Here is a 57671-nt window from a genome sequence, read left to right on the forward strand (position 1 = left end):
CTTCTTAAATTCGCTTTCACACGGGCAAGCAGCTCGCGCGTGCTAAATGGCTTCGTCACATAATCATCTGCGCCAAGCTCAAGACCGATGACTTTATCAATTTCAGAGTCTTTTGCTGTCAGCATGATAATCGGCATATCATATTTCTTTCGCACTTCACGGCATACCTCAACGCCATCTTTGTTTGGCAGCATAATGTCGAGCAGAATAATGTCTGGTTGGATTTCTTCTACCATTTCAAGGGCTTCATTTCCGTCATATGCACAATGAACCTCATAGCCCTCTTTCCTTAAGTTAAACTCCAATATATCAGCAATCGGTTTTTCATCGTCTACGACAAGAATCTTTTTTTCCATTGTGATTTCCTCCTGCATTTTTAGCATCTATGTCATTCATTTTTGCATGTCTCATCAGACCTTTTTCATTTGAGCAAAAAAGGCTCACTGTCTATTATAACGTTTTACGTGGCAAAGATAAAAATAATAACGGCTTTCTTTTCTAGCAATCGTTGGATAAGAAGACGACGCTCAAAAAAATGATGGTTTTTTTCCTTTTTTATTGAAACTTTTCCAATCATAGATCGTCTATATAGATGTAACGTCTTCTTCTTATGGAGCCGGGCCCTACCTAGGTCCGGCTTCTCCCTTTTTATGCCTTCTTTTCATAAGAAAAACGCACCTGCGATTGCAGATGCGTTTGGAAGTGGCTCGGGACGGAATCGAACCGCCGACACACGGATTTTCAGTCCGTTGCTCTACCAACTGAGCTACCGAGCCATCATCAAAAAGATGAATAAATATAAATGGCGGTCCGGACGGGACTCGAACCCGCGACCTCCTGCGTGACAGGCAGGCATTCTAACCAACTGAACTACCGGACCTCAGTAACTTGCCCGAAAAAGCAATCGTGGTGCTCTTCCAAGCAAGTGAGGAAAAATTAGCTTAACGCTAAAGTAAATCAATGACCCGTACGGGATTCGAACCCGTGTTACCGCCGTGAAAGGGCGGTGTCTTAACCGCTTGACCAACGGGCCAATACATGGTGAGCCATGAAGGACTCGAACCTTCGACCCTCTGATTAAAAGTCAGATGCTCTACCAACTGAGCTAATGGCTCTCGGTTTGTGAAAAGTAATTCTGAAGAAGTTGTATTGCGTCAAACCAATCGCTTTAAAAAAGCTGGAACATCGCATCCTAACAAGTTTCAGAGACCTTTGCAACAACGAGATTTATAATATCATAGAGTAATTACATATGGCAATACGTTTTTCGACATTTTTTTAAAAAATGTGTCGGATTTGAAATCTCCTGCCAAATCCCTTCTGCTTGCAACCGCCTTCATTTTCACTGCCTCTTTTCATGACCTCTGCCTATTCAAGCACATAGAAACGTTTTAGGCCGCCCGAAATTGGTTATACATGAAACAAGTGACATTGTGATTGAAAAAGGAGGAAGCAGTATGAGTTCATTCAAATTAGGAGATAAAATGCCCAATTTTTCACTCCCAACCATTCAGGGCGAACATATTGATTTTCACAAACATTTAGAGGAGCATCAAAGCTGGCACCTCATCGTCTTCTTTAGAGGCTCATGGTGCCCGGTATGTGTAGAAGAATTGAAAGAGCTTGAACAGCAGCAATCATACTTTCAAGACAAGGATATCCACTTAATGGCGATTTCAACGGATCATTCTGATGACTTGAAGGAATTTGCGGATAAAGAAGGACTATCCTTCCCAATCATGTCTGACAAGGACCTCACTTCCATAAAAGCATATGAAGTCCACTATCATGGAGAAGATGCTCCTTATGAAGATCACGGAGTACACGGGGAACCTGCCTATTTCTTACTAAACGAAAAGGGCCAAGTCCTCTATCAGCAAAGACAAACAAGTCCGTTTGGCAGACCGCATGCCATCGAACTGCGCAAAATCATTCAGTACATCCGCAAAAACTTAAAAGGTCAATATAAAAGCGTGAAATAAGAAAAAAGCCCTCAAGACGAGGGCTTTTTTATGAATTCCTTTTATGATATAACCGGTCTGCGGCAAAAAACACAAGAAGACCCGACATGAGAATGACAAAGGTGACAGGCGGTTTATCATCCTGGACATAAGAGTACAGCGCATGTCCTCCTAATGCGAGAAGATAAAAAATAAATGCCGCCACTGCTGCTTTATGTGCATTCGCTTGTTCTCTTTGCGTACTTTTTTTGAAAAACATTGTAATGATTCCCCTTTATACTGCTTTCTTCATCGTCACCCGGCGAAGTGCCCGCGAACGAATATATTCCATTGGACCAATTCTCCAAAGCTTTAGACAAAATGCTGATATGGCGATTTGCAAAAGAGAAATAAGCAGCCATGACAATACGATAAGAGGGGCGTTGATTTGCCCGCCAAGACCCAATCCCCAGCTATAAAAAAGAACCGAGCAGATGACATTTTGCAGGATGTAACAGCTAAGCGCCATTTTCCCTACATATTCGAACCAATTCCACATGAACCATGACTCTGTGTGAGCCAGGAGCTTCGCAATAACAGCGATATAGAAAAGAGAAAGGAATGGCGAAAACGCATAGCGAACCACGAATTCCACTAGTTCGTTCGGAACGAAGACAAGTGCATTCAGCGGCAACCCCACCCATAGACCGATTCGAAATAATCTTTTCCGTAGAGACTGCCCGCATTCATTTGCATAAAATACACCGGCTCTCATCATCCGCACACCTAATAAAAACAAAAATGTGTTCATTGGAATGATAAAGATCGCTTCCACCCGGTACATGAAAAAGTGTTGTAATCGTTCTTGAACTTGCGAGATCCATGTCTCTGGCAGCTGCTCTTCCAGCGCGGGTTCACTACCTTGATCATACGATGCCGTTTCCATTTCAGAGAGGGCGAACACCATCAGACAGGACAGAACAAGCAGATGAATGACTCCAGAGAAGATCATGCCTCTTTTGATTCGTTTGCTCCCTCCTCGTACAATAAATGCCACAAGCAGACCGGTGACAGCGTAACTCATGAGTACATCATATTCCATCACAAGTGCAAAATGGACAAAGCCTTCAATAAATAAGAATAAAAGAATCCACAAATATGTACCCGGCCAAGGCGTATTTTTTCTTTTCGCCTGCTGATATTTCAGCTCTAGCCCTACACCAAACATAATCGTGAGCAGCGATAGCATTTTCCCGTAGACGAACATGGAAACAAGGCTTTCTAGAAAACTGCCATTCTCATATTCATCTGCAATCTGATCTGTCGCAAAGGCATCCCCTGCATACGCAAAAAACCAGACGTTCGTTCCCAATGTGCCTAATATGGCGAATCCTCTTAAAATATCTAATAATCTTATTCTTTCTTTCACTAGAACGCTCCTTCCCCCTATACAGTTATCATATTTTGGTAATGATCGGAAGCCTGTTCTACTGAAATTAAGAAATATTTAAACAAAAAAACACCAGTAAAATGTGCAATTTTACTGGTGTTTGATCAGTCTATGATTATGGACGGTACACGCTGCGGACAACGTTCGTTTGGGAACGATCTGGTCCGACTGAGAAAATGGAAAGTGGAATACCTGTTAATTGTGAAATACGCTCTAAATAATGACGGGCATTTTCAGGCAGTTCGCTTAAATTCTTCACGCCTGTAATATCCTCTGTCCATCCTGGCATTTCTTCGTAGACAGGCTCACATTTCGCTAGTTCCTTTAGACTTGCTGGGAATTCTTCTGTGATTTCTCCGTTCAATTTATAAGCGACACAGATTTTCAATGTTTCAATCCCTGTCAATACATCAATTGAGTTAAGAGATAGATCTGTAATCCCGCTCACACGGCGAGCATGGCGGACAACCACACTGTCAAACCAGCCAACACGGCGCGGGCGTCCAGTTGTTGTACCGTATTCACGGCCAACCTCACGGATTTGATCACCAATTTCATCATGGAGTTCTGTCGGGAATGGGCCATCTCCAACACGTGTTGTGTACGCTTTTGACACGCCGACCACATGTTGAATCTTTGTTGGTCCTACACCAGAACCAATCGTCACTCCCCCAGCCACTGGGTTAGATGACGTAACAAATGGATATGTCCCTTGATCGATATCAAGCATAACACCTTGTGCACCTTCAAATAGCACGCGGCGGCCTTCATCTAGTGCGTCATTCAAGACAACAGATGTGTCCACGACATATTTTTTTACTTGCTGGCCATATTCATAATACTCGTCTAAAATATCTTCAATCTTGAAGCCTTCTGCGTCGTACATTTTCTCTAAAAGACGATTTTTCTCTTCTAGATTACGGGCAAGCTTCTCTTCAAATACTTCACGATCTAATAGATCTGCGACACGGATACCGATACGAGCTGCTTTGTCCATATAAGCTGGTCCGATTCCTTTTTTCGTCGTACCGATCTTGTTAGCCCCTTTCCGCTCTTCTTCTACCTCGTCCAATTTTAAATGGTAAGGTAAAATCACATGGGCTCTATTGCTGATTCTGAGGTTATCTGTACTCACATTCCGTTCGTGAAGATACGCAAGCTCAGTGACCAACGCTTTAGGATCAACCACCATTCCATTACCGATGACACAAGTTTTCTCTTTATAAAAAATACCGGACGGAATGAGGTGTAGCTTGTAAGTCACTCCATCAAATTTGATCGTGTGACCTGCATTGTTTCCCCCTTGATAACGGGCAATCACCTCTGCATTTTCTGAAAGGAAATCGGTAATTTTCCCTTTCCCTTCGTCACCCCACTGCGTACCTACTACGACTACTGAAGACATATCGTGCACCTCCGTTAACCTTTCAAAACGTTATCTCTTTCAAACACATTTATTTTATCAATGCAAAACGAAAAAGTCAACGTGAAATCCGAACATTAATATCTCGAAATCAAATTTTGTTCGTTTTAAATATGAGAAAAAGCGCTTTACTCACTTCTTCAGCGCTTAAAAAGGGAGATTTTGAGTAAAACCAACGTTTTTGATTGTTCTTACTTTCTATTGATTTTCAATTAAATGAATCATCGAGCTTGCCATAAAATCAGGTGAGTACGGTCGCCCTGTCCTCAGCCACCATTCAGCTGTTCCAACGTAAGCCGAGATGACGAATTGCTTCTGCATGTCGATAGGAACGAGATGCGGATCGGGCTTTGTGCCTGCAACCCCCTCTACCCCCAAAGAAAAGCTTTCTTCAAAAAAAGCACGAACCGTTTCATGAATATTGAGCTCTCTCCCTCGTTTCAAGAGAATTTGATACTCCTCTTCATGTTCCTGCAAATGCTGATAAAATCGAAAAATATATACATATGCCGCATGCTCTTTTTCCAAATCATCTTCTTGTACAGGCGCAAAAATGGCACATTTCATCACATCAAACATCTCATCCATCACCTGCTGGGCAAGATCAAATTTATCCTCATAATGTTGATAAAAGGTCGTGCGGTGGATACCTGCCACTTTTGTCAAATCCTGTACAGAAATCTTCCCCCATTCTTTCTCACTTAATAACTGAAATAATGCTTTTCTTAATTGCTGCTTTGATTCCGTTGCGCGCTTATCCCCTCTGTAGCAGTCCGCCACAAGCCGCTCTCCCCTTCCTATTTTCTTCAACAGATTTCGCTTTTCTGTTGGTTGAATCCTCCAGGCTGATGAATTAACTTTAATCTAACACAATGAAAAAAAGGAATCATCTGACAACCTATAAGGAGTGATGATCATGGAAACAACAACCCCAAGTGCCGTGCAAAAAACGTTATTAAGAGGAAAGAACAAGCAGAACCCGTATCACCCATTTGATTGGTATGCCAACATGCGCCAGACATCACCTGTTCATTTTGACGAAGCCAGCCGAACGTGGAGCGTATTCACCTATGAGGAAGCAAAGCGTGTGACAATCGATAAAGATACCTTTTCGAGTCAGCCTCCTAAAAACCAACGGAAGCATTCACTGATGAAAACAATGGTGATGATGGACCCTCCCAATCACACTCGCATCCGCTCCATTGTCAGCAAAGCCTTTACCCCTCGAGTCATGAAATTGTGGGAGCCTCGTATTCAAGAATTAATGGATGAACTCATGGCACAAATAGAAGAAAAAAAAGAGATAGACCTAGTGCAAGACATCTCTTATCCACTTCCTGTCATTGTCATTGCAGAGCTTTTAGGTGTGCCATCAGAGCATAAACAATCCTTTAAAGAATGGTCAGATATTCTCGTCAGCATGCCTAAAAGCGAAAACGAGGAAGATGTAGCTGAATGGCAGAAAACACGTGACAAAGGAGAAGCTGACATGATGGCGTTTTTTGCAGACACCATTGAAAAGAAACGTCACAATCTCGGTGATGATTTGATTTCCCTCATCATTCAAGCGGAGGAGAATGGAGAAAAACTGTCAGCGGATGAACTAATACCATTCTGTAATCTTCTTCTTTTAGCAGGCAACGAAACAACCACCAACTTGATCTCCAATATGATTTTCAGCTTGTTAGAACAGCCGGGTGCGTATGAAGCGCTCGCCCAATCACCTGAACTCATCCCACGTGCGGTGGAAGAGGCCGTCCGTTTTCGTGCACCAGCTCCTGCGATCGTCCGCTATGTCACAAAAGACACAGAGCTTGGAGGGAAAGTGTTGAAAAAGGGAGACAATGTGATTGTGTTTCTTGCTTCCGCCAACCGAGACGAGCGTCAATTTTCAAACGCACATGAATACGATATACACCGCCACCCTAATCCTCATATTGGTTTCGGGCACGGTATCCATTTCTGTCTTGGCGCACCACTGGCACGTCTTGAAGCATGTACAGCTATAAAGTTTTTAATAGAACGATATGAGGCGCTAGAGCTCCTCTCTTACGTTCCGATGACAAGCAGCAGCATGTATGGACTGAAAGAGCTGAAACTGCGTGTCACGCCTCGTTCATAACAGAAAAGACTCCCGGGCATGGGAGTCTTTTTTTTAAACGGGGGTGATTCCATCTGTGTTCATGAGCACAATGCGATACCCATCTGGATCTTCAATGGTTGCTCCTCCCCGTTCCCAATATGGATTTGTAGAGGTGACTTGCCGTCCGCCAAATGAGAGCAATCTCTCTTTCATTTGCCTGAATTCCTCAGCATCTGGAATATAGAACACAAGAAGCTGTTCTGGATGCGGGGCTTGCAGGCTTTCTTCTTCTTCATGCTTCGTGATTTCTAAATGAACATGCTGATGAGGAAGCCCCAGCATGACTCCATCATATCCTTCATGCTGATCAAACGAACCTATTCGTTTGAGTCCTAAACCTTCTTCATAAAAGGACACAACCTCTTCCATGTTGACAGTTGGGCGTGCGATGCGTAATTGAGCGGCTTCGAACTGTTGAAATTTCATCAGTCATCACTCCTTTTCTCTTTTTAGTATACGATTTCTCTGTCTTTCTCTCCTCCTCATTTCGATCGTTTTTCAATCATTCTTTCGATGTAGATTGATCAAAAAAAGCCCAGCTTCTTGAGCTGGGCTTTAAGCACCGGGCGGAACACCCGCATCGTCAAATCTTCTTTCCAGGTTGACGAATTTGTTATATTCTTTGACGAACGCCAGTGATACTGTACCAACTGGGCCGTTACGCTGTTTGGCAATGATGATTTCAATAATGTTCTTATTCTCTGATTCTTTGTCATAGTAATCATCACGATAAAGGAATGCCACGATATCGGCATCCTGCTCGATACTTCCTGATTCACGAATATCTGACATCATCGGACGTTTGTCCTGACGCTGCTCTACTCCACGTGAAAGCTGAGACAAAGCAATAACTGGAACTTCAAGCTCCCTTGCCAACGATTTCAATGCCCGGGAGATTTCAGACACCTCTTGCTGACGGTTATCGCTTGATCGTCCGCTCCCTTGAATGAGCTGTAAATAGTCAATCAGAATCATGCCAAGACCGTTTTCTTGCTTCAAACGGCGGCATTTTGAGCGAATTTCACTTACTCTAATTCCTGGTGTATCATCAATGAAAATCCCACTATTTGATAGCGAGCCCATCGCCATTGTCAGCTTGCCCCAGTCCTCTTCTGTCAGATTACCGGTTCTTAGGTTCTGTGCATTGATATTCCCTTCTGCACAAAGCATACGCATCACTAGCTGCTCAGCTCCCATCTCTAAACTAAAGATGGCGACACTTTCGTCCGTTTTGGTCGCAACATTCTGTGCGATGTTCAATGCGAAAGCCGTTTTCCCTACTGATGGACGAGCCGCGACAATGATTAAGTCATTTCGCTGGAATCCAGCTGTCATCCGGTCAAGCTCTGAGAAACCTGTTGGAATCCCTGTGATATCGCCTTTTCGGTTATGAAGCTGTTCAATATTATCATATGTCTGAACAAGCACGTCCTTAATGTTTTGGAAGGCTCCTGAGTTTTTACGCTGCGCCACTTCCATAATGGTCTTTTCAGCATCACTCAACAGATCCTCTACTTCATCCTCACGCGTGTACCCATCCTGTGCAATGGTTGTCGCCGTGCGGATCAGACGTCTTAAAATTGATTTCTCTTCTACAATTTTTGCATAGTATTCAATGTTTGCGGCAGTTGGGACAGAGTTCGCAATATCGGTTAAATACGAAATCCCGCCTACCTCTTCTAGTAAATCTGTATTGGCCAGTTCAGAAGTCACCGTAACAAGATCGACCGGTTCCCCTCTATCACCAAGTACAAGCATCGCATTGTAAATCTTTTGATGCGACATTCTATAGAAATCCTCTGGAATTAATACCTCAGAAGCGAGCGTGAGCGCAGATGGTTCTAAAAAAACAGCACCTAATACGGCCTGCTCGGCTTCTATATTTTGCGGCGGCAGCCGGTCATCGAGAAGTTCCGTCATGCCAAGCACCGTCCTTTCATAAAAAAATACGCTACTCATCATTTTAACATTTTCATCAATAAAAAAGTGAAAAACATCGACTATAGTCAAAATTACCATGAGGATGTTTCGTTGAACAGCCAACTAACGCATTTCAATAGAAAAGACTCTGTAACATAAGTTGTTATAGAGTCCTTCATTACCGCTAATGGGATTTGTATCTGTTGCCGTTCACATGTTATTAATCTATCGTTTTCTTCACTCCATAATTTTCTTTTTGTCCAATGTCATGCAAAGACCCGTTTTGATAACCAATTGATAACACCAAATCGGGAATAGAATCAAACCCGTTTTTCGCTAGATCAAACAGCTGTGCTCCGTAATGTGAAGCGGCAATTCGTGCATGTTCTGCTGTGTATGGATTTTTCAGGAGATCTTCTTTGTATATATCAAAAATATTCGTTCCTTTATCCGTTACAAATTGACCATTTACAATGCTTAAATCCTTTAAATTGTAGCCTGTCACCGTTTTGATTTGATTCACAAGATGGAACTTTGCAAGAGAATCAGGCGTGAATTGAGTAGAATCATCATTTCTACTTTTCATAATATGAAAAAATAATTCTCTTGTATTGTTGCTTGTATTTAATAGGTCTTCTATTTGTTTGGTTAGCGATTCATCTGTTGATCCACTCACCACTAATTTGAAATGATTTGGGTCAATGGTAAAAGTTAAATTTGTGTTTTTAGGAATGGTTATACCGTTTTTAGAGAATAAATCTTGCAATTGTTCGTTGACCTTTTGTCGATTGAATATTTTCTTTTCTACGCTTTCTTGAGTAGGATCGTACCGTTTTTCGTTACGGAAGATGGCGTCATTAAAGTCATATTGCCCACCCTTATTATTCCTTGCCCAACTCATTTCCATAGTGTACGCAGCTTCTCTTTCAGACTTGGTTAGATCACTTCTGAAATAAGAGGAGTATGGATTTCTATACTTATTATATATGTGGTCTTGAGGATCATTGAATCTTTTATTTTGTTCATTAATTTTTTGATATTTCTCATCAAGTATCTTCATTCGTTTATCTGCTTCGGTCATCGTCTCGTTTGTGCTTTTAATAGTCGATTGGTTTTTAGAATCTGTTTCTTTATGAGTGTTTGAAGTAGCTGCCCTGTATGACGTATTAATATTCATTTTGATTCTCCTTTTTGAAAAATTAGTGATTATTAAATATATCGGCAATTCAGTTAAAATTTGTTAGTTTTGATCCGATATAGTAATTATTACAAGGAGGGTTAAAATATGCCAAATACTATATTCAAACGTTTTTTATTACCTGCATTATTATTAGTGCTTGTTACTAGTTTTTTTGCACCTAATTCAGCAGAAGCAGCAATTACGGGGAATAACAGTCCTAACACAGCAAGCTTAATGGGATATTGGAAATATAGTCGTCCAGATACGACAATCTTACCTGAAGGTGAAAATGAAGCTTATTATCAGTTCACGATCAATAAGGGTGAAAGGGTTTATGTGCGAAGCTCATATGATAAGAATTATACAGGTATGAAAATAGAAGTGTATAATTCAAAACAATCTATGACAGGGTCCGAGGTTATAAATCCTGATTCAATTACACCATTTATTTTTGCTAATACTGGTGACGTTACTTCAACTTCAGAAACTTATTTTGTAAAAGTGACCCGTGGTACATATACAGGGAATATGTACTTTACTGTTTCCATTCAAGATCGAATTAAATCTGGAAATGGGACATTCAACTTTACGGGGGCCGCTACCAACTTGGGGAATACTTCTTTGAATTTTTTAGGAGTTGATTCTTCTGTCATTACAATGGATTTAACTAATCATACGGCTATTCCCCGAAGTGCAATCGTTAAATCAATTTCAACAACGAGTACACAATCGCCTAACCAAGGAAATGTCACACACAAGCTGATGGCTGATGAAAACAAGATTTGGAACGAATCCATTTTTTCATCTGCAACAAGTGGTTCTTACCGTATTTCTCTTGAAGATCAATTAAAAGTCGCGCAAAAATGGAGCTTTAAGTACAACGCAAAGGCTACAGCGAGATCTACTATGAGCAATGTCAAAGCCGATATCCGTTACGAATATGATGTCACAGATGGATTCTAATTGAATGGTGTTTACAGAATTAAAAAGTAAGGGTACATCCCTTACTTTTTTTAATTGTTATCATTCGCCACTCTTAAAAAAGCTGTACATACTATTGAATCAGTTTTGAGATATGAGACCATCTACTTTTCGCAAAATCCTCCTCAATCTCCCTAAAAATACAAGTGAGTCTATAGACTTATTTTTCCTTAAAATCATTTCAAGAAGAAAAACCCATATTTATTCCTGTATCAAACAGAAGAAAATGTAAAAATCCCGAGGCAGTCAAGGTCTTTTGACATTTCTCCTATTTTTAAATGACAAGGTCCGATATTCCCTATTTCAAATCATTTGTTAGTGAGTTAGTCCTTTATTTTCTGAATATTAGAATAAAAAAACCAAGTACACAACTTGATGAACATTTGACTTCATAATTGATAACCATTATCATTTGTTTTGCTTGCGGATAGTTGAGAATCATTTTCATTTGGAGAAGCCATTCTTCAAGTACTACACTCATCCAATAGCTACAAGCCTGCTTTTATCATCGTATGAGAGTCGAATTTGAGGAAGGAGATTTGTCACATATGTCCAAACGCCCTGAAGGAATGGGTACTGAGGATTCATTTTTCGGAGAAAGCCGTCCTTTTTTTATACCCGAGACGGAGCAACTAGATATCACAGCACACCCATACAGATTTTTTATATTTAAACCGAATACTACTCCTCCAGCGGCTGGTTTTCCAGTCATGTACGTGCTTGATGGGAATTCACTTTTTGGCACAATGGTCGAAGCCATTCGTTTACAGTCAAGAAGACCTGAAAAAACAGGTGTTGTACCTGCCATCATTGTTGGAATTGGCTATCAGACAGATGCGCCCTATCATCCGCTCAGGCATTATGATCTCACTCTTACCAGCCCTGACGCTTCCATCGGGGGCAAAAGAAAAGACTTCTCCATCCATACATATGGCGGGGCCTCTGCTTTCTTTTCTTTTTTAGAAGAGACTATAAAGCCTTATATCGAGCAACGCTTTCCGATCAACAAGAGTCGCCAAACACTGTTTGGGCATTCTCTTGGCGGTCTTTTTGTATTACACACACTATTTGAGCACCCTGATGCTTATCAGACATATATTGCAGGCAGTCCTTCTATCCACTGGAACAAAAAATTATTTCTAGAAAAAGAACACCAATTTACCAACCGCATACGTCAGGTGCCTATGAATGTCAGGCTGCTTGTAGGTGTAGGTGAGTTAGAAAAACATCATCCATGTCAAATGAATGCTCATGCAAAGTCACTAGCAAATCGGATGTTGCCTTTATCCTCATATGGCTTACATACGGCCTATCACGAGTTCCCTGAAGAAGGGCATACGTCCGTTTTACCGGTGCTGATGAATTACGCTTTTCGTTTTGCGCTCTATCATGATGATCTTTTAACAACCACAGACATGAAAGAAAGGTAGTGAACGTATGAAACATAGTGGTCTATCTCAAAAGATTGCCCTTGTCACAGGCGCAGGGCAAGGTATCGGACAAGCAGTCGCAAAAAGACTAGCCGATGAAGGTGCGATCATTGCAGCAGTTGACGCAAATGAAGATCAGCTTCAAAGCACCGTCCATCAAATGAATGATGAAGGCTTACGTGCCTTTGCCTATCCAGGTGACATTACCGATCAAGCATCTGTTCAGCACATTGTCAAACAAATTGAAAAACAGCTTGGACCCATTTATTTACTAGTCAATGTAGCAGGCATTCTTCGAATCAGTTCTATTGACCAGCTTAGTGCAGATGACTGGCAACAAACCTTCGCAGTCAACACACATGGTGTCTTTTATGTTTCACAAGCTGTCTCCAAATACATGATGAAAAGATCAGCAGGGGTCATTGTGACCGTCAGCTCTAACGCAGGTGCCATTCCAAGAATGAATATGGCTGCCTATGCCGCTTCAAAGGCAGCAGCTACTTCCTTTACAAAAACGCTTGGATTAGAGCTAGCAGACTATGGAATCAGATGCAATGTTGTCTCTCCTGGCTCTACCGCAACACCTATGCAATGGGCTTTATGGTCTGATGAACAAGGCGCAGACCATGTGATTAAAGGGTCATTAGAGACGTATAAAACCGGTATTCCTTTACAAAAAATCGCTGATCCTCAAAACATCGCTGATGCAGTCATCTTCTTTGCATCTGAACAATCCAGTCATATTACGATGCAGAATCTCACGATTGATGGTGGCGCAACACTCGGAATCTAGCATTTCATCAAAAAGGAGGCCTTTTCATGAAACATTCATTATTGCCGTCAGAAGAAAAAGTACAGTTGATTCAAGACTATCAGCCAGGCGCTTTTTTCCTTGCTTCCCCTAAACGTACAATACTTGCAGAAGGGATTTTCCAGCATATTGAAACCAATCAGCTCAATGAACTCTCCACAAGGGTAGCGCACGTATTTGACACTGCCAAACAAGCTGGTATTCAATCACCAATTATTGCTGGTGCTGTTCCGTTTGATCCGGCGCAACCCGTTCGTTTAAATGTGCCAATCCATGTACAGTTTAGTGACCCACTCGAATTTCATCAAGGTGATGAGAAATCGGAAGTGACATCGCCATCCTATGAGGTGACACCTGTCCCTTCTCCTGAAGTCTACATGAATGGTGTGAACGAAGGGTTAGCTAAAATTGAAAAAGGAGAGCTTAGCAAAATCGTCATTTCCCGGTCTCTCCATCTCAAATCAAATCAAGACATTCATACGAAAGCAATACTCGAAAGGCTGGCTCGTCACAATACGACTGGCTATACGTTTGCTGCAAATGTAGCTGATCCGAAATCTCCCCAAAAGCGCACACTTCTTGGGGCAAGTCCTGAGCTGCTTCTTTCAAAAACGGGTTCATCTGTGATTTCCAATCCACTCGCTGGTTCTCGGCCGCGTAGTTCAGATCCAGTAGAAGACCAGCGCCGTCACGATGAACTCCTTACTTCAGCGAAGGATTTACACGAGCATGCAGTGGTTGTCGACGCTGTCACTAAAGCGCTTACTCCTTACTGTAGTAAGTTAGATGTGCCTGTATCACCATCCGTCATACAAACAGAAACGATGTGGCATTTATCTACTGTCGTAAAAGGTGAATTAGCAGATTCCAGTGTATCCTCAATTGATTTAGCGCTGAGCCTTCATCCAACACCCGCAGTATGTGGAACACCTACAGCAGATGCACGTGAAGCAATCCAAGCGATTGAACCCTTCGATCGAGGATTTTTCACAGGAATGATCGGCTGGGCAGATGCAAATGGTGATGGTGATTGGATTGTCACCATTCGTTGTGCAGAAGCTGAGGGTCAATCCCTTCGCCTCTTTGCTGGTGCAGGAGTGGTCAAAGGATCTAAGGCAGAAGAAGAGCTAGCCGAAACATCTGCAAAGTTTAACACGATGCTTCGTGCGATGGGCATCCATCAGCTATAAAAATACATAGGAGATGACAAAAACATGTTTGTTCAACCACCTACATGGCCAGAAGAATTTGCAAAACGCTACCGTGAAAACGGCTGTTGGCGTGGAGAAACCTTTGGCGGTATGCTTCGTGAACGCGCCGTATCGTTAAGGAATAAAACTGCGATTACATACGCTGATACGCACATGAGCTACCAAGAACTTGATGAGCGCGTCAGCAGTCTTGCCGCCGGTTTCCATCAGCTTGGAATTCAAAAGGGCAGTCGAGTTGTCGTGCAGCTTCCTAACATTCCTGCTTTTTTTGAAGTCATTTTCGCTTTATTTCGAATCGGTGCTTTACCCGTCTTCTCACTGCCATCTCATAGAAGCAGCGAAATCACTTATTTTATTGAGTTTGCCGAAGCAGACGCATATGTCATACCAGATATCCATGATGGCTTTGATTATCGATCACTCGCACGTCAAGTGAAAGAAAAGCTTCCCTCATTCCCTCATGTCATTGTTGCAGGGAAGGCTGAGGAGTTCCTTGACTTGGATGATCTGCACAAGGACCCATCACTTGATCCTCAAATTCATGTAGAGGCAAGCGATATTGCATTTCTTCAGTTATCAGGAGGCAGCACAGGCCTTTCTAAGCTCATACCTCGTACACATGATGACTATATGTATAGTCTTTGGAAAAGCAATGAGGTGTGCGAGCTCACAAAAGATAGTGTGTATTTAGCTACACTTCCAGTTGCGCACAACTATCCATTAAGCTCGCCTGGAGTCCTTGGGACGTTATACGCAGGTGGAAGAGTCGTTCTTGCACCTGGATCAAGTCCTGATGTCGTCTTTCCACTCATTGAAAAAGAACGGGCAACAATTACCGCAGTCGTTCCGCCTATTGCATTGATCTGGCTAGAAGCCGCTCCACATCGATCAGATGACTTATCGAGTCTTGAGGTCGTACAAGTCGGTGGTGCTAAATTAAGCGCCGAGGCAGCAAAACGAGTGATGCCTGCCCTTGGGTGTAAGTTACAGCAAGTTTTTGGCATGGCAGAAGGTCTGGTCAACTATACCAGATTGAATGATCCTGAACATGTCATTATTCACACACAAGGACGCCCGATGTCTGAATATGATGAGGTACTAGTGGTAGATGATGAGGACAAGCCCGTCCCGAATGAAGTGGCTGGACACCTTTTAACAAGAGGACCTTATACGATTCGCGGCTACTATAAAGCCGATGAACAAAACAAGAAAGCATTTACACCCGATGGCTTTTACAGAACAGGTGACATCGTGCGATTAACAAAAGAAGGAAATGTGGTAGTAGAAGGCAGAGACAAGGATCAAATCAATCGTGGCGGCGAAAAGGTTGCCGCTGAAGAAGTTGAAAATCATTTACTTGCGCATCCTGACATTCATGATGCCGCCATGGTGTCCATGCCAGATCCGTTTCTTGGCGAACGCTCATGTGCCTTTGTTATTGCGAAAGGAAACAACAAGCCAGCACCACACGCCTTAAAGTCATTTCTAAGAGAACGCGGGCTCGCTGCCTATAAAATTCCCGACCGCATTGAATGGATCGATGCGTTCCCACAAACAGGTGTAGGCAAAGTCAGCAAAAAAGCATTAAGAGAATTAGCTTCAATCCATACTGCCAACGTATAAAAAAAGAGGAGTGAAAACCATGGCAATCCCTACTATTCCTGCGTATCCAATGCCAAGCATACAAGATTTACCCGAAAATAAAGTGAACTGGATCCCTGATCCGAAGCGTGCTGTCCTGCTGATACATGACATGCAGCAATATTTTTTAAATGCATTTCAACAAGATACATCACCGATCACAGAGTTAGTGCAGCATATTGAACAATTACGTGATACATGCAAAGAACTTGGCATTCCTGTCGTCTATACAGCTCAACCTGGTGACCAAGACCCGAAGGATCGTGCCTTATTAACAGATTTTTGGGGGCCTGGACTTGGTGATGATGAAGCATTGACAAAAATCATTGATCAGCTTGCTCCATCTGAAGCAGATACAATGCTGACAAAATGGCGTTATAGCGCATTCAAAAAATCCAACTTTTTAGATCTTCTTCACGAAGGCGGACGTGATCAACTGATCATTACTGGCGTATATGCACATATTGGCTGTATGCTAACAGCCGCAGAAGCATTCATGCTCGATATTGAAACCTTTTTTGTCGCCGATGCCGTTGCTGACTTTTCACTTAAGCATCACAAAATGGCAATGACCTATGCAGCTGAACGCTGTGCGGTGACCACAACGACCAATCAAATCATTCGTCGTTTAACAGGACAGGAAGCAGAAGATGACCTATCCTTTGATACCATCGTTCACCAAGTAGCTGAGTATCTCCAAATCAATCCAAATGAAATACCGCTTGATGAGAATCTCGTCTACCTTGGCCTTGATTCAATTAGAATGATGAGTCTAGCGGAAAAATGGAGACAGCAAGGGGCAACAGTCAATTTCGTTGAGCTTGCAGCAAATCCAACGCTCACGTCTTGGCGGACTCTTCTCTTCCCAGAAAAACAGCCATCTATCCCAAATATCGATTACTTGTAAAGGAGGTATAGACCCTTGTCGATCCAGTCAGTCGATTCATTCCCACTAACCGGTGCCCAATCAGGCATTTGGTATGCGCAGCAGCTTGATCCATCTAATCCTATTTTCAATACAGCTGAGTATATAGATATTAAAGGTCCAATTGATCCCGTACACTTTGAAGCAGCCATTAGAAAGACTGTTATAGAAGCAGATTCCTTGTATATGCGCTTCGTTGAGGATACTGACGGTCCAAAGCAATGGTTGATATCTAAGAAAGAGATTCCATTTCAATATATCAATTTACAAAATGAAAAACAGCCGTTTGATGCGGCTAAAGCATGGATGAAGACAGACCTTGCAACACCAGTCTCTTTAGAGAAAGATGTATTATTCCGTGAAATACTTTTTCAACTTGCTGACGACCGTTTTATCTGGTATCAGCGCATTCATCACATTGCCATTGATGGATTCGCCTTTTCGCTCATTGCACGTCGTGTTGCTGAGATCTATTCAGCCCTATCGAAAGGGACTTCTGTGCCTCCTCAAACATTTGGAGCCTTACTTGACGTAGTCCAAGAGGAGATCACCTATCAACAGTCCAATCGGTATGAAGATGATCGAGTTTTTTGGAAAAATCGCTTTGCTGATCAACCTGAAATTGTCAGTCTTGCTGAGCTTGCCCCAAGAACGTCGGATCATTTTATCCGCAAAACGGCTAGCTGCGATGCCGAAAAGGTAAGCAAAATGAAAAAAAATGCTCAATTTTTCGGTGGTACGTGGCATGAAATGATTCTTGCGGCATCCGCTCTATATATGCATCGTATGACGGGTGCACATGATATTGTTTTAGGATTACCTGTTATGATGCGCCTTGGATCGTGCGCCTTGCAAACACCCGGAATGGTCATGAACCTGGTACCGCTTCGTTTAACATGCAAACCAGAAATGACGCTCTCAGCACTTGTTCACCAAGTATCTGATGAACTGAAAGCCATTCGTCCTCATCAAAGATATCGTCATGAAGACATGCGGAGAGACTTTAAACTCATCGGAAGAAATCAACGATTATTCGGCCCGCAGATCAATATCATGCCATTTGATTATGATCTCAAGTTCGATCAGAGCATTGGTCAAGCACATAATCTTTCAGCAGGACCCGTAGATGATATATCGATCAACATATACGACCGCGCAGATGGGAACGGATTTCAAATCGACTTTGATGCAAACCCTGCCGTTTACAAAGAGCAAACAATTGACGCTCATCAGCAGCGTTTTCTTCAATTGCTGGAGGAAATAACCGGACTAGAGCAAGATCAGACAATCAGTCAATTCAACCTTCTTTTGTCTGAAGAAAAAGAGAACATTCTCAAGCACTGGAATGATACAAAACGAGAATTACCAAAAGAATCTTTACGGGAACTATTTGAAAAACAAGTCAGCAAAACACCACAAGCAAAAGCATTACAGTTTGAAGAAATCACTTTGACATACGAAGAGTTGAATCAGCGGGCAAATCAATTGGCTCATTATTTGAAAAAGCGCAGCATTGGACCAGAACAATTTGTCGCAATTGCTATGCCTCGTTCCATCGATATGGTCGTAAGTCTATTAGCCGTTATCAAGACAGGAGCCGCCTATCTGCCACTAGACCCTGATTACCCTAACGACCGTGTCGCCTATATGCTAGAAGATGCCAAACCGGCGTGCTTGCTCACAGTCAAAGAGACAGCAGACGGTTTGGAGCATCCGCACATCGTTCAACTGGATGATTCAATTGTTCATCAGGAGATAGCAGACAGTCCGCATCTCAATCCGACTTGGAGCGAAGGCTCCCCGCATCACCCGGCTTACATCCTCTACACGTCAGGATCGACAGGGAAGCCTAAGGGTGTTGTTGTAACAAAACGAAATGTGATCAACTTTATATTGTCCATGCAAGATTCATTTTTATTAGATCAAGGGGACCAGCTTTTAGCGGTAACGACCATTGCCTTTGATATTTCCGGGCTAGAAATGTTCCTCCCGCTTTTACATGGTGCCGCTATATTATTGGCAAAAAAAGAAACGATACAAGAACCAGCAAAGCTTTCAGACATGATTCGTTCTCATCATGTCACAATCATGCAGGCAACACCAACGTTGTGGCATGCGTTAGCAGATGATTACCCTGACGTGATAACAGGTATGCGTGTTCTTGTTGGAGGAGAAGCACTCCCTGCCTCCCTTTTGCACACATTACAATCTCTTCAATGCGACATTACCAATTTGTACGGACCTACAGAAACGACGATCTGGTCTACCATGGAAAATGTCACAGCACATCGAGAGAATAGTGGACCGGCGATTGGCAAACCCATTTGGAATACAAGCATTTACATTTTAGATGAAGGACTAAACCCAGTCCCAGCAGGATCAATCGGTGAACTTTATATTGCAGGTGAAGGAGTATCCAGAGGATATCTTGGCCGATATGACTTAACGGCTGAACGATTTGTCGCTGATCCATTCGGCACAAAAGGCACGAGAATGTATCGCACTGGTGATTTAGCCAGATGGCGTGAGAATGGCTCGATTGATTATATTAGCCGTGCTGATCATCAAATTAAAATTCGCGGCTTCCGTATTGAACTAGGTGAAATTGAAACAGTTATTATGCAGCACCCAGCCATAAAGCATACATCCGTTATCGTTCGGGAGGATCAACCTGGACAACAGCTGCTTTGTGCGTATGTTGTGCTGACAGACGACTCTTCTCTTCACCCTTCAGAGCTTAGGCAGTTTGTGGCTGCGTTACTTCCAGACTACATGGTGCCTTCTGCTGTTGTCTTTTTGCCGGAACTGCCACTTACACCAAACGGCAAAATCGATCGCAAAGCATTGCCGGTGCCAAATATGTCTTTAGTTAGTTCTGAGCGTACACCTAGAACACCCCAAGAAGACATGTTATGTAGTTTATTAGCAGAAACCCTTGGCGTATCTCAAATTGGCATAGATGATAGTTTCTTTGATTTAGGCGGACATTCTTTACTTGCCGCTCGTCTGCTTCGACGTATACGCGATACATTCGGTGCAGACCTAAGCATGAGCACCATTTTTGAATCACCTCGAGTCGCTGAACTTGCACAGCACTTAGACAAAGCGAAGGACATTCGGCCGCCGCTTCAGGTAGAAAACAAGCCAGATGAGATTCCGTTATCCTTTGCTCAGAAACGGCTCTGGTTCCTTCATTGTCTTGAAGGGCCAAGTCCAACTTACAATATTCCACTTGTCATTCAGCTGACAGGTACATTAGATCAAAAAGCTCTCAGTGGTGCTTTAGCAGATATCACTGAAAAACATGAAACCCTTAGAACCATCTTTCCAAATAAGAACGGCATGCCAAGACAGGTTATTTTACACTCGAAAAGTGTTCAGCCTGAACTCCACGTCACAGCTTCAAGTGATCAACAAATTGATAATCAGTTAAACGAAGCCATTCGCTATAGCTTTAAGATTGAAGAAGAACCTGCACTTCGAGCTGACTTATTCATACTTGATGCAAATCGATCCGTGCTGCTTCTATTGCTGCATCATATCGCTGGTGACGGCTGGTCACTTGCACCATTGACACGAGACTTAGCTGCTGCTTACGAAGCCCGTATACAAGGAAAATCAATCTCCTTGCCAGCCGAACCTGTTCAATATGCTGACTACGCTATTTGGCAGCAGAAGCTGTTGGGAAGTGAAGAAGAGACAGATAGTCTATTTGCCAAGCAGCTTACCTATTGGACAGGTGCCTTACATGACCTGCCTGAAGAACTGGAGCTTCCCTATGACTACCCTCGTCCACAGGAAGGAAGCTTCAACGGTGCTACGATCGACTTTGCGATTGAGCCCGCTTTACACCAGCTGCTCCTTGAACTTGCAAAGCAGCATCAGGTGAGCTTGTTCATGGTGCTTCAAGCATCACTTGCAGCATTACTGACACGTCTTGGAGCGGGAACAGATATCCCTATTGGTAGTCCAATTGCTGGGCGGAATGACGATGCACTTGACGACATTGTGGGATTGTTTGTGAATACACTAGTATTACGTACAAATACAGCTGGTAATCCAACCTTTAGTGAGCTATTGAAGCGAGTGCGAGACGTCGACTTAGCAGCCTATGAGCATCAGGATCTGCCATTTGAACGGCTAGTGGAAATTCTAAATCCAACTCGCTCCAGGTCACGCAATCCATTGTTCCAGGTCATGCTTGCCTTCCAAAATACACCGAAGGCGGAAATGAAGCTGACACAACTTGACTCAGACCTCTACGTGAAACCAGTAGGATCAGCTAAATTTGATCTGACCATCGAATTAACAGAACAAAGAACTGAAACTGGGTCAGCAGCAGGATTAACAGGATTGTTTGAATTCAGCACAGATGTATTTAAACAAAGTACCATTCAAGCAATCGCTGCCAGAATGAAGCGCTTTTTAACAGAGGTAGTTGAGCGCCCACATCTGCCGATTGGTCAAGTGAACATTTTATCAGATAAAGAGCGGCAAACATTTCTACCTGACAAAAAGACATTTGCTCAGTTAGACCAAGCACATCGTCTCCCGACCTTATTTGAAAAAACGGTGCAGCAATATCCTGATCGAGTGGCAGTAACGGATGGCAAGAGGCAGCTTACCTATGAAGAGTTAAACAACAAAGCAAATCGTCTTGCTCATTTATTAATAGAAAGAGGCGTTGGACCAGAACAGTTCGTTGCACTTGCCCTGCCTAGATCAATCGATATGCTCGTCAGCCTATTAGCCGTTCATAAAGCAGGCGCAGCCTATGTTCCGCTTGATCCTGACTATCCAGCAGACAGGCTGGCATACATGATACAAGATGCTAAACCAGTTTGCAGCATCACAACAAAAGCAGCTGCATTGCATCTCCCTGCTGATTGCGATTTGATTTTGTTAGACGAAAAAGAAACAAATGATCAATTACAGATGACGCCAAATCACAATCCGGCTGATATAGACAGAATTGAGCCGCTATCTCCTCTGCATCCGGCCTATATTATTTATACATCCGGATCTACAGGGAAACCAAAAGGAGTGGTCATTCCACACCAAAATGTCATCCGTCTTCTGACATCTACTGAACATTGGTTCCATTTCGATGAAGAGGATGTTTGGACAATGTTCCATTCGTATGCCTTTGACTTTTCAGTTTGGGAAATATGGGGACCCCTTTTATATGGCGGTCGGCTTGTCATTGTTCCTCATACCATCTCTCGTTCTCCAGAAGAGATGCTGCAGCTTCTAGTCGATGAAGGTGTGACTGTGCTTAATCAAACACCTTCTGCCTTCTATCAGCTCATGCAGATAGACAAGGAACAACAAACACTTGGTCAAGCATTATCACTCCGCTATGTCATCTTTGGCGGTGAAGCATTAGAGCTTAGCAGATTAGAAGATTGGTACAGCCGTCACTCAGACTGCAAGCCAAAGCTAATTAACATGTACGGCATTACAGAAACCACCGTACACGTTACGTACAATGTACTCAATCGAGACATGATCGCAAAGAAATCCAGCAGCTTAATAGGCGAACCGATTCCTGATTTACGCGTGTACGTACTAGATGAATACCTACAGCCTGTTCCACCTGGGACGACAGGTGAAATGTATGTAGCTGGAGCTGGTTTGGCTAGAGGTTATCTAGGCAGGCCTGATCTGACATCAGATCGGTTCCCTGCCGATCCTTATGGAGCACCTGGCACAAGGATGTATCGAACTGGCGACCTCGCTCGCTGGACAGAAGATGGGGCACTTGATTACATCGGCAGAGCTGATCATCAAATTAAAATACGCGGGTTTAGAATTGAACTTGGAGAAATCGAAGCCGTTCTATCACGCCACGATGCAGTTGCACAAGTTGCCGTGATTATGCGAGAGGATCAGCCTGGCGACAAACGATTAGTCGCATACATCGTCACAACTGAAGAAGAGCGTTTCGATACAGAGACTCTTCGCCATTTTGCGTCAGCCAGTCTTCCTGATTACATGGTGCCTGCGGCTTATGTACAGATTGATACGATGCCACTTACAGCAAACGGGAAGCTGGATCAAAAATCACTTCCGGCACCTCAATTGCACATACAGCAGACGGATGGCCGCGGCCCAAGAAACCCGAAAGAGGAAGTTCTATGCCACCTCTTTGAAGAGGTGCTTGATTTGCCAAAAATCAGCATTGACGATCGCTTTTTTGATATTGGCGGGCATTCCTTACTTGCGGTTCGTTTAATCAGCCGCATTCGTGATGCACTTGGTGTCAAACTAAGCATCGGAACGTTGTTTGAAGCACCAAACGTTGCCAGCTTGGCAGAGAAACTAGAAACAGGAAGTGATGAAAACGCACTAGAAATCCTGCTGCCGCTACGAACAAATGGAGAAAGATATCCTCTCTTCTGTGTTCACCCAGCTGGTGGTCTTAGCTGGTGCTATGCAGGTCTCTTGAATACATTAGAGAAAGACATCCCTATTTATGGATTACAAGCACGAGGCATTGCAAGAAAAGATGACTACCCGTACACACTAGATGATATGGCTGCGGATTATATCAAGCATATCCGAACGATTCAACCAAAAGGCCCTTATCACCTTCTTGGCTGGTCACTTGGTGGAAACGTTGTACAAGCAATGGCTACTCAACTCCAGCAGCAAGGTGAAGAAATCGCTCTCGTTGCGATGCTCGATGCCTATCCAAACCATTTCTTACCGATTAAAGAAGCACCCGATGAAGAAGAAGCACTAATCGCTCTTCTTGCACTCGGCGGTTATGATCCAGATACCTTAACAGGTGAACCACTCACGATGAAAAGTGCTGTCGACATCTTGAAGAAAGACGGCAGTGCACTAGCAAGCTTAAGTGAAGATGCCATTAGAAATCTAAAGGAAACCTATGTCAATTCAGTTCGATTGCTCGGAGAATATCAGCCAAAAACTTATCATGGGGACATATTATTCTTTAGATCTACCATTATCCCAGATTGGTTTACACCAATTGATCCCGAAGCATGGGCACCTTATATCAACGGAACCATTGAACAGCACGACATTCATTGCCGGCACAAAGACATGTGCCAGCCTAAACCCCTAGCAGAAATTGGTGTCATCTTAGACAACGCTCTGCATCGGGTCAAACAAAAGCACTAAGAATAAAGGAGAGATGACAAATGACAAATCCCTTTGATCGTGAAGACGGTGTATTTCTTGTGCTTGTCAATGAACAAGGACAGCATTCACTTTGGCCATCATTTGCACCAGTGCCAGATGGGTGGGAAAAGGTCTTTGGTGAAGACACTAGAAATGCCTGCATCGATTATATCCAGACACACTGGCAGGACTTATGGCCATTAAGCTTAACAAAAGAACCTGTGCTAGCACATGGAAAAACAGACTAAATCATCGCGCCCTGATCTGACTCAGGGTGCTTTTTTGACAGAATAAACATCACCATCTTTCAAGCTCTTTCTGCTACAATTTAATTGAGAATGTTTATCAACAAATAAGAGATCAGGTGGTTTTATGGGAAACAATCAATTACGTACAATGGCAAATGCCGAACAATTCATCTATCGATTGACATTTGCTGAAAAAATAAAGAATGCAGAGCTTCCGCATAAGGAGCAGCAGTTATCAGATACATATTGCCTCCTCGTTAGCATAAGCAGCAGCGGCTTACTCATGCTGAACGATCAAAAATGGCGATTGAAAAATCTAACGCTCTATACAATTCTGTCTGATGAGACATTTATGTTAAAAACAAAGCCTTATCAAAAACACGAGCTCTATCTGCTTCGCTTTCAAATGTACACGCCGCAAGGTCAACACATAGAAGAAGTATCAACTGAACATGCCCGGTCTTTACTGAATGTATGGCAATTTATCGATATTAGCTCAATTGAACAAATTCATTCTTTACTGTCCGAAATGACAGAGGAATGGAAAAGACATGAATCCGTTAGCTTTTTTAGAAGCCAAACCCTTTTTCAACAGCTCATCCTGCAGCTTTTCACACTGCATAATGAAGATATTTGTGACACGACACATGCCCTTTTCAAAACAAAACAATATATTGATCAACATTCCGAAGAACCCCTCAGCCTTACTAGTCTATCTCAAATGGCTGGCATCAGCGCCAATCATTACAGTGAGCTATTTAAAAAGCATTTTAATGTGAGTGTCACTGATTATATCACCAAGAAAAGGATGGCTAGAGCCAAACAGTTAATGGCAAAAGGCAACGCAAAGCTCAAAGACATTGCACTGGAAATCGGCTATCAAGATCCCTATTACTTTAGCCGCATCTTTAAGAAAAAAACGGGCATGACCCCTTCTACTTATATGAAAAGCCGTCAGCGGAAAATTGCAGCCTATGGCCATTCCATACTCGGTCAGCTCACACCCATTCATATCATCCCGTATGCTGCCCCTCTTCACCCTAAATGGACAGCACATGATTTTGAGCATCATGCAGAAGAAATCCCGATTCACCTGAGTGCACATCGGATCAACGAGCACGCTGAATCCAATTTACAGCAATTAAAGGAAACAAAACCTGAGCTAATCATTGCCAATGATCATGTGACAGAAGAAGAAAAACAAGTGTTGAAAACCATCTGTCCTGTTCACTTTGTTCCATTCACCCAATTGGATTGGCGCACTCAATTCAGACAAACAGCTATGTTCCTAAACGAAGCGAAGGAAGCAGAAGAATGGTTGATTCATTATGAGGAGCTCGTCATTCAGGCGAAAAAGACATGCCTTTTTGATCATCCACCAAAAACCGTCCTGCCTCTTCGCATCTTTCAAGATCAACTCTACTTGTCTGTAAATCGCACCATGTCAGAAGTGATTTTTCATGATATTGGTCTTCTGCCAGCTTTTCAGAATGATGGACAGCTATTAGAACAAAAAATAACCATTCGCTCCATACAACAGCTAGATCCAGACGCCATCTTCCTCTACTTGCATAAGGAGCCAAAAACCCTTGCTTTTTATCAAAAGTTAAAGCAACAGGAAGATTGGCAAAATCTCAAAGCTGTGACGCAGCAAGCAGTCTATCCACTAGCATCTGACCCTTGGCGTGAATACACAGCAGCCAGTCATAAACGAGTCATTCAGGACCTTTTATCTTTTTTTCCGTAAAAAGTCCATCATTTGGCAGAGAATTGTCTATGGATAAAAGGACAAAAGCCTAATACAATCTTTAATTGAGAACAATTATCAGTTAAAGGAGAAAACAAATGAAAAAATGGTTAGCATTGCTTATCCTTTGTATCATGACGATCACCACAGCTGCCTGTGGTGCTGCAGAAAATAAACCTGCTTCAAACACAACCAAAAGCAAGTCAGCTGAAATAGCAGAAACAAGCATCAATTACTTAGATCAAACGTACAAACTCAAAACGCCAGTGAAACGAATTGTCATTGCTGGAAGCCTAGAATCAATGGAAGATGCCAAATTACTTGATATCGAGCCTATTGGTGCTTCTACAGTAGGCGGCGCATTCCCTGAATTATTTAAAGACATCACAGCGAAAACAGAAGGCATCGGTGAAAAAACAGAACCGAACCTAGAAAAAATCTTAAAATTAAAACCAGATGTGATACTCGGATCAACAAAGTTTCCACCTGCAACAATTAAAAAATTGGACAAAATCCAAACAACAATCCCAGTATCCCATGTCTCTTCTGACTGGGAAAGCAATCTTTTATTGCTCGGTACACTTACTGGAAAAAGTGAAGAAGCGAAAAACATCATTTCTGATTATCAGAAAGACCTCAAACAAGCGAAAGAAATCCTGAAAGACAAAAGCAGCAACAAAACAGCTGTCATTTTACGCATTAGACAAGGCGACCTGTACGTGTACCCTGAAGACGTATACTTCAACTCTACCTTATATGGGGACTTAGGATTTACAGCACCAAGTGATATCAAAAAAGCCAAAGCACAAGCATTGATTTCATTGGAGCGCCTGGGCGAACTCAATCCTGACTATATTTTCGTTCAGTTCTCTAAAGAGGAAAACTCATCGAAACCTAACGCATTAAAAGACTTAGAGGAAAATAAAATTTGGACAAGCCTAAAAGCTGTGAAAAATGGGCACATCAATGAAAATGTCGTTGATCCTATGCTTCAAGGAGGAACTGCACTAAGCAAAACAACCTTCCTTGATAAGGCCGTCAAATGGTTAGAGAAAAACAACTAAAAAAAGAAGACAAAGGGTTAATGTTTAGCCCTTTGTCTTCTTTTCAGCTTATTTGAGAATCTTGAGGAGTGAATACATATGAACGGAACGTTTCTATATGACGAGTTTAACGGGCGTCAGCTTGATATTTACGTTCCACAGGACACCTCTATTAATGTTCCAGCTGTCTTTGTACAAGATGGCTCTTCTTTATTTAGAACACACCTGCTAGAGATCGAAAGACTGATCGAAGCCAAAACCATCTCTCCAATCATCATTGTCGGCATACACCCCTTCAATCGACTCGACGAGTATACACCATGGAAGGCGTCATCACTGCACTCTGGGTTTCCTGACTTTAAAGGCGAGGCACAGACGTATGTGTCATTTTTAGCGAATGACTTGCTCCCATATATCAAAAAAAAATACCCAGTCAAACAGACCTGTCATGAACATAGTCACATAGGTGCTTCATTAGGTGGGCTATTTGCAATTTATACTTTATTGATGTACCCTGATCTTTTTAAAAACATCGCATCTATCTCTGGGTCATTTTGGTATCAAGATTTTCTGCCGTTTGCTAAACAACAAAGCATTCAGTATGTGGATCACCTTATTTATTTGTCTGTAGGCAGTGAAGAAGGTAAAGGCAAAACATCTGCTCAACAGCACATGCCTTTATTCAATAAACAACTACATGATCTTTTATTACAGAAAGGGATGCAGGCATGGCAGCTGCACTATCACATCGAACAAGGGGAGGGCCATCATCTGAAACAATTTCAAAAAAATTTCTTATCAGCCCTAAAGTGGTTTTATCAAAGAGAACACTAATTTTTTATCTGCATGGCACAAAGCCGATATGATATATTGGAACTTATAGATTGAAAGAGGAGGGATTTGCGTATGAGACCTTTACAAATCTCAGCCGATACAGCACAAAAACTTGCGGCATCACTTAATGTACCCATTGAACAAATCATGCATATGCCGCAACATATCTTAATCGCTAAACTAGCAGAACTTGAACAGAAGAAAGATCGTTCTTCTTAAAGAAATAAAGGAGTTTACATTCATGGAACAACAACTAGAACAATCAACATTACACCCCCGCAGCAAGGGACAAACCATCCTGCTGATTGCTGGGATTTTACTCATTGCATTTAACCTGCGGCCTGCCATTACGTCCGTGGGACCTCTCATCGGCGCCATTCGTTCCGATTTGCAGCTTTCAAATGGACTTGCGGGTTTTCTCACCACTTTACCACTGCTCTCATTCGCATTGCTTTCTCCAATTGCACCTAAAATCGGAAAGCGTCTTGGCAATGAACGAACCCTTTGGCTTGGGCTTGCTGTCCTTCTATTTGGGATTGTGATTCGCTCGTTTGGCTCGATCACCTTCTTAATGGTGGGAACCGCGCTTGTCGGTGTCGGGATTGCGATATGTAATGTGCTTTTACCGGGGCTGGTGAAGCATAAATTTCCTGCACATGCTGGTTTGATGACGAGCGTGTATACGACTTCGATGTCCGTCTTTGCGGCACTTGCATCAGGTGTCAGTGTTCCGCTCAGCCATACGATGCCTGGCGGCTGGAATACTTCATTCCTCGTATGGGCTGGCCTTGCACTTCTCGCGATGATGGTCTGGGCGCCGCAGCTTCTTCATCAGAACACAGCGGCCGTCAAAAGCATTTCGCTCAAAGAGCAGCCGATATGGCGTTCGCGTGTCGCATGGCAGGTGACCTTTTTTATGGGCTTGCAGTCATTCCTTTTCTATAGCAGCATCGCCTGGTTTCCTGATATCTTAACATCACATGGAATGAACCTGTCGACAGCCGGCTGGATGCTGTCCATTATGCAGTTTGCTGGGCTGCCATCAACCTTTTTAGCGCCTGTTTTTGCAGAAAAGTTAAAAACACAAAGACCGCTTGTCTTCGGTCTTGTCCTTGTGTATTTACTTGGTATGATCGGACTTCTTCTCGGAGGATCGACGCCTATTCTTGTGATCTCTGTTTTATTGATCGGCATTGGACAAGGTGCCAGCATCAGTCTGGCGCTCACTTTTATCGGTTTACGGACGACCAATCTGGAGCAAGCCGCTGCCCTCTCCGGAATGGCGCAGTCTCTCGGTTATTTATTAGCCGCCGTTGGTCCTTTCATGATCGGTATCCTTTTTGATTTCACACATACATGGACGCCATCCATTATCATCTTTATCATCATCTTATTTTTCATGCTTTTATCCGGTATGCGTGCTGGACGAAACGTCTATATATCAGATCCATCATAAAAAAGAACCCGCCTCCTCATGAGAGACGGGTTCTTTACTGTTTATGCTTGTTCTGTCACGTGTACCTTTAATGTTGCTTGTACCTCAGGATGAAGCTTCACCGGTACATTTGTGTAACCTAATGCACGGATGGCGTCATTTAGCTCGATTTTGCGCTTATCGACTTTGATTTGATGATCCTTTTGCAATTTATCAGCGATTTGCTTGCTTGTAATTGATCCAAACAAACGGCCGCCTTCACCTGATTTTGCTGTTAGTTCCACTGTTAGCGCCTCAAGTGTTTCTTTTAGTTGTTTCGCTTGTTCAAGCTCTTGGATGGCATTCTTTTTCTCTTTGTTCTTCTGCCCTTCCAATGCGCTTAGGTTCGTTGGGTTTGCTTCAACTGCTAACCCCTGTTTGATGAGAAAGTTGTGAGCGTATCCGTCAGCTACATTCTTGACTTCGCCTTTTTTCCCTTTGCCTTTTACGTCTTTTAGAAAGATGACTTTCATCTTTGAACCCCTCCTTCGAAATATTCATCAATGGCAGCTTTTAACTGCTCTACCGCTTCTTCAATGGTTATACCATACATTTGGGTTGCAGCGTTAGTTAAATGACCGCCGCCATCTAACGCTTCCATGATAATTTGGACATTGATATCTCCTAATGATCTCGCACTAATGCACACCGTGTTGTCATCTCGTCTTGCGACAGCAAATGACGCTTCTACCTCACTCATTGACAACAGGGAATCAGCCGTCTGGGCAATCGTAATTTGATCATAATACTCCGAGCTGTCTGACGGTAATGAAGCAATCGCCACCTGATCTTGATACAGATCTGTATGCTGAATAAGTTTTGCCCGTTTGATGTAATGATCGACGGTCTCTTTTAGGAATTTTTGCACAAGGACAGGATCTGCCCCCTTCGCACGAAGATAGGAGGCTGCATCAAACGTTCTTGATCCCGTTCTCAGCGAGAAACTCTTCGTATCAACGATGATCCCTGCGAGAAGCGCAGTCGCTTCAATCATGTTAATGCGCAATTTCTTCGGCTGATACTCTAAAAGCTCTGTCACAAGCTCTGCTGTGGATGATGCATACGGCTCCATATAGACAAGTAATGGATCACGGATAAACTCCTCGCCGCGTCTATGATGGTCAATGACCACGACATTTTCAATTTTATTGAGCAGTCGTTCTTCCATAACAAGAGACGGTTTATGTGTATCCACGACCACCAGCAGCGTGTCATCCTTTGCAAGCTCCATGGCTTCCTCTGGGGTGATAAAACGTGACCAAAGATCTTCATAATTCTTAATTTCACTAATCAAGCGTTGAACACTGTCCCCAATCTGGTTGGCATCAATGACAATATAGCCTTCTTTCCCATTGGCCTGAGCGACCTTTAAAATCCCAATGGATGCACCGATCGAGTCCATGTCTGGGAACTTATGCCCCATGATCATGACATTGCTGCTTTCAGATACAATCTCTTTTAAAGCATGAGAAATGACTCGTGCGCGTACACGTGTCCGTTTCTCCATTGGATTCGTTTTTCCGCCGTAGAATTTCACTTTTCCATTCGGCTGCTTAATGGCTACCTGATCCCCGCCTCGTCCGAGGGCAAGATCAAGACTCGACTGCGCAAGCGCCCCAAGCTCTTTTAAAGAAGGCACGGACGCACCGATCCCGATACTCAGGGTAAGCGTCGCACTATGCGCTCCTGTTTTCTCACGGACCTCGTCTAAAATAGAGAATTTCGACGCTTCCAGCTCTGCTAAAATACTCTCATTTAGAACCGCCATAAATCGTTCGGACGAAATTCGCTTCAGGAAAATGCCATATTCCTGTGCCCAATTGTTTAACAGAGACGTCACTTCACTATTAATGGTGCTGCGTACCTGATCGTCAAGACCCTGCGTGACATCATCGTAATTGTCTAAAAAGATATAAGATAACACCGTTCGTTCATTTTCGTACTGTCTTTCAATCTGTACCTGTTCTGTGACATCAAAGAAATATAAAAGGCGCTCTGACCGTTTAATAATGACTTTGAATTTCCGGTCATTCAGTGTCACATTTTCTGTCTCGACCTCTTGTTTAATTAGAGGCACAATGGACTCGAATGTATCATACAAGGATCTGCCGACAAGCGTGCTTTCATGAAAACACGAAGCGAGAAATGGATTTGTCCATTCGATATAATACTGGTCATTAAACAGCATAATACCAATTGGCATTTCCATTAATGCTTCTTCTCCAACCTTTTTGACTCGATAGGATAATGTTGAAATATATGAATCAATCTCTTTTTGCACTTGCGTATCTGCCCACTTTAAGAGGTAGAGCACACCTGCAAGGACTAAAAGACCAACCGCTCCTATGATCCAATTATAATAAAGGTTGAGGAGGACTGTGACCACCGCTAGGACAATCAAAGCGATGATCGGATACTTGATGACAGGTTTTCTATAGAAGCTTGGCACTGATATCAACTCCTCAACATTCAGAGTGAATTATTTGTTTTTTACTTTTTCTCTTAAATCAAAGCCTATGTCAGCAATCCCTATAATACGCACAATCACACCGACTGGCGGATAGAGAACCCCTAACACGACAGCGAAAATGGGCACCGCTTTTGAGATGCTTTTTTCATGGCAATAATAGAAGATAAAAGAAAATCCCTGAATAAGCACCAGTATAAATAAAATTTGAAAAGCACTCGTTTGAACGAGCCATAAAAAGCTGCCTTTTTCCGTCTGAATCAGCATCAAAAGCAGTGTGAGTAAATAATACCATACCATGCTTTTTGGCAGCCGCATATCCTTAAATTTCTTCAAGGCTGGCATGTCTTTGACAAACCGTTTGATCAGAGGCTGCACGAACCAGTGGTTCACGAACGCCAGCAACGTGACACCAATTAACAGCGCGACAGGTAAAGCACTCAATGCGGAATCCTTTATCTCTCTGAACTGCTTCAGCTGCTTCGCAATGTCCTGCTCAGAAGCACCGGATTGCTTTAAGGCACTCTCTAACATTGGAATCATTTGCTCAATCGACTCTTTCGCGACACTCATAATATCGACTTGAAAAAGCTGAACACTGACAACAAAGGAGATAAGGAAACTGAATAAATAGATCAGCGCACCTGCAATGATGGCATTCCCAGGCTGCCGTCTGCTGTAGAAAACACCCATGCCTAATCCGACAGCAATCAGAATTGGTGCAGTCATGAGTCCATTAATAGACCCAATTAAAAAGCTGATCACTATCCCAATAGCGCCAGCAGCAATTCCTTTTTTCAAACCGTGCCTGATTGTATAGAGGATGATCGGAATCGGAGCAGCCAGAAAGAAAATAATGGATAATAGCGGCACATACAAATAAAACAGCGTCATGACAGAGAAAATACTGATCATGATAGCGCCCTCTACTAACGCTTTTGTTTGTTTCACACCTTCACCTCTATCCAATCCTTTTACTATATCTTGCTCAATGTGTCCTTCTATGTATACGTACGATGTAAGCTACACCATGTCTTACCCCAACCTTTATTTTACCATAGCGGTAAATCGCAAGTAAAATGCAGTCTATCTTAGGAGCGTTTCACGTGGAACACTGATACCAATTCGTACATGCAACTTTTCAAACAGCATGTTACAATTTTTTAGATTATTCTTAGCTATAAACCCTGAATTCAAGGACAAAAGCTGTTAGAATAGACACATCATCAATAAATGTAAGAAGGAGAATTCATATGGGAAAAACACTCGTATTCGGACACAAAAACCCTGACACAGACACGATTTGCTCTGCTATCGCTTACGCTGATCTAAAAAACAAAATCGGCGTCGAAGCAGAAGCGGTCAGACTTGGAGAAATCAATGGAGAAACACAATACGCACTAGATTTCTTTCAACAAGATGCACCTCGTTTCATTGAAACGGCTGCAAACGAAACAAAGCAAGTCATTCTTGTCGATCATAACGAATTCCAACAAAGTGTAAGTGATATTGATCAAGTACAAGTGACTGAGGTCATTGACCATCACCGTATTGCCAACTTTGAAACAAGTGAACCTCTATACTATCGCGCTGAACCTGTTGGCTGTACAGCAACAATCTTAAACAAAATGTACAAAGAGAACCAAGTGAAGATTGAAAAAGAAATCGCTGGTTTGCTTTTATCTGCAATCATTTCTGATTCCTTGCTATTCAAATCCCCAACATGCACACAACAAGACATTGATGCTGCGCATGAGCTAGCTAAAATTGCAGGGGTAGATCCGGAAGCTTACGGTCTAGACATGCTAAAAGCTGGCGCTGACCTAAGCCAAAAAACGGTTCAAGAATTAATTACAATTGATGCAAAAGAATTCGCACTAGGCAATAGCAAAGTGGAAATTGCGCAAGTCAATACAGTAGATATTGCAGAAGTTACAGCAAGACAGGCTGACATTGAAGCGAAAATCAATGAAGTCATCGCAGCGAAAGGTCTTGATCTATTCGTTCTAGTGATCACAGACATTCTAGAAAATGACTCTCTTGCACTTGCACTCGGTACCGAAGCGTTAAAAGTAGAAAAAGCATTTAACGTCACACTTGAAAACAACACCGCTTTACTAAAAGGTGTTGTCTCAAGAAAGAAACAAGTCGTACCTGCACTGACAGACGCTCTTTCTTCATAAACACAAAAAGACTGCTGACCTGTTCAGCAGTCTTTTTTCTTCTTTTAATGAATGTACATATCGCTGACAAGAATATCCTTTAATACACTTGTTGGAATCGTGAATTCAACTACACCCATGTAACCAGGCGCCACATCATATTCATTAAAGGAAATCACCAGTTTGCCTTTTGAATTGATATAGAAGCTTTGATCTGGCTGAATCTTCTTAAACGGATCAACCGTATCTTGCTTGGTAATCCAGTAAATCTTATTTGAATCCTCTTTCATCTGTTTCTTCATTTGTTCTTTAATATTTTCACTAATCACATCAATATAACGATCATCTTTAAACAAGCTTGGTAATGTAATGAGTACATGGTTTTTCTTATCCACCGTATCATACGTCATTTCCTCTGCCGCAGAAGCCTGAGTCGTCACCTTGTATCGACCTAGTGAAAGAATTTGATCATTGTTTGTTTTCACTTCATATCCGCTCTCTACACTCAAATGACCATTTTTATAACCCTTTGTTTCCTTTTCAAAATCTTGATACAGCTTTTTGTTTTCAGCTAAATATTTTTGATTCAGGCTGTCTTGTAATTTTCCGTCCCCAAGCCCTGAAACGTGTGGTGTTTTGAGGTCAATATTCGTTCCTTGATCACTCTTTTTAAATTCTGTGAATGTCACGACTTTTACTAGCTCGCCAATGACAGGAATTTCCGAAATCGCTCTTGCCGCCTGCGGGCTGACATTCACAGTCGTGACAAATAAAGCAGCCGCAGCAACAAGTCCGATCGTCCATTGCTGAAAATGAGGTTTTTTGTTTTTTCGTTTTAATGTTCGTTCAACCATAGCATCAAATTCCGGCGGAATAGGGATTTCTAAATATTCCTCTTTTAACTGTTTCAAATGCTTATCCATTTATATTTCCTCCTGCGATAATTCTACTTTTAAAAGCCGCAACGCTTTATATAATCTTGTTTTGATGGTGTTTTCGTTTTCTTCGAGAATGTGGGCGATATCCTCTAGTTTTAAATCTTCAAAGAATCTCAAAATAATGATGACCCGGTACATGTCGGGCAAATCCTCTATGGCTCTTCTGACATCTTGATCTTCATAGACATCTGATTCACCCTGTGATAAGAACTCAAGTGTATCATCGTCTGTCACCTGCACCCGCTTCTTCTTTCGTAAAAAGTCTAGGGCAGCGTTCACCACGATTTTATAAAACCAGCTATGCATTTTGGTTGCATCCTCTAATCGGTGAACAGATTTGAGTGCTTTATGAATCGCCTCTTGAACGACATCCATCGCATCTTCCGGGTTTTTGACATAACTATAGGACAATCGATAAAAACTGTGTTTATGCTCCATTACGTAATCAGCAAATTGATCCTCAATTTTTCGTTTCTTCATTTTACAAAGAGCTCCTTTATCTTAAATGCGCATCGGTTATTTCTTACAATGGATAGACGCGCACCTTTTGAAAATAGTTTGCGCTCAATTATTTTTTTAACATGTCATTCCATTTCCGTTTCTATACAAAAAGAGCGAACCAGACTGGTTCACTCCTTCAAAGCGGATATTGTTTGATGGACAAATTGTTTAAGTGGGGAAAGCGGCTGAATGATCGGAATGCCTGTCTCCTTTTCCATCTGCTGTGCCGCATGAACCATTGATAGCTGCATCACGCAAATGTCTCCACTTTTTTTCATACATCTTCTGAGCTGCTTTTTAATTTGCTCCTCATAAGCGGACATATCACCGTTTAGGCAAAGGTGAAAGACATCCTCCATTACCATAACCTCCGCATCAATTTGCTTGCCGTGCTCTTTTGCATATGACTTTAGCCGCTCCATAGTCCCATCCACTGTATCCGGGTTTGAAAATACAAGTTGAAGAGGCCCTTTTCTCTGACAAATCAGCTCAAATAACGGCTCATCGATCGGAACAATCGGTTGTTTAATGAGATGCTGCTGATCGCCCAAAGCGGCAATATATTGTGTACACGTGAGCAAAATGATGTCGGCTTCATCTTCTTTCATCAATTTGTTGATGGCATAGGTTTGCTGCTTGTGAAGGTTAAAATCTGGATCTTGTGTGGCACGTTCTATAAATGATGAATCGACCGTGTGATGAAGCTCAATTTCAGTATCATGAAACACGTCTTCTATATAGGACTGATTAGACGGATGGGCATGAAGGCAGTGTAATCGAATCATCAGGTTCGCTCCTCGTGAAAGTTTTCAATCATTATATCAATCCTTGTATGAAATAGGGAGAAAGATGACCATATTGTTAGGGAGATATTGAAGGAGGGATTCGAAATGAAAGAAGATCAACACCCTAAGCCATCCTCAGAGTCAGAAGACACTTTAACAAATCGGCAAGGTCACCCCGTAACAGACAATCAAAATATGAGAACCGTTGGAAATAGAGGACCAACTACGCTTGAAAACTATGATTTCCTAGAAAAAATCAGTCATTTTGATCGCGAACGTATTCCCGAACGTGTCGTCCATGCGCGCGGGGCGGGAGCTCACGGTTACTTTGAAGCCTATGGCACATTCGGTGATGAACCTATTTCTACTTATACAAGAGCAAAATTATTTCAGGAAAAAGGGAAAAAGACACCTGTTTTCGTCCGTTTTTCTTCTGTCATTCACGGCGGTCATTCGCCAGAAACATTGCGCGATCCGAGAGGGTTTGCAATTAAATTTTATACAGAAGAAGGCAATTGGGACCTCGTTGGAAACAACCTGAAAATTTTCTTTATCCGAGATGCTTTGAAGTTTCCAGATTTGGTTCATGCTTTTAAGCCAGACCCTGTTACGAATCGGCAGGACGGCGAGCGTATTTTTGACTTCGTCTCGCAATCTCCTGAAGCGACACATATGGTGACATTTCTCTTTTCACCATGGGGCATCCCAGCAACCTATCGGCACATGCAAGGCTCAGGTGTCCATGCCTACAAATGGGTGAACCATGAAGGAAAAGCGGTGCTGGTCAAATATCACTTTGAACCGAAGCAAGGTATTCGCAATCTGACACAAGAACAGGCTCAAGCGATACAAGGTGAAAACTTTAATCATGCCACACAGGATTTATATGAGGCCATTGAGCAAGGAGACCATCCTGAATGGGAGGTCTATGCACAGATCATGGAAGATGATGCCCACCCTCACCTTGATTTTGACCCGCTTGATCCGACAAAGCTATGGTACAAGGATGACTATCCATGGAAACCGATCGGACGAATGGTGTTAAACAAAAATCCAGAAAATTATTTCGCTGAAGTTGAGCAGGTCGCCTTTGGGACTGGCGTTCTCGTAGACGGTTTGGATTTCTCAGATGATAAATTGCTTCAAGGGCGCACCTTCTCTTACTCTGACACGCAGCGATATCGTGTGGGACCGAACTATTTACAACTACCAATCAATGCACCGAAAAGGCATGTCGCCACGAATCAAAGAGATGGGCAAATGGAATACCATGTCGATCAAGGCAAAGGGCAAAATCCTCATGTGAATTATGAACCATCGATCCTCGGCGGATTAAAAGAAGCCAAACAGGATGGAAAGGATCATACGCCTTTTGTAGAGGGTGACGTCAAACGGGAAGCCATTGACCGCCCGAACGACTTCGGACAAGCTGGAGAAACGTATCGCCGCTTCAATGATTGGGAACGTGAGGAATTGATTAAGAACTTAGTCAACACCCTTGCGACCTGTCAAAAGGACATACAAGAGCAAATGATCGAAAACTTTACAAAGGCAGACCCTGATTACGGAAAGCGGGTCGCTGACGGCTTAAAAGCCTTCAAACAAGAACAGCCAAGCGGACCTATCGGCTCTACAGGCGCCGCACAAGCCGTGAACGAAGCAATTAACAACAGCACACCATCAGATCCTTATTAAATAAAAAAGAATGCAGCGCCTAGGCTGCATTCTTTTTGTATCCATCGATTAAGCGTTTTGACCCTTTTTGATCCATTCTGCTACATTGACTGTACGTTTTGCTTGATGTTTTGCAGCAGCTTCTGCATCCTCTTGAATCTTTCCGTTTTGGTCAACAGTGACACTCACGCCGTAAGGGTTGCCCCCTGCACCGTACAATGAGTCATCTGTGTATCCAGGAGCAGCAATAATCGCTCCCCAGTGGAACATCGTTGTGTAAAGGCTAAGAATGGTCTGTTCCTGCCCGCCATTTGGGTTTTGTGCAGAGGTCATCGCACTTACTGCTTTGTTTGCCAATTTCCCTTGGAACCATAGGCCGCCAGTAGTGTCTAAGAATTGCTTCATTTGAGCCGGTAAGTTACCAAAACGTGTTGGCATGCTAAAGATGATGGCATCTGCCCACTCTAAATCACTTAATTGAACCTCAGGAACATCCTTTGTTTCGTCTAAGTGCGCTTTCCATGCTGGATTTGATGCTACAACTGATTCTGGTGCCAATTCAGCAACCTTTAATACTTTAACTTCGGCGCCTGCTTCTTTCGCTCCAGCCTCTGCCCATTTTGCCATCTGATAGTTTGTACCTGTTGAACTATAATAAATAACTGCTAATTTTACGTTTTCCATTTGTTCCATCTCCTTTTGTTTGGTTTGCCCAAAAAGCTTCTGTAAAAAACCCATCTATATTCCCTACCTTCATTAAAATTGACGACGATACCATAATGCCGCAGCATCGACTTCTTCTCTCGTTAGCTGATGTCCGCGATTTTCCCAATGTAGTGTGACTGAAGCGCCTGCGTCTTTAAGCAATTGCTCGAGCTCTTGTGATTCCTCCGGGCGGCACATTGGATCATTTTCACCAGCTGCGATAAAGACTTGTTTCCCCGCCAATGAAGGCAATGAAACTCCGCGTCTTGGAACCATTGGATGATGCAGGATCGCTCCTTTTAACGCATCCTTGTAATGGAATAAAAGACTTCCTGCAATGTTTGCCCCATTGGAATATCCGAGAGCGACGACATTGTGACGATCGAACCCATATTCATCTGCTGCTTCTCCGATAAATGTATACAGTTCCTCTGTCCGCTCAATTAAATCCTGCTCATCGAATATACCTTCTGCTAAACGTCTGAAAAAACGCGGCATACCGTTTTCCAACACATTTCCTCTCACACTAAGAACAGAAGCGTCAGCATCAACTAAATCGGCAAGCGGCAATAAATCTTCTTCCGTTCCGCCAGTACCATGCAGTAATAACAAAACAGGTCTTTGTTCATTCTTTCCTTTTCGAAAAAGATGTTTCATCATGCATCTCCTTTCCCTTTCAACTCTCTCACTTCTATTGGCAGCACAATTTGTTCAATCTGACTGCGCTGCGCTTCATATTGCGGTGGCAGTTTCAATGCTTCCCCCATAGTTTCCACTGATTCATCGTGTGCAAACCCTGGAGGATCAGTTGCAATTTCAAATAATATGCCGCCAAGCTCTCTAAAATAAATGGCATTGAAGTAATTTCGATCTTGCACAGGTGTCACTTGATATCCGCTTTGTGCAATATGTCTTTGCCAATCTAACTGGTCCTGATCATCTGTCGCTCTCCATGCAATATGATGCACCACCCCAACACCCATATGTCCGCGTGCAACAGGTGTCTTGTTCACATCAATGACATTGCCGATCTCACCAAACGAACGGAATCTCACATAGTCCTCTTCTTCTCCAACACGTTCAAAACCCATTGTTTGTTCTAGCAACTGCATCGTTTGCTCTGGCTGTGATGTTAATAAAACAGCTCCCCCAAACCCTTTTATCGCAACATCTGGCGTAACGCCGTTAAATGTCCAATCATTTTGTTTTCCCTCCGCACGTTCTACTAGCTCAATCAACAAGCCGTGTGGATCTTCAAATGAGAGAAAGGCTTCATCAAAGCGTTTGACCATTTCATAAGAAACATCAAACTGCTCAAGACGTTCCTTCCAGAAAGAGAAAGCGCCTGGTGGTACAACATATGTCGTCACGCCGACTTGGCCTGCGCCAATTTGTCCCTTTTGAGCACCTGGCCAAGGGAAAAACGTGATAATCGTTCCCGGAGATCCTCCTTCATTTCCAAAATATAAATGGTAAGTGCCTGGATCATCAAAATTCACGGTCTTCTTCACGAGACGAAGTCCTAAAACACCTGCATAAAAATCAACGTTCTCTTGAGGATGCCCTACAATTGCTGTGATATGGTGAATTCCTTCTGTTTTCTTCACTTCTAATGACCTCCTAATCATGAAGTAACAAGCCTCTATTCATTTTGTCTTTACTGACGTCTTTATATTATCTCGAATTCGAGATATTAAACCAAAAAAATATATTTATCTCGAATTAAGGATATGCTGTTTTTAAATAAAAGTCAACGATTTTTGTTTTTCCTTTTAAAAAAGCAGATCTGCTTTTACATAACAGACCTGCTCTTCCATGATTATCGCAGTAATTTTTTCTTTTTTAAATAGGCTTTCGCTACCTGAAATGCATCCTTACCTTTCACATTCACTTCATAATTCATTTCTCTCATCTCATCGTCTGTGATTTGACCACCGAGCTTATTGAGAGAAGCCTCAATCTCAGGGTACTCCGTTAATGTCTCCTGCCTTAACAGCGGTGCTCCTTGATATGGCGGGAAAACATGCTGATCATCATCAAGCACCTTTAATTTGTATTGCCTCAATTCACTGTCTGTCGAATACGCATCGACTAAATTGATATCTCCTTTTTGAATCGCTCGATACCGAAGCTTCGGTTCCATCGTCACTACATCATCAAAGGAAAATTGATAGGTCTTTTGAATACCTCGATACCCGTCCTGTCGATCAGAAAATTCTAAGGTGAATCCAGCCTTTATGCGATTCTTGATTTTAGCTAGATCAGAAATATTGGATACATCATATTGATCAGCCAGCGACTGAGGCACGGCTAAAGCGTACGTATTGTTGTAAGCCATCGGCTCAAGAAGGCGGAGCTGAAAGGATGATTCCAAACCGCGCTGCGCTTGCTCATATACTTTTTCTTTATCTGTGCTTTTCGCTGTTTGTTTGAGGAACTCAGAAATTGCAGTACCCGTAAACTCAGGATAAATGTCAATATCACCAGAACGTAAAGCTTGAAAAACAAAAGACGTCTTGCCAAGACCAGGCTTAAGATTGACTTGAATATCCGTATCCTGTTCAATCAAAAGCTTATACATCGAGATCAGAATTTCAGGCTCTGATCCTAGCTTTCCACCGATGGTGATTTCTTTTTTTTCTTGTTGAAACAGTGCTGGGCCCGCGACAATAGCTCCTGCAATCACAGCAAAAACCGTCACAGAAATCACAGTCTTTTTAAAAGAAATTTTCTCAAACGTACGCAGCACCACATCAAATAAGAGTGCGAGTAAGGCTGCTGGTATAGCGCCAATGACAATGAGTGACATATCATTTCGGTCAATTCCCAGCAAAATCAGACTTCCTAATCCCCCAGCTCCGATCAGTGCGGCAAGAGTGGCAGTTCCCACAATGAGAACCATCCCGGTTCGGATACCTGCCATGATAACTGGCATGGCCAGAGGCAGTTCCACCTTTAATAACCGTTTACGATGATTCATTCCCATGGCAAGCGCCGCTTCTCTCAGGGAAGGATCGACTTCCTGAATACCTGTATATGTATTTCTTAAAATAGGGAGTAGTGCATAAACGACAAGCGCAATAATCGCAGGCACTTGCCCAATCCCAACGAGAGGAATCAGCAGGCCAAGCAGCGCAAGTGACGGGATTGTTTGCAAGACCGCCGTCACCCCAATCACCCACTCTGCAAGCTTTGGCACCCTCGTTAAATAGATACCTAAGGGAATGGCAATCAAAATGGCTAAAAATAAAGCAATAAACGAAATTTGAATATGCTCAAGTAAGGCGTGACCCAATTGTTCTTTTCGGTCCAATAACACATTGATCCAATCATTCATGTGACTCGCCCCTCTCACTAGGTGAATCAGCTAAAAACTGAATCACAGCTTGACGATTCACTAGTCCAATTCGCTCCCCATCCTTTTCCACAGCCAATTCCTCATGCTTTGCCAATTGGGATAAGACCTCATCCAGCGTGGCATGTGCTGTGATCACTTCATAGCCTAAAAGAGCCTCGTGAGCCATTGGTCTAGCCAAGACTTCAAGCTCAAACGCATGATGCCCCGCATGGCGAGCAGCCCCGGAGACAAACTCCCGAACAAAAGCATTGACTGGGTGTTGAACCAATTCCTCTGGACGACCAATCTGCACCACTTTCCCTTCCTTCATGATACAAATTCGATCACCAAGCCTCATCGCCTCCTGCATATCATGTGTCACGAAGACAATGGTCTTTTGAATACGGCGCTGCAAATCAAGCAGATCATCCTGCAATTTCTCCCTTGTTAATGGATCTAACGCACTAAAGGGTTCATCCATTAGGACAATCTCAGGATCAGCTGCAAGTGCACGTGCCACACCGACACGCTGCTGCTGTCCACCAGATAGCTCTGACGGCTTTCGATGTCGATACATAGCAGGGTCAAGCCCAACCATCTGCATCAATTCATCCACTCGCTTATTGATCTCATTACGGCTCCATTGTTTGAGCTCTGGTACTACAGCGATATTTTCTTCAATGGTCATATGAGGAAAAAGAGCAATTTGCTGCAGAACATACCCAATATCCCAGCGCAGCTCATACAGATCATAATCATTTATTTTTTGACCCTTTATGTAAATCTCACCTTCTGTAGAAGAAATGAGACGATTGATCATTTTCAATGTCGTCGTTTTCCCGCTCCCACTAGGTCCAATGAACACAAAAAACTCACCCTTTTGAATCTCTAAATCAACGGATTCAACGGCATAACGCTCATCTGAAAATTGCATCGAAACCTTCCTAAATTCAATCATCTTCCCACGCCCTGACTGCAATTATTTTCTAGACTACCAATATGACAGATCGACCCCATATTTGTATAGAACAAACTGTCACTTTTACTCTCTTTTACATACTTCCCCTAAGGTGCCCGCCAAAAACAGCTCTAGTCAGTTCGGATGGGATCTTCTTGAGACAATAAAAAAAGCGGAGAGCTCGAGGCTCTCCGCTTTTAAGTCAACGACTTACTCACCAGTAACGTATGGAAGTAATGCCATTTGACGTGATTTTTTAATCGCTAATGTCAATTTACGTTGATACTTAGCGCTAGTTCCTGTTACACGACGAGGTAAAATTTTACCACGCTCAGAAACAAACTTTCTAAGAAGATCAACATCTTTGTAATCGATGTGCGTGATACCGTTAGAAGTAAAGAAACATACTTTACGACGTTTCGCACGACCGCCTCTGCGTCCACCTGCCATTTGTTTTCACACCTTTCCTTTAGTCATTAGTTTTTTCAGATCAATTAGAATGGCAAATCATCATCGGAGATGTCAATCGGTTTACCGTCATTCGCAAATGGGTCATCATTGAAGCTATTTCCCTGATTACGATTTTGTTGGTTGCTTTGATTGCCATAAGGATTTTGACTTGGTTCATTTCCAAATGGATTCTGATCGTTTTGGCTACCGCCATAATACTGGCCTCCGCTATTACCACCGCCGCTGTATCCACCTGAACCAGCACCGCCGCTCTTAGGCTCAAGAAATTGAACACTTTCAGCTTGAACCTCTGTCACGAAGACACGCTGTCCTTGCTGATTTTCATAGTTTCTTGTCTGCAAACGACCGTCTACACCGGCAAGACTTCCTTTTTTCAAGAAATTAGCCACGTTCTCGGCTTGTCTTCTCCAAGTAACACAGTTAATGAAATCGGCTTCACGCTCTCCAGATTGATTCGTAAACGTACGATTCACAGCTAGAGTAAACGTGGCTACAGCCGCACCATTAGGCGTGTAGCGAAGCTCAGGGTCTTTTGTTAGTCTTCCGACCAATACAACACGGTTTAGCATATTGAAAGACCACCTTTAAATATATATTTCAATGATTTATACTTCTTCTTTAACAACAATGTGGCGAATGATATCGTCACTGATCTTAGCTAAGCGGTCAAATTCTTGAACTGCTGCAGCGTCAGATTGAACGTTTACGATTTGGTAGAAGCCTTCACGGAAATCGTTGATTTCGTATGCAAGACGACGTTTACCCCAATCCTTTGTTCCAGTGATCTCCGCACCGTTAGAAGTTAACACGTTATTGAAACGCTCGATAACTGCTTTTTTAGCCTCATCGTCAACTGTTGGGCGGATGATGTACATAACTTCGTACTTTCTCATCTGATTGCACCTCCTTTTGGTCTAAGCGGCCCTATACGGGCAAGGAGCAATAAATTATATTACTCACAATTGTATATTATAACAAATTACTTGGCCTATGACAAGAACCTATACATTAAAACGGAAATGAATGACGTCTCCATCTTTCACTATATATTCTTTACCTTCTAGACGGACTTTTCCAGCCTCTTTTGCAGCAGACATACTTCCACCAGCAAGTAAATCTTCATATGCAACCGTTTCAGCACGAATAAACCCACGTTCAAAGTCCGTATGAATGATTCCAGCACATTCCGGTGCCTTCATTCCCTTTTTAAACGTCCAAGCGCGTACTTCCTGCTCACCTGCTGTGAAATAAGTAGCTAAACCAAGAAGTGAATAAGATGCTTGAATCAGCTGATCTAGACCTGACTCTTTGATGCCAAGCTCTTCAAGGAACATCTGCTTCTCTTCTCCTTCAAGCTCTGCAATTTCAGACTCGATCTTCGCACAAACGACGATGACTTCAGCATTTTCACCAGAAGCAAACTCACGGATTTGCTGCACATATTCGTTGCCGTCATGATCTGCTACTTCATCCTCACTCACATTTGCTACATAAAGAACAGGTTTAGATGTGAGTAAATGAAGCTGTTTCACAAGCTTCTGCTGCTCATCAGTAAATTCTACAGATCTTGCCGATTTCCCAGCTTCAAATGCGTACATTAGCTTCGACAAAATATCAAATTCAGCTACCGCTTCCTTATCCTTTTGTTTTGCAAGCTTACTGACACGAGCTAAACGTTTTTCAACTGTTTCTAAATCAGCCAAAATCAACTCTAAATTAATGGTTTCGATATCTGACACAGGGTCAACCTTACCTGATACGTGTGTGATGTTATCATCTGCAAAAGCTCTCACCACGTGACAGATCGCATCTACTTGACGAATGTGAGAAAGGAATTTATTCCCTAAACCTTCACCTTTTGAAGCCCCTTTGACAATACCGGCAATATCAGTGAATTCAAAAGCAGTCGGAACTGTCTTTTTCGGCTGCACCAATTCTGTTAGTTTTTGCAAACGTTCGTCTGGAACTTCTACAATTCCAACGTTTGGATCAATGGTACAAAACGGATAGTTAGCAGACTCCGCTCCAGCCTGTGTAATTGCATTAAATAGCGTTGACTTCCCGACGTTAGGTAAGCCAACAATACCAGCTGTTAAAGCCATTCTTTCATCTCCTCTATATCAAACGTGCTCGTTATACTGCGTAATATGAACCTAGAGCAATTATAAGTAGGTTTACATGAAAAGACAAGCTAACCGTTATGCATTATCAATAGAAGAAAGATTGCCAAAAAGAATAAATCAATGCTTTAAAACGGGAATTTGCATCTAATTCTTCTATACAAAAGACGAATTTCATCAAAAAAGCATGAGGCCTACTTAAGCAGTTGGCTCCTCATGCTTGACGAGAATTTTCTTCATTTTTCGTTCAAAGTCTCTTCTTGGGATCATGACGCTATGCCCGCAGCCTTCACATTTAATGCGAATATCCATGCCCAACCGAATCACTTTCCACCGATTGACACCACATGGATGGGGTTTTTTCATTTCAACGACGTCATGCAACCCAAACGCTTTGTCTGCCATCAGCTTTCACCTCTCTTGCTCACTTCATTGAATCTATTGTACAAAAAAACGGCGATGAAGAGCAATGCACAAAACAAATGCCCTCTTTCAATCGTTCCTCCTTTTCTTTTTTTGAAAAAACCCTTCTTTTAGATCATTTCATTTGTGACCAATAGTTACTTAAACTCCGCTTTTTTTCAATATTGTCACAAACACTGTAGGTCAAAAGGTTTTTATTGGTAGAACGCTGTGGTTTTTCCATATTTTTTGATTTATGATATCTGCATAAATGTTATGTGAGGGAGCAGGTACGATGGTCAATCGAAAGGATAGATTAACTGATAAAGAATATAAAATCATATCCGATCATGCTGGAGACATAGATAATTACCAGCAGCACCATACGATAGAAATAGGTCAGCAAATGCTCACTGTCCATGATTTTCTCAAGGTCGATCATCAATTATATGGTTTAACGATGCAGCCGGAACAATCAGATGAGTTCATCGTCGCTTTTCACTGTCCGATGCCAAAGCAAATGCCGGTGACCTCGCCACAAGATGTACACACCGCGGCACAGTCATTGCTTAAAACGGATTATGCCTATCCCATTGAAAGGAAGTCCCTTGATGTCAATCAAGATCATGTCTTTTTTAAAGGGAAGGAATACATAGAGCAAGTCAGTCAGAAGCATCCCAATGCAGGTATCTATCTCACTGGACAAGCCCTTGCCGGTGCTGTTTGTGCTTATGTTGCAACAGAACAGCCAGCTGTCAAAAAAGCCGTCACCTTTGATAGCCCCAATATATGGAGCAGTCTGGCGCCTTCGATTCAGCAGAAAGCGCAGCAAGGTCAATATACACGGATCTTGACTGAATATATTCAACCTAGTCATTATGTAGGTTTACTCAATCGTCATGATCATGGAGTTGGTCAAGTGAAGTACACCGTGCCGCCACAGCAGCAAGGCGATGTCCAAGAACCTGTTAAATATAAACAAAGAGAAATTGACACCTTTTTAAAATCAGCTTTTGCGTCTATGAATATAGAATGGAACGAATCCTTTGATACAAATGCTTTTTTAGCGCTTATTTCTGGGAGCTTAAAAGGAAATGGGTATTCATTCCACAAAGATGGATCTGCCCGAATTTTAGATCAACAGCTTGATCATAATACAAGTTTTACAGCTATGCTGTTGCAAGAAATCCATTCTGGACGTGCATATGCACAAAGTGGTCTAGAAATTATCATAAAATCCCATTTACTGAAAAATTCATCCTACGATCTCCAAAGTGTGATTGAACATGAAGTACACACTATATTTGATAAAATCGATGGGATCGATGAAAGTGTAAAAGACGCCGTCCAGCATGTAAAACAAGAGCTCAAAGGACTCGTAGGCTTTGGCCACTATGATTTATTAAGTCCAAGTGATGTGGAAGCACTGATAGAAGAAGTCAGGATGGAACAACATCATTCCTCCTTTTATTCACATGAAAAACAACTGAATGCCCTATACACCTTGAGAGATTACGAACAAGAACTTTCTACCCTTTCAAGACATATGTACACAATGGGTGATGATTACGCCAAGGCAGATAGGCGCCTTGCGATGCAAATGGGTATTTATTAAGAAAGGAGTCGCCGCATGATCAATCAAAATAAACCTCCTAGTGACGCCCAGCGTTTCTTGCAAAATGTGAGTGCCCGCCGATCTATGTCTGTATTTGAAAATCAATCGGCACCACAAACACAAACGCAGTCCCCAGAAGAAATAGCCGCAATTCAGGCCATACGAAGAGAAGGACAGCGAAAGGATCTAAAACGGCTGCTCAAAATGCGGCTGCATGACGAATTAGCAAACACTCGTGTGCACTTGGAGTATCAATTGTCTAAAACCGAAGACATGATCAATCAGACGACCATTGTCAAACAACACATCTCCCAGCATTTAAAAGGACAAGCCATTTCAGAATTAGAGGAACGCCTTCAGCGTCTCAAGCAAATGCCAGTCTATGATGATATCAAAGACGCCATTGACTCTATTCGGATAAAATAAGCACAGCTCTGACAAAGAGAGGTGCTTATTTTATTTTATCAATATAATTTTTAGGGCGAGAAAATATCTTTTTACTTAAAATCGGATATAGCATTAAACACACAAGCAAATAAAGATTCAGCAAGCTATATATCGGATATAAGAAAGCAATTAAATCGGCAAACCCAAGAGATGTCAAAGGTGCCATCAACAGAAGCATCACGAGCACAACCAGCCAGCGGGGCAATGGTACAAAAGAGAGCATTCGGCTCGATAAACCAAATAAACCTGCCGCTGTCGTCGTATAAATGGCTAGACAAAGGACAACAGTCATAAACACAAACAATGATGTCGGCGCTCCTTCTAATACTGTAAACAAAGGAATGCCTTCTGCTGATAGGCTCCCAGAAATATCAACCAGTATTTCGTTATACACGTACGAGATGACCCCAAAAATCAGGCCACTTAATATACTCGCCACTTTGGCCTCGCCAAGGCCCTTCATTTCTTTTCCAACCGAAGACAGCACTGCGACCACAGATAAGATATTCAAAGAAGCAAAGACAATGCTGGCAGGCCAATTATACTGCTGCCCAAAATCGATCCGCCACATATGATCATGGTTCATATAATAAAAAACAAACGCATAGATGAGCCCCGCCACCAAAATTGGTATAATGAAAGCATTCACAGATAAGAGCCCTTTCACATCCCAGAAAAAAATCATAAATGAAAATAAACAAAATGCACCGATACCCACCCAAAATGGCACATGATACATCTCGAGCGTCACTCCGCCACCGGCAATCATGACTGTCGTTGTCGTGAATAAATAAAGGACAATTAAAACGTCATACACTTTAGCCAGCCATGGACCGACAAGTCGCTCTAACACTGGCACAAAGTGATCGGCACGTACCTCATAACTGATTTTTAACACCACATAGGTAGACAGCATGAACATCAATGTAAACAGTAGAATGGCTAGTCCACTATCAATGCCAAAAAACTGCCAAATTTCTTGGCCGGAAGCATACCCCGCTCCTATTAAGCTTCCTAAAATTAAAAGCGTCCACCTTGAACCAGCCTTCCACACAATCATCACCTCATAGGTATAGAATTAAGCTTGTTTCCGTATACTGTTACTAACTACTATGACAAGGAAGTGAGACCTATGAATAGCAAGAACGGTCTTTTTTTTAGAAATAGGGTGAAAGAATACGTGTCCCATACGGATACAAACGCCATTCAACAGCTTAAAAGTATTTTATTCTCGCATCTTCAGAAAGCAGGGAAAAGACCCGTCGCCATCGTTTGTATTGGAACAGACCGCTCAACTGGCGACTCTCTAGGTCCACTTGTTGGTACAAAGCTTTCAGGTCTTGATTTGAAAAAGCTTCATGTATATGGAACGCTCTCTGATCCAGTTCATGCGGTCAATTTAAAAGAAAAGCTCGCTGAAATTGAACAAGCTCATAAACATCCGTTTATTGTAGCGATTGATGCCTGTTTAGGAAGAGTGAAAAGTGTAGGCTCCTTCCAAATTGGAGATGGACCGTTAAAGCCTGGAGCGGGTGTACAAAAGGAGCTGCCAGAAGTAGGAGATATTCATATTAATGGGATCGTCAATGTGAGCGGCTTTATGGAATACTTCGTTCTTCAAAACACACGCCTTCATCTTGTCATGTCTATGGCCAATACACTTTCTGAAAGTCTATCTCATATTGATCAAATGGATTGGACGAGAGAAAAAAACCGTTCTCTTTTCGCACCTATTCAAAATATCACTGGGAGAATATAAAAAAGACCATCTCGTATCAAGATGGTCACTCTGATGCTTCTCTCGTAGAAAGCAATTCAAGGATTCTTTCTAAATCTTCGTTGGAGAGAAATTCAATCTCTATTTTTCCTTTTTTCTTCTGTTTCTTGATCGTCACTGAAGTGCCAAAGTAGTTTTGTAAGAAAGACTCTCTTTCTTTCAACACTCGATCCTTTGGTGCTTCTTTTTTCTTTGTTTCACGTGGAACATTTTCGTTTAACTGCTGAACAAGTTTCTCAACCTGACGTACGTTTAACCCCTCGTCCACGATTTTCTTTACCAATGGCGCCAGCTTATTTTTATTTTTCAAGCTAAGCAATGTTCTTCCATGCCCCATCGATAACGTTCCATCTGCAATCAGCTTTTGTACTTCATCCGGTAAAGTCAAAAGACGGAGATGGTTCGCAATATGCGGTCTGCTCTTCCCTAATCGCTTAGCTAATTCCTCTTGCGTCACACTTAGGTGATCTAGCAAAGAAGCATAGGCTTCCGCTTCTTCCAATGGAGATAAATCCTCGCGTTGCAGGTTTTCTAAAAGGGCAATCTCTCTCATGAGCGTTTCTGAAAATTCTCTGACGATCGCAGGAATCGTTGTCAGACCAGCTTCCTGTGCTGCACGGAAACGACGTTCACCTGCTACAATGTCATATCCTTTAATCGATTTACGGACAATGATCGGCTGTAAAACACCGTGCTGCTGAATGGATTCTTTGAGATCAGACAATGCATCTTCATCAAACGTTTTCCTTGGCTGATATGGGTTCGGACGCAATTCCTTTATTTTGATTTCTTCAACCGTTTCTTCATTTGAGTCTACAGTGTTAAATAATGCATTAATACCCTTTCCAAGACCTTTAGCCATTCGCATCCACTTCCTTTGCTAAGTCTAAATAGACATCTGCACCTCTTGAACGTGGATCATACAAGATAATCGGTTTCCCATGACTAGGCGCTTCACTCAGTCTCACATTGCGCGGAATCACGGTCTGATAGACTTTATCTCTAAAGTATTTCTTCACTTCTTCGATGACTTGAATCCCAAGATTTGTTCGTGCATCAAGCATTGTCAGCAAGACACCTTCAATGGCAAGATCCGTATTTAAATGCTTCTGCACGAGACGAACGGTGTTTAACAATTGGCTCAATCCTTCAAGCGCATAATATTCGCACTGTACCGGGATTAAAACGGAATCGGATGCTGTTAACGCATTAATCGTCAGTAATCCGAGTGATGGCGGGCAGTCAATAATCATATAATCATAATTTTGCTTAACAGATTCAAGTGCTCTCTTCAATCTCACTTCACGTGAAATCGTAGGCACAAGCTCTATTTCAGCCCCTGCAAGCTGTATCGTCGCAGGAATGACATCAAGATTTTCGACCTCTGTCGTCTTAATTACATCAAGAACATCTGCATCATCAACTAAAATATCGTACACGCACTTCTCTACGTCGGCCTTCTCAATCCCAATACCACTCGTGGCATTGCCCTGCGGATCAATATCAACTAACAACACTCGTTTACCTATGTATGCTAAACACGCACTCAAATTAACAGAAGTTGTCGTCTTCCCAACGCCGCCCTTCTGGTTGGTAATCGCTATGATTTTTCCCACGATGTCACCCACTTTCAACTTAACAAGTTTCTCATTCATTCATACTTCCTATTCTATCAAAAAAAGTATGAAACGTTTGCTTTTTTTGTTTCTCCATTATATATTCGTCAGCAAATGTCTATTTTCGTACATGAAAAGACGAACCTAAACGCATTGAAAAATATATCAATATATCTTTTTTCAAAAAAGATGTGCATAAAAAACCCTCACTTCCATCAAAAGTGAGGGGCACTTGTCAAAAATGTAATCCGCCAATTGTACGGCCTTCGTTCACAATAATCTTAGGGGTCACCGTTTTATAGCTTCTTTTTTTTAAGAATCCATAGGGGGTCTTAATGGTAAATGTCGCATGTCCTACAGCATCTCCTGTTTTAGCATAGGCCTGCCACACAATCTTTGAACAATAAGTCGGGTCCAGTGATTGAATTGACATGGTGATGGAGTATCGAGCCTTTGGATGAGCTTTCACATAATCGCGTGCCCATTCTCCTGCCAGGTCTGCTGTGTCTTCTTGATTAATACGAATGACCTTTGTATTGGCATTATAGCGAAACCAGTTAAGAATGGAATCAATCTGAGGATGCTGTCGAAACCCGGGAATAGAAGCAAAGCTTTTCTCATTAATGACGATACCTGCATGTCCAACGATTCCCTTCAAAGCATCAGTATTTGTCACCAATATATCCCCTTTTTTAGGCAAAATATCGGTACCAGGATACGGCTTTCCTAAAAGGCGCTTGATGGTGTGCGGCTTTTCATCCGTCACAAACTCATCCTGCTTGTTTTGTTGTAAGCCATAATCCTTCAAATGATCGCCAGCTGAAATCAAGTCAATTGTGTCATCCTGAGACTCATGATCATGATTTAATTGATCTAAAGTGATCTCTTTCGAAACTGCACCTTGTTTCTTCAGGACGTTCAGTTCTTTTTTGGTCAGTGGACTTTCTTCTGCAGGAACGGTTGGCGAATTCACAGCAAAGGTGGTTGTTTCATTTGTAAAAAGAAAAAAAGAAAATAGTAAATAACAAATAATAACAAAATTCATCTTTTTCATTTTCATCTAGTTGTGTCACCTCCTTTCTTCTATGAAAATCACATTTTACCAATTTATGATTAATAAGTAAATATAATGTAGAGTCAACAAAAAAAGCTGACGAGTGGCTCTCATCAGCTTTTTTCTATTTAGGAATGCGAATTGTTAATTGGATATATTCCTCAAATTCCTCTTCCTCGGTATTTATTTTAAGCCCGCTGTCTTCTACCATATGGAGAGACTGACGAATGGTATTCATCGCAATTCGTGTATCACGACTAAACGCCTTACGTTTTGGCTTCGGTTTGCGATCTGTTTTTTGTTCAAGCATTTTCACTACACGCTCTTCAGTCTGTTTTACATTCAGCTGCTTTTCGATGATTTCCTGCAATAGCGCGATTTGTAATTCTGGAAGCTTTAGGGGTACAAGTGAACGTGCATGCCTTTCAGAGATTTTTTTCTCTAAAATGGCCTGTTGTACCTCTTCAGGCAACTTTAAAAGTCTTAATTTGTTTGCAACAGTTGATTGTCCCTTACCTAAACGCTGAGCAAGCGCTTCCTGTGTTAAATCATGAAGCTCTAAAAGACGTGCATAGGCATGAGCCTCTTCAATAGCAGACAGCTCTTCTCTTTGCAAATTTTCAATCAATGCCACAGATGCCGTTTCCGTATCAGTAAAATCTTTTATAATAGCGGGGATTTTCTCCCAATGAAGAGTCTGTACCGCTCTCCAACGTCTTTCGCCGGCGATCAGTTCATATTTTCCTTCTTCTTCTGTCGGTCTGACAACAATAGGTTGAATAATGCCATGGGTATGAATCGTCGTGGCCAGCTCATGTATCTTTTCTTCTGAAAAAATGGTGCGTGGCTGAAAACGGTTTGGCATAATTGTGTCGACCGGGAGCTCCTGTATCTCTTCCTTTAATGTATCATGCTCAGCAATCTCTGCCTCTATTTCGGTTTCACGCTCAGGATGTTCTTTGTCACCAAGCCCGAAGAAGCGTGAGAGTGAATGCTTCATGAACCTACACCACCTTTAAAAACTACCTTTTTATAATTCTATTTTCTCATGTTTTTTCCTTCTGTAAAATCTTAAATATTGAAGAAAAACCGACCTTTTACATGATCAACCTTCTATTGGTGATTTATTAGGTGTTCCTGGTTTTCTAGGATATTTTTTTGGTGTTTGCTTTTTCTTTTCAATGACAATGATGTTCCGTTCGCTTTCTTCTAAAGGAAGAACAAAGGAATGCTTTTCAACAACCTCTCCTCCGAGGACAGTAACGGCTTTCTTTCCTGCTTGCATTTCTTCATCAGCAGCAGATGCTTTTAATGCCACAAACAACCCTTCCTTTTTTACAAGGGGCAGACATAGTTCGCTCAAGACGGATAAACGCGCAACTGCTCTAGCAGTGACAAGATCATAGCTTTCACGCTTTTCCTTACGTTGTCCAAACGTCTCCGCACGATCATGATAAAAAGTAGTATCTTGTAAGTTTAACCCTTTTGCTAACTCATTAAGAAACGTAATTCGTTTCTGAAGAGAATCAACAATGGTCACATGTAGATGAGGGAAGCAAATTTTAAGAGGAATGCTTGGGAAACCAGCACCAGCTCCAATATCGCAAATCGTCGTCACTTTGTGAAAATCAATGAAAAATGATGCGGAAATGGAATCATAAAAATGCTTTAAATACACTTCTTCCTTTTCAGTAATGGACGTCAAATTCATTTTCTCGTTCCATTCTACAAGCATGCGGAAGTAAGTTTCAAATTGTTCAAGCTGCACAGGAGAAAGAGTTATCCCTTTCTCCTCTAGTGCTGCTGTAAATTGTTCAATGTTCATGCCGACATCCTTTCTATTCTGCTATCTTCGCAATACGTCCCTGCTCTAAATATACTAATAGGATAGAAATATCAGCAGGGTTAACGCCTGAAATACGAGAAGCCTGTGCAACAGAAAGCGGTCGGACTTCTTTCAGTTTTTGTTTCGCTTCAGTTGCAATTCCTTTGATGGCATCATAATCAATACGATCAGGAATCTTTTTGTTCTCCATCTTTTTCAGCTTTTCAACTTGTTGGAGTGACTTTTCGATATAACCTTCGTATTTAATTTGAATCTCTACCTGCTCACACACATCAGAAGGAAGCGGTGTTTCAGCAGGAGCTAACTTCACAACTGATTCATAGTTCATTTCTGGACGCTTCATTAAATCACTTGCACGAATACCGTCCTTCAGCTCACTTCCACCAAGTGAACGAATAAATTCTTGTGTCTCAGCTGTAGGTTTGATGATGACTGAATATAGACGTTTTTTCTCTGCTTCAATGGCTTCTTTTTTCTGCTGGAATGCTTGGAATCTTTCTTGAGATATTAATCCAATATGATAACCAAGTTCAGTTAATCTTAAATCCGCATTGTCATGACGAAGAAGCAAACGATATTCTGCACGGGATGTTAAAAGACGGTAAGGTTCATTTGTTCCCTTTGTGACAAGATCATCAATGAGAACACCGATATATGCATCAGATCGGCTTAAAATGACTTCTTCTTTACCCAATGCTTTTCTTCCTGCATTAATACCTGCCATAATGCCTTGACCTGCTGCTTCCTCGTAGCCAGACGTACCATTAATTTGGCCAGCTGTATATAATCCAGAAATTTTCTTCGTCTCGAGTGTAGGCCACAACTGAGTAGGCACAATTGCATCATACTCAATGGCATAACCCGCTCTCATCATTTGTACATTTTCGAGCCCTGGGATGGTAGAAAGCATGCGCTGCTGTACATCCTCTGGAAGACTTGTAGATAATCCTTGAACATACACTTCCTGCGTATTACGACCTTCTGGCTCTAAGAAAATTTGATGTCTCGGTTTGTCATTGAAACGAACCACTTTATCTTCAATGGAAGGACAGTATCTAGGACCAGTTCCTTTAATCATACCTGAATACATTGGAGAACGGTGAAGATTCTCATCAATAATTTGATGTGTTTCTAAACTCGTATATGTTAACCAGCATGGCAGTTGGTCTGTTATATATTCAACCGTTTCATAGGAGAACGCCCGCGGAACGTCATCACCTGGTTGAATTTCTGTTTTACTATAATCAATCGAGTGACTATTCACTCGAGGAGGTGTTCCTGTTTTAAAGCGAACCAAATCGAATCCTAACTCTGCTAGGTGATCCGATAATTTGATGGATGGCTGCTGATTATTAGGACCACTTGAATACGATAGATCCCCTAAAATAATGCGGCCTTTTAAGAAAGTCCCAGTCGTTAATACAACTGACTTCGCACGATAGTTAGCCCCTGTTTGTGTAACGACACCTTTACATTCATCATCTTCTACAATTAAATGATCCACCATACCTTGAAGCATTGTCAGGTTCGGTTCATTTTCCATTGTTTTTTTCATTTCATGCTGATATTGGAACTTGTCTGCTTGCGCTCTTAAAGCACGAACAGCAGGTCCTTTCCCCGTATTCAGCATGCGCATTTGAATATGCGTTTTATCTATATTTCGTGCCATTTCTCCGCCCAATGCATCAATTTCTCTAACGACAATCCCTTTTGCAGGACCGCCTACGGACGGATTACATGGCATAAAAGCAACCATATCGAGGTTGATAGTCAATACAAGTGTTTTAGCGCCCTGTCTTGCAGAAGCAAGAGCAGCCTCAACCCCAGCATGACCGGCACCCACGACGATGACGTCATAATTGCCAGCTTCATAACCCATTTCTTATGTTCCTCCCTTTACTTTCCTAAACAGAATTGAGAGAATAACTGATCAATCAAGCTTTCATGAACAGCATCTCCTATAATTTCACCGAGCTGTTCCCAGCAGCGTGTTAAATCTATTTGAACAATGTCGATTGGTACGTCCATTTCAATTCCTTCAAGAGCATCCTCAATTGATTGTTTTGCTGCCTGAAGTAAGGCAATATGCCTTGTATTACTTACATACGTTAAATCTCCACTTTCAATTGATCCAGTGAAGAACAAAGATTGAATCGCCATTTCAAGCTCATCAATGCCCTTTTCTTGTAATAATGATGTAGTGACCACCGGACGATCCTTTGCTAACTGCTTGACCTTTTCTACATCAAGCTTAGGCTCAAGGTCTGTCTTATTCACAATCACGATAATATCCATACCTGAGACAGCCTCAAAAAGCTTAATATCTTCTTCTGATAATTCTTCGCTATAATTGAGCACAAGTAAAATCAGGTCAGCTTCTTTTAAGACCTGTCTAGATCGTTCAACCCCTATACGCTCAACAATGTCCTCTGTCTCACGTATACCCGCAGTATCGACTAGACGGAGAGGTACACCTCTTACATTCACATATTCCTCAATAACATCTCTCGTAGTTCCAGGAATATCTGTGACAATGGCCTTTGTTTCCTGTACAAGGCTATTCAGCAAGGAAGACTTGCCAACATTCGGCCTTCCTATAATGACAGTGGATAAGCCCTCTCGAAGGATTTTCCCTTGCTGTGAAGTCGAGAGAAGCGACTCAATTTCTTTTTTGACCGATGTCGCTTTTTCCACTAAGACGCGGTGTGTCATTTCTTCCACATCGTCATACTCAGGGTAGTCAATATTGACTTCAATATGCGCCAGTGTTTCTAGGATCTCGCCGCGCAGTCGCTGAACCAAACCGGAGAGACGTCCCTCCATTTGAGTAATTGCTACATTCATCGCTCGATCCGTCTTTGCCCGAATCAAGTCCATGACAGCCTCTGCTTGCGATAGATCTATTCTTCCATTTAAGAAAGCACGCTTTGTGAACTCACCTGGCTCCGCTAATCTTGCTCCTTCTCTTAAAGCAAGCTGCAATACTTTATTGACCGTTACAATTCCGCCATGGCAGTTAATCTCAATAACGTCTTCTCTCGTAAATGTTTTTGGCGCTCGAAGTACTGACACCATGACCTCTTCTATTACTTGATCAGTCCTTGCATCCACGATATGACCATAATGAATGGTATGAGAATCCACTGATACAAGTTTTTTCTCCTTAGGCCCTTTATACATCCGATCAGCGATCTGTACCGCCTCAGGCCCACTTAAACGAATAATCGCAATTGCTCCTTCACCCATCGG

At 42.3% G+C, this 57671-nt stretch carries 52 protein-coding genes and 4 tRNA genes (2 of these 56 only partly in view); 20 read left to right on the forward strand and 36 right to left on the reverse strand.

The features are described 5' to 3' along the window. The 5 genes from yycF to ACQYAC_RS12810 form a co-directional block, all read right to left on the reverse strand. Positions 1 to 356: the 5' portion of a response regulator YycF gene (gene yycF, locus ACQYAC_RS12790; protein ID WP_058013221.1), read on the reverse strand. It extends 352 nt beyond the left edge of the window; 356 of the gene's 708 nt are visible here — the first part of the coding sequence; its start codon is at positions 354 to 356; its stop codon lies off the left edge, out of view. A 347-nt stretch (positions 357 to 703) separates the two neighbouring features. After that, positions 704 to 776, reverse strand: a tRNA-Phe gene (locus ACQYAC_RS12795). A gap of 27 nt (positions 777 to 803) precedes the next feature. Continuing rightward, positions 804 to 880, reverse strand: a tRNA-Asp gene (locus tag ACQYAC_RS12800). Positions 881 to 961: 81 nt separating this feature from the next. Next, positions 962 to 1033, reverse strand: a tRNA-Glu gene (locus ACQYAC_RS12805). Positions 1034 to 1039: 6 nt separating this feature from the next. After that, positions 1040 to 1115 (reverse strand) — tRNA-Lys (locus ACQYAC_RS12810). Between the two features lie 342 nt (positions 1116 to 1457). On the opposite strand from ACQYAC_RS12810, the gene ACQYAC_RS12815 reads away from it, so the two are divergent. Next, on the forward strand, positions 1458 to 1982 hold the full coding sequence (locus tag ACQYAC_RS12815; RefSeq protein WP_180309765.1) for a peroxiredoxin family protein: 525 nt from the start codon (positions 1458 to 1460) through the stop codon (positions 1980 to 1982). A gap of 28 nt (positions 1983 to 2010) precedes the next feature. Here the strand turns inward: ACQYAC_RS12815 and ACQYAC_RS12820 are convergent, their stop codons facing one another. From ACQYAC_RS12820 to ACQYAC_RS12835, 4 genes are all read right to left on the reverse strand, one after another. Continuing rightward, on the reverse strand, positions 2011 to 2220 hold the full coding sequence (locus ACQYAC_RS12820) for a hypothetical protein (RefSeq protein ID WP_058013219.1): 210 nt from the start codon (positions 2218 to 2220) through the stop codon (positions 2011 to 2013). A 15-nt stretch (positions 2221 to 2235) separates the two neighbouring features. Continuing rightward, positions 2236 to 3369 carry a DUF418 domain-containing protein gene (locus tag ACQYAC_RS12825; protein ID WP_429943436.1) on the reverse strand — a complete coding sequence of 378 codons (1134 nt, stop codon included), beginning with the start codon at positions 3367 to 3369 and terminating at the stop codon, positions 2236 to 2238. Between the two features lie 136 nt (positions 3370 to 3505). Further along, entirely contained in the window at positions 3506 to 4795 is a 1290-nt protein-coding gene (locus ACQYAC_RS12830; protein WP_180309763.1) for an adenylosuccinate synthase, read from the reverse strand. A gap of 216 nt (positions 4796 to 5011) precedes the next feature. Then, on the reverse strand, positions 5012 to 5623 hold the full coding sequence (locus ACQYAC_RS12835; protein WP_429943437.1) for a TetR/AcrR family transcriptional regulator: 612 nt from the start codon (positions 5621 to 5623) through the stop codon (positions 5012 to 5014). A 106-nt stretch (positions 5624 to 5729) separates the two neighbouring features. Between ACQYAC_RS12835 and ACQYAC_RS12840 the strand changes: the two genes are divergently transcribed. After that, positions 5730 to 6935, forward strand: a complete 1206-nt coding sequence (locus ACQYAC_RS12840) for a cytochrome P450 (protein WP_429943438.1) — start codon at positions 5730 to 5732, stop codon at positions 6933 to 6935. Positions 6936 to 6968: 33 nt separating this feature from the next. On the opposite strand, the gene ACQYAC_RS12845 is transcribed toward ACQYAC_RS12840, so the two are convergent. The 3 genes from ACQYAC_RS12845 to ACQYAC_RS12855 all read right to left on the reverse strand — a co-directional run bounded on the left by ACQYAC_RS12845 (position 6969) and on the right by ACQYAC_RS12855 (position 10053). Continuing rightward, positions 6969 to 7382: a VOC family protein gene (locus tag ACQYAC_RS12845; protein ID WP_429943439.1), complete on the reverse strand. Its 414-nt coding sequence runs from the start codon at positions 7380 to 7382 to the stop codon at positions 6969 to 6971. Positions 7383 to 7511: 129 nt separating this feature from the next. Next, the gene (dnaB, locus tag ACQYAC_RS12850; protein WP_003214779.1) at positions 7512 to 8876 is read right to left on the reverse strand and encodes a replicative DNA helicase; all 1365 of its coding nucleotides are present in this window, start codon (positions 8874 to 8876) and stop codon (positions 7512 to 7514) included. A 220-nt stretch (positions 8877 to 9096) separates the two neighbouring features. Continuing rightward, positions 9097 to 10053: a DUF4885 family protein gene (locus ACQYAC_RS12855; RefSeq protein WP_058013213.1), complete on the reverse strand. Its 957-nt coding sequence runs from the start codon at positions 10051 to 10053 to the stop codon at positions 9097 to 9099. A gap of 108 nt (positions 10054 to 10161) precedes the next feature. On the opposite strand from ACQYAC_RS12855, the gene ACQYAC_RS12860 reads away from it, so the two are divergent. The 13 genes from ACQYAC_RS12860 (at position 10162) to ACQYAC_RS12920 (ending at position 29529) form a co-directional block, all read left to right on the forward strand. After that, positions 10162 to 11019 (forward strand): hypothetical protein, encoded by an 858-nt coding sequence (locus ACQYAC_RS12860; protein WP_268497266.1) that lies wholly within the window; start codon positions 10162 to 10164, stop codon positions 11017 to 11019. 566 nt (positions 11020 to 11585) lie between these two features. After that, on the forward strand, positions 11586 to 12467 hold the full coding sequence (locus ACQYAC_RS12865; RefSeq protein ID WP_429943440.1) for an alpha/beta hydrolase: 882 nt from the start codon (positions 11586 to 11588) through the stop codon (positions 12465 to 12467). 7 nt (positions 12468 to 12474) lie between these two features. Further along, positions 12475 to 13260 (forward strand): 2,3-dihydro-2,3-dihydroxybenzoate dehydrogenase, encoded by a 786-nt coding sequence (locus tag ACQYAC_RS12870; RefSeq protein WP_061410161.1) that lies wholly within the window; start codon positions 12475 to 12477, stop codon positions 13258 to 13260. 26 nt (positions 13261 to 13286) lie between these two features. Then, complete coding sequence (gene dhbC, locus ACQYAC_RS12875; RefSeq protein ID WP_144461410.1) at positions 13287 to 14468, forward strand: isochorismate synthase DhbC; 1182 nt, start codon at positions 13287 to 13289, stop codon at positions 14466 to 14468. A gap of 24 nt (positions 14469 to 14492) precedes the next feature. Beyond that, entirely contained in the window at positions 14493 to 16112 is a 1620-nt protein-coding gene (locus tag ACQYAC_RS12880; RefSeq protein ID WP_429943441.1) for a (2,3-dihydroxybenzoyl)adenylate synthase, read from the forward strand. 19 nt (positions 16113 to 16131) lie between these two features. Then, the gene (locus ACQYAC_RS12885; protein WP_058013207.1) at positions 16132 to 17037 is read left to right on the forward strand and encodes an isochorismatase family protein; all 906 of its coding nucleotides are present in this window, start codon (positions 16132 to 16134) and stop codon (positions 17035 to 17037) included. Positions 17038 to 17052: 15 nt separating this feature from the next. Continuing rightward, positions 17053 to 24201: an amino acid adenylation domain-containing protein gene (locus tag ACQYAC_RS12890; protein WP_429943442.1), complete on the forward strand. Its 7149-nt coding sequence runs from the start codon at positions 17053 to 17055 to the stop codon at positions 24199 to 24201. A 20-nt stretch (positions 24202 to 24221) separates the two neighbouring features. Then, a complete protein-coding gene (locus ACQYAC_RS12895; protein ID WP_429943443.1) occupies positions 24222 to 24449 on the forward strand; it encodes an MbtH family protein in 228 nt (75 codons plus the stop codon). Positions 24450 to 24573: 124 nt separating this feature from the next. Next, the gene (locus tag ACQYAC_RS12900; RefSeq protein ID WP_429943444.1) at positions 24574 to 26196 is read left to right on the forward strand and encodes an AraC family transcriptional regulator; all 1623 of its coding nucleotides are present in this window, start codon (positions 24574 to 24576) and stop codon (positions 26194 to 26196) included. Between the two features lie 98 nt (positions 26197 to 26294). Next, the gene (locus ACQYAC_RS12905) at positions 26295 to 27260 is read left to right on the forward strand and encodes an ABC transporter substrate-binding protein (RefSeq protein WP_429943445.1); all 966 of its coding nucleotides are present in this window, start codon (positions 26295 to 26297) and stop codon (positions 27258 to 27260) included. A 78-nt stretch (positions 27261 to 27338) separates the two neighbouring features. Next, positions 27339 to 28073, forward strand: a complete 735-nt coding sequence (locus ACQYAC_RS12910; RefSeq protein WP_429943446.1) for an alpha/beta hydrolase — start codon at positions 27339 to 27341, stop codon at positions 28071 to 28073. 72 nt (positions 28074 to 28145) lie between these two features. Next, positions 28146 to 28292, forward strand: a complete 147-nt coding sequence (locus ACQYAC_RS12915; protein ID WP_003214589.1) for a YycC family protein — start codon at positions 28146 to 28148, stop codon at positions 28290 to 28292. 22 nt (positions 28293 to 28314) lie between these two features. Then, positions 28315 to 29529 carry a CynX/NimT family MFS transporter gene (locus ACQYAC_RS12920; RefSeq protein WP_429943447.1) on the forward strand — a complete coding sequence of 405 codons (1215 nt, stop codon included), beginning with the start codon at positions 28315 to 28317 and terminating at the stop codon, positions 29527 to 29529. Between the two features lie 41 nt (positions 29530 to 29570). Here ACQYAC_RS12920 and rplI read toward each other — a convergent pair whose 3' ends face one another. Genes rplI through ACQYAC_RS12935 form a run of 3 tightly spaced genes read right to left on the reverse strand, consistent with a single transcriptional unit; the run spans position 29571 to position 32965 of the window. After that, on the reverse strand, positions 29571 to 30020 hold the full coding sequence (gene rplI / locus ACQYAC_RS12925) for a 50S ribosomal protein L9 (protein ID WP_044139055.1): 450 nt from the start codon (positions 30018 to 30020) through the stop codon (positions 29571 to 29573). Continuing rightward, complete coding sequence (locus ACQYAC_RS12930; RefSeq protein ID WP_061410187.1) at positions 30017 to 31996, reverse strand: DHH family phosphoesterase; 1980 nt, start codon at positions 31994 to 31996, stop codon at positions 30017 to 30019. The genes rplI and ACQYAC_RS12930 overlap by 4 nt, the downstream gene beginning before the upstream one ends. A 30-nt stretch (positions 31997 to 32026) precedes the next feature. Continuing rightward, positions 32027 to 32965: a YybS family protein gene (locus ACQYAC_RS12935; protein WP_144461921.1), complete on the reverse strand. Its 939-nt coding sequence runs from the start codon at positions 32963 to 32965 to the stop codon at positions 32027 to 32029. Between the two features lie 302 nt (positions 32966 to 33267). Between ACQYAC_RS12935 and ACQYAC_RS12940 the strand changes: the two genes are divergently transcribed. Then, positions 33268 to 34197 (forward strand): manganese-dependent inorganic pyrophosphatase, encoded by a 930-nt coding sequence (locus ACQYAC_RS12940; RefSeq protein WP_429943448.1) that lies wholly within the window; start codon positions 33268 to 33270, stop codon positions 34195 to 34197. A gap of 44 nt (positions 34198 to 34241) precedes the next feature. Here ACQYAC_RS12940 and ACQYAC_RS12945 read toward each other — a convergent pair whose 3' ends face one another. The 3 genes from ACQYAC_RS12945 to ACQYAC_RS12955 form a co-directional block, all read right to left on the reverse strand. After that, positions 34242 to 35099, reverse strand: coding sequence for a DUF3298 and DUF4163 domain-containing protein (locus ACQYAC_RS12945; protein WP_169056112.1), 858 nt, complete (start codon positions 35097 to 35099; stop codon positions 34242 to 34244). Further along, positions 35100 to 35594, reverse strand: coding sequence for an RNA polymerase sigma factor (locus ACQYAC_RS12950; RefSeq protein WP_050944666.1), 495 nt, complete (start codon positions 35592 to 35594; stop codon positions 35100 to 35102). A 149-nt stretch (positions 35595 to 35743) separates the two neighbouring features. After that, positions 35744 to 36400, reverse strand: coding sequence for a hypothetical protein (locus tag ACQYAC_RS12955; protein WP_061410190.1), 657 nt, complete (start codon positions 36398 to 36400; stop codon positions 35744 to 35746). Between the two features lie 105 nt (positions 36401 to 36505). Between ACQYAC_RS12955 and katX the strand changes: the two genes are divergently transcribed. Beyond that, positions 36506 to 38095, forward strand: a complete 1590-nt coding sequence (gene katX, locus ACQYAC_RS12960; RefSeq protein ID WP_429943449.1) for a catalase KatX — start codon at positions 36506 to 36508, stop codon at positions 38093 to 38095. A 48-nt stretch (positions 38096 to 38143) separates the two neighbouring features. Here the strand turns inward: katX and wrbA are convergent, their stop codons facing one another. The 10 genes from wrbA to ACQYAC_RS13010 all read right to left on the reverse strand — a co-directional run bounded on the left by wrbA (position 38144) and on the right by ACQYAC_RS13010 (position 46070). Next, on the reverse strand, positions 38144 to 38812 hold the full coding sequence (gene wrbA, locus ACQYAC_RS12965; RefSeq protein WP_058013194.1) for an NAD(P)H:quinone oxidoreductase: 669 nt from the start codon (positions 38810 to 38812) through the stop codon (positions 38144 to 38146). 18 nt (positions 38813 to 38830) lie between these two features. Beyond that, on the reverse strand, positions 38831 to 39439 hold the full coding sequence (locus ACQYAC_RS12970; protein WP_429943450.1) for an alpha/beta hydrolase: 609 nt from the start codon (positions 39437 to 39439) through the stop codon (positions 38831 to 38833). Then, positions 39436 to 40407 carry a ring-cleaving dioxygenase gene (locus ACQYAC_RS12975; RefSeq protein WP_268497250.1) on the reverse strand — a complete coding sequence of 324 codons (972 nt, stop codon included), beginning with the start codon at positions 40405 to 40407 and terminating at the stop codon, positions 39436 to 39438. Before ACQYAC_RS12975 ends, ACQYAC_RS12970 begins: the two co-directional genes overlap by 4 nt. A 191-nt stretch (positions 40408 to 40598) precedes the next feature. Beyond that, entirely contained in the window at positions 40599 to 42116 is a 1518-nt protein-coding gene (locus ACQYAC_RS12980) for an ABC transporter permease/substrate-binding protein (protein WP_061410193.1), read from the reverse strand. Further along, on the reverse strand, positions 42109 to 43074 hold the full coding sequence (locus tag ACQYAC_RS12985) for an ABC transporter ATP-binding protein (protein WP_429943451.1): 966 nt from the start codon (positions 43072 to 43074) through the stop codon (positions 42109 to 42111). Before ACQYAC_RS12985 ends, ACQYAC_RS12980 begins: the two co-directional genes overlap by 8 nt. 210 nt (positions 43075 to 43284) lie before the next feature. Further along, positions 43285 to 43524: a 30S ribosomal protein S18 gene (rpsR, locus tag ACQYAC_RS12990; RefSeq protein WP_008347556.1), complete on the reverse strand. Its 240-nt coding sequence runs from the start codon at positions 43522 to 43524 to the stop codon at positions 43285 to 43287. A gap of 44 nt (positions 43525 to 43568) precedes the next feature. Further along, complete coding sequence (gene ssbA / locus ACQYAC_RS12995) at positions 43569 to 44114, reverse strand: single-stranded DNA-binding protein SsbA (RefSeq protein ID WP_003215157.1); 546 nt, start codon at positions 44112 to 44114, stop codon at positions 43569 to 43571. A gap of 36 nt (positions 44115 to 44150) precedes the next feature. Continuing rightward, complete coding sequence (rpsF, locus tag ACQYAC_RS13000; protein WP_003215073.1) at positions 44151 to 44438, reverse strand: 30S ribosomal protein S6; 288 nt, start codon at positions 44436 to 44438, stop codon at positions 44151 to 44153. 108 nt (positions 44439 to 44546) lie between these two features. Continuing rightward, complete coding sequence (gene ychF / locus ACQYAC_RS13005; RefSeq protein ID WP_429943452.1) at positions 44547 to 45647, reverse strand: redox-regulated ATPase YchF; 1101 nt, start codon at positions 45645 to 45647, stop codon at positions 44547 to 44549. Positions 45648 to 45863: 216 nt separating this feature from the next. After that, positions 45864 to 46070 (reverse strand): DUF951 domain-containing protein, encoded by a 207-nt coding sequence (locus ACQYAC_RS13010; RefSeq protein ID WP_012011910.1) that lies wholly within the window; start codon positions 46068 to 46070, stop codon positions 45864 to 45866. Positions 46071 to 46362: 292 nt separating this feature from the next. Between ACQYAC_RS13010 and ACQYAC_RS13015 the strand changes: the two genes are divergently transcribed. Both ACQYAC_RS13015 and ACQYAC_RS13020 read left to right on the forward strand, forming a co-directional pair. Then, positions 46363 to 47682 carry a hydrolase gene (locus ACQYAC_RS13015; RefSeq protein WP_429943453.1) on the forward strand — a complete coding sequence of 440 codons (1320 nt, stop codon included), beginning with the start codon at positions 46363 to 46365 and terminating at the stop codon, positions 47680 to 47682. Positions 47683 to 47697: 15 nt separating this feature from the next. Further along, on the forward strand, positions 47698 to 48108 hold the full coding sequence (locus tag ACQYAC_RS13020) for a hypothetical protein (RefSeq protein WP_044139037.1): 411 nt from the start codon (positions 47698 to 47700) through the stop codon (positions 48106 to 48108). 25 nt (positions 48109 to 48133) lie between these two features. Here ACQYAC_RS13020 and ACQYAC_RS13025 read toward each other — a convergent pair whose 3' ends face one another. Continuing rightward, positions 48134 to 49189 (reverse strand): YkvI family membrane protein, encoded by a 1056-nt coding sequence (locus ACQYAC_RS13025; RefSeq protein WP_081042246.1) that lies wholly within the window; start codon positions 49187 to 49189, stop codon positions 48134 to 48136. A 72-nt stretch (positions 49190 to 49261) separates the two neighbouring features. Here ACQYAC_RS13025 and yyaC point away from each other — a divergent pair, with 72 nt between their 5' ends. Continuing rightward, a complete protein-coding gene (gene yyaC / locus ACQYAC_RS13030; protein WP_034660655.1) occupies positions 49262 to 49888 on the forward strand; it encodes a spore protease YyaC in 627 nt (208 codons plus the stop codon). A 25-nt stretch (positions 49889 to 49913) separates the two neighbouring features. Here the strand turns inward: yyaC and ACQYAC_RS13035 are convergent, their stop codons facing one another. The 7 genes from ACQYAC_RS13035 to mnmE all read right to left on the reverse strand — a co-directional run. Beyond that, positions 49914 to 50768, reverse strand: coding sequence for a ParB/RepB/Spo0J family partition protein (locus ACQYAC_RS13035; RefSeq protein WP_429943454.1), 855 nt, complete (start codon positions 50766 to 50768; stop codon positions 49914 to 49916). Continuing rightward, complete coding sequence (gene soj / locus ACQYAC_RS13040) at positions 50761 to 51522, reverse strand: sporulation initiation inhibitor protein Soj (RefSeq protein ID WP_034620351.1); 762 nt, start codon at positions 51520 to 51522, stop codon at positions 50761 to 50763. Before soj ends, ACQYAC_RS13035 begins: the two co-directional genes overlap by 8 nt. 235 nt (positions 51523 to 51757) lie before the next feature. Then, the gene (locus tag ACQYAC_RS13045; RefSeq protein WP_058013183.1) at positions 51758 to 52582 is read right to left on the reverse strand and encodes an orthopoxovirus pf05708 family protein; all 825 of its coding nucleotides are present in this window, start codon (positions 52580 to 52582) and stop codon (positions 51758 to 51760) included. A gap of 118 nt (positions 52583 to 52700) precedes the next feature. Continuing rightward, positions 52701 to 53576 (reverse strand): nucleoid occlusion protein, encoded by an 876-nt coding sequence (noc, locus tag ACQYAC_RS13050; protein WP_003214896.1) that lies wholly within the window; start codon positions 53574 to 53576, stop codon positions 52701 to 52703. A 105-nt stretch (positions 53577 to 53681) separates the two neighbouring features. After that, complete coding sequence (rsmG, locus tag ACQYAC_RS13055) at positions 53682 to 54401, reverse strand: 16S rRNA (guanine(527)-N(7))-methyltransferase RsmG (protein WP_012011919.1); 720 nt, start codon at positions 54399 to 54401, stop codon at positions 53682 to 53684. Between the two features lie 13 nt (positions 54402 to 54414). Further along, positions 54415 to 56301 carry a tRNA uridine-5-carboxymethylaminomethyl(34) synthesis enzyme MnmG gene (gene mnmG / locus ACQYAC_RS13060; protein ID WP_058013181.1) on the reverse strand — a complete coding sequence of 629 codons (1887 nt, stop codon included), beginning with the start codon at positions 56299 to 56301 and terminating at the stop codon, positions 54415 to 54417. A 17-nt stretch (positions 56302 to 56318) separates the two neighbouring features. Beyond that, positions 56319 to 57671, reverse strand: the 3' portion of a protein-coding gene (gene mnmE / locus ACQYAC_RS13065; protein WP_044139031.1) for a tRNA uridine-5-carboxymethylaminomethyl(34) synthesis GTPase MnmE. The gene runs 27 nt beyond the window's last position; only the last 1353 of its 1380 coding nucleotides appear in the window; its start codon lies beyond the right edge, outside the window — the gene reads right to left on this strand; the stop codon is at positions 56319 to 56321.

This window comes from Bacillus sp. MM09(2025) (genome assembly GCF_050496725.1).
In the GTDB taxonomy this organism is placed as follows: Bacteria; Bacillota; Bacilli; order Bacillales; family Bacillaceae; genus Bacillus; species Bacillus pumilus.

Coding starts and splice junctions, on each gene's coding strand:
- ACQYAC_RS12980 (WP_061410193.1), bottom strand. CDS start 42,116: ATGAATGATTGGATCAATGTGTTATTGGACCGAAAAGAACAATTGGGT.
- rsmG (WP_012011919.1), bottom strand. CDS start 54,401: ATGAACATTGAACAATTTACAGCAGCACTAGAGGAGAAAGGGATAACT.
- ACQYAC_RS12820 (WP_058013219.1), bottom strand. CDS start 2,220: ATGTTTTTCAAAAAAAGTACGCAAAGAGAACAAGCGAATGCACATAAA.
- ACQYAC_RS12895 (WP_429943443.1), top strand. CDS start 24,222: ATGACAAATCCCTTTGATCGTGAAGACGGTGTATTTCTTGTGCTTGTC.
- ACQYAC_RS13025 (WP_081042246.1), bottom strand. CDS start 49,189: ATGATTGTGTGGAAGGCTGGTTCAAGGTGGACGCTTTTAATTTTAGGA.
- ssbA (WP_003215157.1), bottom strand. CDS start 44,114: ATGCTAAACCGTGTTGTATTGGTCGGAAGACTAACAAAAGACCCTGAG.
- ACQYAC_RS12840 (WP_429943438.1), top strand. CDS start 5,730: ATGGAAACAACAACCCCAAGTGCCGTGCAAAAAACGTTATTAAGAGGA.
- ACQYAC_RS13020 (WP_044139037.1), top strand. CDS start 47,698: ATGATCAATCAAAATAAACCTCCTAGTGACGCCCAGCGTTTCTTGCAA.
- rplI (WP_044139055.1), bottom strand. CDS start 30,020: ATGAAAGTCATCTTTCTAAAAGACGTAAAAGGCAAAGGGAAAAAAGGC.
- ACQYAC_RS12920 (WP_429943447.1), top strand. CDS start 28,315: ATGGAACAACAACTAGAACAATCAACATTACACCCCCGCAGCAAGGGA.
- ACQYAC_RS12865 (WP_429943440.1), top strand. CDS start 11,586: ATGTCCAAACGCCCTGAAGGAATGGGTACTGAGGATTCATTTTTCGGA.
- ACQYAC_RS12830 (WP_180309763.1), bottom strand. CDS start 4,795: ATGTCTTCAGTAGTCGTAGTAGGTACGCAGTGGGGTGACGAAGGGAAA.
- rpsR (WP_008347556.1), bottom strand. CDS start 43,524: ATGGCAGGTGGACGCAGAGGCGGTCGTGCGAAACGTCGTAAAGTATGT.
- dhbC (WP_144461410.1), top strand. CDS start 13,287: ATGAAACATTCATTATTGCCGTCAGAAGAAAAAGTACAGTTGATTCAA.
- ACQYAC_RS13010 (WP_012011910.1), bottom strand. CDS start 46,070: ATGGCAGACAAAGCGTTTGGGTTGCATGACGTCGTTGAAATGAAAAAA.
- yyaC (WP_034660655.1), top strand. CDS start 49,262: ATGAATAGCAAGAACGGTCTTTTTTTTAGAAATAGGGTGAAAGAATAC.
- katX (WP_429943449.1), top strand. CDS start 36,506: ATGAAAGAAGATCAACACCCTAAGCCATCCTCAGAGTCAGAAGACACT.
- noc (WP_003214896.1), bottom strand. CDS start 53,576: ATGAAGCATTCACTCTCACGCTTCTTCGGGCTTGGTGACAAAGAACAT.
- ACQYAC_RS12900 (WP_429943444.1), top strand. CDS start 24,574: ATGGGAAACAATCAATTACGTACAATGGCAAATGCCGAACAATTCATC.
- mnmG (WP_058013181.1), bottom strand. CDS start 56,301: ATGGGTTATGAAGCTGGCAATTATGACGTCATCGTCGTGGGTGCCGGT.
- ACQYAC_RS12950 (WP_050944666.1), bottom strand. CDS start 35,594: ATGAAGAAACGAAAAATTGAGGATCAATTTGCTGATTACGTAATGGAG.
- ACQYAC_RS12910 (WP_429943446.1), top strand. CDS start 27,339: ATGAACGGAACGTTTCTATATGACGAGTTTAACGGGCGTCAGCTTGAT.
- wrbA (WP_058013194.1), bottom strand. CDS start 38,812: ATGGGTTTTTTACAGAAGCTTTTTGGGCAAACCAAACAAAAGGAGATG.
- ACQYAC_RS12885 (WP_058013207.1), top strand. CDS start 16,132: ATGGCAATCCCTACTATTCCTGCGTATCCAATGCCAAGCATACAAGAT.
- ychF (WP_429943452.1), bottom strand. CDS start 45,647: ATGGCTTTAACAGCTGGTATTGTTGGCTTACCTAACGTCGGGAAGTCA.
- ACQYAC_RS12945 (WP_169056112.1), bottom strand. CDS start 35,099: ATGGATAAGCATTTGAAACAGTTAAAAGAGGAATATTTAGAAATCCCT.
- ACQYAC_RS13045 (WP_058013183.1), bottom strand. CDS start 52,582: ATGAAAATGAAAAAGATGAATTTTGTTATTATTTGTTATTTACTATTT.
- ACQYAC_RS12940 (WP_429943448.1), top strand. CDS start 33,268: ATGGGAAAAACACTCGTATTCGGACACAAAAACCCTGACACAGACACG.
- ACQYAC_RS12905 (WP_429943445.1), top strand. CDS start 26,295: ATGAAAAAATGGTTAGCATTGCTTATCCTTTGTATCATGACGATCACC.
- ACQYAC_RS12880 (WP_429943441.1), top strand. CDS start 14,493: ATGTTTGTTCAACCACCTACATGGCCAGAAGAATTTGCAAAACGCTAC.
- ACQYAC_RS12815 (WP_180309765.1), top strand. CDS start 1,458: ATGAGTTCATTCAAATTAGGAGATAAAATGCCCAATTTTTCACTCCCA.
- ACQYAC_RS13015 (WP_429943453.1), top strand. CDS start 46,363: ATGGTCAATCGAAAGGATAGATTAACTGATAAAGAATATAAAATCATA.
- dnaB (WP_003214779.1), bottom strand. CDS start 8,876: ATGACGGAACTTCTCGATGACCGGCTGCCGCCGCAAAATATAGAAGCC.
- ACQYAC_RS12975 (WP_268497250.1), bottom strand. CDS start 40,407: ATGATTAGGAGGTCATTAGAAGTGAAGAAAACAGAAGGAATTCACCAT.
- ACQYAC_RS12845 (WP_429943439.1), bottom strand. CDS start 7,382: ATGAAATTTCAACAGTTCGAAGCCGCTCAATTACGCATCGCACGCCCA.
- ACQYAC_RS12970 (WP_429943450.1), bottom strand. CDS start 39,439: ATGATGAAACATCTTTTTCGAAAAGGAAAGAATGAACAAAGACCTGTT.
- ACQYAC_RS13035 (WP_429943454.1), bottom strand. CDS start 50,768: ATGGCTAAAGGTCTTGGAAAGGGTATTAATGCATTATTTAACACTGTA.
- ACQYAC_RS12855 (WP_058013213.1), bottom strand. CDS start 10,053: ATGAATATTAATACGTCATACAGGGCAGCTACTTCAAACACTCATAAA.
- ACQYAC_RS12915 (WP_003214589.1), top strand. CDS start 28,146: ATGAGACCTTTACAAATCTCAGCCGATACAGCACAAAAACTTGCGGCA.
- rpsF (WP_003215073.1), bottom strand. CDS start 44,438: ATGAGAAAGTACGAAGTTATGTACATCATCCGCCCAACAGTTGACGAT.
- ACQYAC_RS12955 (WP_061410190.1), bottom strand. CDS start 36,400: ATGATTCGATTACACTGCCTTCATGCCCATCCGTCTAATCAGTCCTAT.
- ACQYAC_RS12870 (WP_061410161.1), top strand. CDS start 12,475: ATGAAACATAGTGGTCTATCTCAAAAGATTGCCCTTGTCACAGGCGCA.
- ACQYAC_RS12860 (WP_268497266.1), top strand. CDS start 10,162: ATGCCAAATACTATATTCAAACGTTTTTTATTACCTGCATTATTATTA.
- ACQYAC_RS12985 (WP_429943451.1), bottom strand. CDS start 43,074: ATGATTGAATTTAGGAAGGTTTCGATGCAATTTTCAGATGAGCGTTAT.